At 69.5% G+C, this 57,217-nt stretch carries 49 protein-coding genes, 5 pseudogenes and 3 riboswitches (2 of these 57 cut by a window edge); of the genes and pseudogenes, 28 read left to right on the top strand and 26 right to left on the bottom strand.

Annotation, left to right across the window (positions count from 1 at the left end):
* Positions 1-568, top strand: the 3' portion of a protein-coding gene (locus tag AB0411_RS17325; RefSeq protein ID WP_366418246.1) for a sensor histidine kinase. It extends 533 nt beyond the left edge of the window; only the last 568 of its 1,101 coding nucleotides appear in the window; its start codon lies beyond the left edge, outside the window; it ends in the stop codon at positions 566-568.
* Between the two features lie 208 nt (positions 569-776).
* Positions 777-1,490, top strand: coding sequence for a response regulator transcription factor (locus AB0411_RS17330; RefSeq protein WP_366418140.1), 714 nt, complete (start codon positions 777-779; stop codon positions 1,488-1,490).
* An 89-nt stretch (positions 1,491-1,579) separates the two neighbouring features.
* Here the strand turns inward: AB0411_RS17330 and AB0411_RS17335 are convergent, their stop codons facing one another.
* Positions 1,580-2,149: an alpha/beta hydrolase gene (locus AB0411_RS17335; protein WP_366418141.1), complete on the bottom strand. Its 570-nt coding sequence runs from the start codon at positions 2,147-2,149 to the stop codon at positions 1,580-1,582.
* 289 nt (positions 2,150-2,438) lie between these two features.
* On the opposite strand from AB0411_RS17335, the gene AB0411_RS17340 reads away from it, so the two are divergent.
* From AB0411_RS17340 to AB0411_RS17365, 6 genes are all read left to right on the top strand, one after another.
* Positions 2,439-3,602, top strand: coding sequence for a hypothetical protein (locus tag AB0411_RS17340; protein WP_366418142.1), 1,164 nt, complete (start codon positions 2,439-2,441; stop codon positions 3,600-3,602).
* Between the two features lie 62 nt (positions 3,603-3,664).
* Positions 3,665-4,444 (top strand): YcnI family copper-binding membrane protein, encoded by a 780-nt coding sequence (locus tag AB0411_RS17345; protein WP_403148551.1) that lies wholly within the window; start codon positions 3,665-3,667, stop codon positions 4,442-4,444.
* Positions 4,445-4,492: 48 nt separating this feature from the next.
* Entirely contained in the window at positions 4,493-5,785 is a 1,293-nt protein-coding gene (efeB, locus tag AB0411_RS17350; protein ID WP_366418143.1) for an iron uptake transporter deferrochelatase/peroxidase subunit, read from the top strand.
* A gap of 4 nt (positions 5,786-5,789) precedes the next feature.
* Positions 5,790-7,577, top strand: coding sequence for a copper resistance protein CopC (locus tag AB0411_RS17355; RefSeq protein ID WP_366418144.1), 1,788 nt, complete (start codon positions 5,790-5,792; stop codon positions 7,575-7,577).
* Positions 7,574-8,644, top strand: a complete 1,071-nt coding sequence (locus tag AB0411_RS17360; protein ID WP_366418145.1) for a hypothetical protein — start codon at positions 7,574-7,576, stop codon at positions 8,642-8,644. Before AB0411_RS17355 ends, AB0411_RS17360 begins: the two co-directional genes overlap by 4 nt.
* A complete protein-coding gene (locus AB0411_RS17365) occupies positions 8,628-9,089 on the top strand; it encodes a cupredoxin domain-containing protein (protein ID WP_366418146.1) in 462 nt (153 codons plus the stop codon). The genes AB0411_RS17360 and AB0411_RS17365 overlap by 17 nt, the downstream gene beginning before the upstream one ends.
* A gap of 325 nt (positions 9,090-9,414) precedes the next feature.
* Here the strand turns inward: AB0411_RS17365 and lipA are convergent, their stop codons facing one another.
* From lipA to gcvP, 5 genes are read right to left on the bottom strand one after another with little or no spacing between them, the layout of a single operon-like run.
* Positions 9,415-10,374, bottom strand: coding sequence for a lipoyl synthase (gene lipA / locus AB0411_RS17370; RefSeq protein WP_366418147.1), 960 nt, complete (start codon positions 10,372-10,374; stop codon positions 9,415-9,417).
* A gap of 1 nt (position 10,375) precedes the next feature.
* Positions 10,376-11,647 (bottom strand): serine hydroxymethyltransferase, encoded by a 1,272-nt coding sequence (gene glyA, locus AB0411_RS17375; protein ID WP_366418148.1) that lies wholly within the window; start codon positions 11,645-11,647, stop codon positions 10,376-10,378.
* 1 nt (position 11,648) lies between these two features.
* Positions 11,649-12,023: a glycine cleavage system protein GcvH gene (gene gcvH, locus AB0411_RS17380; RefSeq protein WP_366418149.1), complete on the bottom strand. Its 375-nt coding sequence runs from the start codon at positions 12,021-12,023 to the stop codon at positions 11,649-11,651.
* Between the two features lie 20 nt (positions 12,024-12,043).
* The gene (gene gcvT / locus AB0411_RS17385) at positions 12,044-13,144 is read right to left on the bottom strand and encodes a glycine cleavage system aminomethyltransferase GcvT (RefSeq protein ID WP_366418150.1); all 1,101 of its coding nucleotides are present in this window, start codon (positions 13,142-13,144) and stop codon (positions 12,044-12,046) included.
* A 33-nt stretch (positions 13,145-13,177) separates the two neighbouring features.
* Positions 13,178-16,036, bottom strand: coding sequence for an aminomethyl-transferring glycine dehydrogenase (gcvP, locus tag AB0411_RS17390; protein ID WP_366418151.1), 2,859 nt, complete (start codon positions 16,034-16,036; stop codon positions 13,178-13,180).
* A 150-nt stretch (positions 16,037-16,186) separates the two neighbouring features.
* Positions 16,187-16,282: riboswitch (glycine riboswitch) on the bottom strand.
* A 353-nt stretch (positions 16,283-16,635) separates the two neighbouring features.
* Positions 16,636-16,732: riboswitch (glycine riboswitch) on the top strand.
* A riboswitch (glycine riboswitch) is annotated at positions 16,733-16,824 on the top strand.
* Between the two features lie 279 nt (positions 16,825-17,103).
* On the opposite strand from gcvP, the gene cycA reads away from it, so the two are divergent.
* Positions 17,104-18,588: a D-serine/D-alanine/glycine transporter gene (gene cycA / locus AB0411_RS17395; RefSeq protein ID WP_366418152.1), complete on the top strand. Its 1,485-nt coding sequence runs from the start codon at positions 17,104-17,106 to the stop codon at positions 18,586-18,588.
* 450 nt (positions 18,589-19,038) lie between these two features.
* Here cycA and AB0411_RS17405 read toward each other — a convergent pair whose 3' ends face one another.
* The 6 genes from AB0411_RS17405 to AB0411_RS17430 all read right to left on the bottom strand — a co-directional run bounded on the left by AB0411_RS17405 (position 19,039) and on the right by AB0411_RS17430 (position 25,139).
* Positions 19,039-19,872, bottom strand: coding sequence for a PIG-L family deacetylase (locus tag AB0411_RS17405; protein WP_366418153.1), 834 nt, complete (start codon positions 19,870-19,872; stop codon positions 19,039-19,041).
* 845 nt (positions 19,873-20,717) lie between these two features.
* Positions 20,718-20,927, bottom strand: a complete 210-nt coding sequence (locus AB0411_RS17410) for a DUF6243 family protein (RefSeq protein ID WP_030069632.1) — start codon at positions 20,925-20,927, stop codon at positions 20,718-20,720.
* Positions 20,928-21,802: 875 nt separating this feature from the next.
* Positions 21,803-22,987 (bottom strand): zinc-dependent alcohol dehydrogenase, encoded by a 1,185-nt coding sequence (locus tag AB0411_RS17415; RefSeq protein WP_366418154.1) that lies wholly within the window; start codon positions 22,985-22,987, stop codon positions 21,803-21,805.
* 103 nt (positions 22,988-23,090) lie between these two features.
* Entirely contained in the window at positions 23,091-23,351 is a 261-nt protein-coding gene (locus tag AB0411_RS17420) for a hypothetical protein (RefSeq protein WP_366418155.1), read from the bottom strand.
* A gap of 504 nt (positions 23,352-23,855) precedes the next feature.
* Positions 23,856-24,443, bottom strand: coding sequence for a DUF6328 family protein (locus tag AB0411_RS17425; protein ID WP_366418156.1), 588 nt, complete (start codon positions 24,441-24,443; stop codon positions 23,856-23,858).
* Positions 24,444-24,773: 330 nt separating this feature from the next.
* A complete protein-coding gene (locus AB0411_RS17430) occupies positions 24,774-25,139 on the bottom strand; it encodes a hypothetical protein (RefSeq protein WP_366418157.1) in 366 nt (121 codons plus the stop codon).
* 331 nt (positions 25,140-25,470) lie between these two features.
* Here AB0411_RS17430 and AB0411_RS17435 point away from each other — a divergent pair, with 331 nt between their 5' ends.
* Both AB0411_RS17435 and AB0411_RS17440 read left to right on the top strand, forming a co-directional pair.
* On the top strand, positions 25,471-26,199 hold the full coding sequence (locus AB0411_RS17435) for an SDR family oxidoreductase (protein WP_366418158.1): 729 nt from the start codon (positions 25,471-25,473) through the stop codon (positions 26,197-26,199).
* A 139-nt stretch (positions 26,200-26,338) separates the two neighbouring features.
* Positions 26,339-26,854 (top strand): hypothetical protein, encoded by a 516-nt coding sequence (locus tag AB0411_RS17440; RefSeq protein ID WP_366418248.1) that lies wholly within the window; start codon positions 26,339-26,341, stop codon positions 26,852-26,854.
* On the opposite strand, the gene AB0411_RS17445 is transcribed toward AB0411_RS17440, so the two are convergent.
* Entirely contained in the window at positions 26,767-27,357 is a 591-nt protein-coding gene (locus tag AB0411_RS17445; protein WP_366418159.1) for a TetR/AcrR family transcriptional regulator, read from the bottom strand. The two genes, AB0411_RS17440 and AB0411_RS17445, sit on opposite strands and share 88 nt — an antisense overlap.
* Positions 27,358-27,468: 111 nt before the next feature.
* Here AB0411_RS17445 and AB0411_RS17450 point away from each other — a divergent pair, with 111 nt between their 5' ends.
* Together AB0411_RS17450 and AB0411_RS17455 are read left to right on the top strand one after the other, a co-directional pair.
* Positions 27,469-28,479, top strand: coding sequence for an NADP-dependent oxidoreductase (locus tag AB0411_RS17450; protein WP_366418160.1), 1,011 nt, complete (start codon positions 27,469-27,471; stop codon positions 28,477-28,479).
* An 833-nt stretch (positions 28,480-29,312) separates the two neighbouring features.
* Entirely contained in the window at positions 29,313-29,864 is a 552-nt protein-coding gene (locus AB0411_RS17455; protein ID WP_366418161.1) for a SagB/ThcOx family dehydrogenase, read from the top strand.
* A gap of 1,413 nt (positions 29,865-31,277) precedes the next feature.
* Here AB0411_RS17455 and AB0411_RS17460 read toward each other — a convergent pair.
* Positions 31,278-32,420 carry an FAD-dependent monooxygenase gene (locus tag AB0411_RS17460; RefSeq protein ID WP_366418162.1) on the bottom strand — a complete coding sequence of 381 codons (1,143 nt, stop codon included), beginning with the start codon at positions 32,418-32,420 and terminating at the stop codon, positions 31,278-31,280.
* Positions 32,421-32,592: 172 nt separating this feature from the next.
* On the opposite strand from AB0411_RS17460, the gene AB0411_RS17465 reads away from it, so the two are divergent.
* From AB0411_RS17465 to AB0411_RS17475, 3 genes are all read left to right on the top strand, one after another.
* Positions 32,593-32,928: an ArsR/SmtB family transcription factor gene (locus AB0411_RS17465; protein WP_366418163.1), complete on the top strand. Its 336-nt coding sequence runs from the start codon at positions 32,593-32,595 to the stop codon at positions 32,926-32,928.
* A 272-nt stretch (positions 32,929-33,200) separates the two neighbouring features.
* Positions 33,201-34,001 carry a transposase family protein gene (locus AB0411_RS17470; RefSeq protein WP_437042360.1) on the top strand — a complete coding sequence of 267 codons (801 nt, stop codon included), beginning with the start codon at positions 33,201-33,203 and terminating at the stop codon, positions 33,999-34,001.
* Positions 34,002-34,599: 598 nt separating this feature from the next.
* Complete coding sequence (locus tag AB0411_RS17475; RefSeq protein ID WP_366418164.1) at positions 34,600-35,637, top strand: methyltransferase; 1,038 nt, start codon at positions 34,600-34,602, stop codon at positions 35,635-35,637.
* A 118-nt stretch (positions 35,638-35,755) separates the two neighbouring features.
* Here AB0411_RS17475 and AB0411_RS17480 read toward each other — a convergent pair whose 3' ends face one another.
* Positions 35,756-36,238, bottom strand: a complete 483-nt coding sequence (locus AB0411_RS17480) for an SAM-dependent methyltransferase (RefSeq protein WP_366418165.1) — start codon at positions 36,236-36,238, stop codon at positions 35,756-35,758.
* A 480-nt stretch (positions 36,239-36,718) separates the two neighbouring features.
* The gene (locus tag AB0411_RS17485; RefSeq protein ID WP_366418250.1) at positions 36,719-37,672 is read right to left on the bottom strand and encodes an SDR family NAD(P)-dependent oxidoreductase; all 954 of its coding nucleotides are present in this window, start codon (positions 37,670-37,672) and stop codon (positions 36,719-36,721) included.
* Between the two features lie 467 nt (positions 37,673-38,139).
* Between AB0411_RS17485 and AB0411_RS17490 the strand changes: the two genes are divergently transcribed.
* From AB0411_RS17490 to AB0411_RS38135, 6 genes and pseudogenes are all read left to right on the top strand, one after another.
* The gene (locus tag AB0411_RS17490; protein WP_366418166.1) at positions 38,140-38,520 is read left to right on the top strand and encodes a DUF6193 family natural product biosynthesis protein; all 381 of its coding nucleotides are present in this window, start codon (positions 38,140-38,142) and stop codon (positions 38,518-38,520) included.
* Positions 38,521-38,885: 365 nt separating this feature from the next.
* Positions 38,886-38,987: pseudogene (locus AB0411_RS17495) on the top strand (integrase/recombinase); the annotation flags it as partial.
* A gap of 11 nt (positions 38,988-38,998) precedes the next feature.
* Positions 38,999-39,148, top strand: a pseudogene (locus AB0411_RS17500) (MarR family transcriptional regulator); the annotation flags it as partial.
* 197 nt (positions 39,149-39,345) lie between these two features.
* Positions 39,346-40,908: an FAD-dependent monooxygenase gene (locus AB0411_RS17505; protein WP_366418167.1), complete on the top strand. Its 1,563-nt coding sequence runs from the start codon at positions 39,346-39,348 to the stop codon at positions 40,906-40,908.
* A gap of 216 nt (positions 40,909-41,124) precedes the next feature.
* Positions 41,125-41,305, top strand: a pseudogene (locus AB0411_RS17510) (DapH/DapD/GlmU-related protein); the annotation flags it as partial.
* Between the two features lie 112 nt (positions 41,306-41,417).
* Positions 41,418-41,516: a hypothetical protein gene (locus tag AB0411_RS38135; protein ID WP_403148497.1), complete on the top strand. Its 99-nt coding sequence runs from the start codon at positions 41,418-41,420 to the stop codon at positions 41,514-41,516.
* A 372-nt stretch (positions 41,517-41,888) separates the two neighbouring features.
* Here the strand turns inward: AB0411_RS38135 and AB0411_RS17515 are convergent, their stop codons facing one another.
* The 6 genes from AB0411_RS17515 to AB0411_RS17540 form a co-directional block, all read right to left on the bottom strand.
* The gene (locus AB0411_RS17515) at positions 41,889-42,773 is read right to left on the bottom strand and encodes a class I SAM-dependent methyltransferase (protein WP_366418168.1); all 885 of its coding nucleotides are present in this window, start codon (positions 42,771-42,773) and stop codon (positions 41,889-41,891) included.
* A 110-nt stretch (positions 42,774-42,883) separates the two neighbouring features.
* On the bottom strand, positions 42,884-43,105 hold the full coding sequence (locus tag AB0411_RS17520; RefSeq protein WP_366418169.1) for a hypothetical protein: 222 nt from the start codon (positions 43,103-43,105) through the stop codon (positions 42,884-42,886).
* A 329-nt stretch (positions 43,106-43,434) separates the two neighbouring features.
* Entirely contained in the window at positions 43,435-43,599 is a 165-nt protein-coding gene (locus AB0411_RS17525) for a DUF6207 family protein (protein WP_366418170.1), read from the bottom strand.
* Positions 43,532-43,864 carry a transposase gene (locus AB0411_RS17530; protein WP_366418171.1) on the bottom strand — a complete coding sequence of 111 codons (333 nt, stop codon included), beginning with the start codon at positions 43,862-43,864 and terminating at the stop codon, positions 43,532-43,534. Before AB0411_RS17530 ends, AB0411_RS17525 begins: the two co-directional genes overlap by 68 nt.
* 32 nt (positions 43,865-43,896) lie before the next feature.
* The gene (locus tag AB0411_RS17535; RefSeq protein ID WP_366418172.1) at positions 43,897-45,339 is read right to left on the bottom strand and encodes an FG-GAP-like repeat-containing protein; all 1,443 of its coding nucleotides are present in this window, start codon (positions 45,337-45,339) and stop codon (positions 43,897-43,899) included.
* A 713-nt stretch (positions 45,340-46,052) separates the two neighbouring features.
* Positions 46,053-47,063, bottom strand: a complete 1,011-nt coding sequence (locus AB0411_RS17540) for an aldo/keto reductase (RefSeq protein ID WP_366418173.1) — start codon at positions 47,061-47,063, stop codon at positions 46,053-46,055.
* A gap of 369 nt (positions 47,064-47,432) precedes the next feature.
* Between AB0411_RS17540 and AB0411_RS17545 the strand changes: the two genes are divergently transcribed.
* Positions 47,433-47,819, top strand: coding sequence for a barstar family protein (locus AB0411_RS17545; RefSeq protein WP_366418174.1), 387 nt, complete (start codon positions 47,433-47,435; stop codon positions 47,817-47,819).
* A 19-nt stretch (positions 47,820-47,838) separates the two neighbouring features.
* Positions 47,839-48,372, top strand: a complete 534-nt coding sequence (locus AB0411_RS17550) for a hypothetical protein (RefSeq protein ID WP_366418175.1) — start codon at positions 47,839-47,841, stop codon at positions 48,370-48,372.
* Positions 48,373-48,946: 574 nt separating this feature from the next.
* Here AB0411_RS17550 and AB0411_RS17555 read toward each other — a convergent pair.
* Positions 48,947-49,378 carry a hypothetical protein gene (locus AB0411_RS17555; protein ID WP_366418176.1) on the bottom strand — a complete coding sequence of 144 codons (432 nt, stop codon included), beginning with the start codon at positions 49,376-49,378 and terminating at the stop codon, positions 48,947-48,949.
* A 232-nt stretch (positions 49,379-49,610) separates the two neighbouring features.
* Between AB0411_RS17555 and AB0411_RS17560 the strand changes: the two genes are divergently transcribed.
* A complete protein-coding gene (locus tag AB0411_RS17560) occupies positions 49,611-49,763 on the top strand; it encodes a hypothetical protein (protein ID WP_366418177.1) in 153 nt (50 codons plus the stop codon).
* Between the two features lie 152 nt (positions 49,764-49,915).
* Positions 49,916-50,142, top strand: a pseudogene (locus AB0411_RS17565) (DUF6879 family protein); the annotation flags it as partial.
* A 564-nt stretch (positions 50,143-50,706) separates the two neighbouring features.
* Here the strand turns inward: AB0411_RS17565 and AB0411_RS17570 are convergent.
* Complete coding sequence (locus tag AB0411_RS17570) at positions 50,707-51,597, bottom strand: hypothetical protein (protein ID WP_366418178.1); 891 nt, start codon at positions 51,595-51,597, stop codon at positions 50,707-50,709.
* A gap of 117 nt (positions 51,598-51,714) precedes the next feature.
* Positions 51,715-52,134: a peptidase inhibitor family I36 protein gene (locus AB0411_RS17575; RefSeq protein WP_366418179.1), complete on the bottom strand. Its 420-nt coding sequence runs from the start codon at positions 52,132-52,134 to the stop codon at positions 51,715-51,717.
* Between the two features lie 254 nt (positions 52,135-52,388).
* On the opposite strand from AB0411_RS17575, the gene AB0411_RS17580 reads away from it, so the two are divergent.
* On the top strand, positions 52,389-56,057 hold the full coding sequence (locus AB0411_RS17580; RefSeq protein WP_366418180.1) for an nSTAND1 domain-containing NTPase: 3,669 nt from the start codon (positions 52,389-52,391) through the stop codon (positions 56,055-56,057).
* Between the two features lie 794 nt (positions 56,058-56,851).
* Positions 56,852-56,995: pseudogene (locus tag AB0411_RS38140) on the top strand (DUF6009 family protein); the annotation flags it as partial.
* A gap of 204 nt (positions 56,996-57,199) precedes the next feature.
* On the opposite strand, the gene AB0411_RS17590 reads toward AB0411_RS38140, so the two are convergent.
* A protein-coding gene (locus tag AB0411_RS17590) for an FAD-dependent monooxygenase (protein ID WP_366418182.1) crosses the window boundary here: on the bottom strand, positions 57,200-57,217 show its final stretch. It continues 933 nt past the right edge of the window; 18 of the gene's 951 nt are visible here — the last part of the coding sequence; its start codon lies beyond the right edge, outside the window; the stop codon is at positions 57,200-57,202.

Genomic DNA, 57,217 nt, shown 5'->3' on the forward strand with positions numbered 1-57,217 from the left:
GCTCTTCGCCTCTCTGACAGACGACATCGCCCGCCTCCAGCGGCTCACCGGGGATCTCTCCAGCCTCTCCCGGGTCGAGGAAGGAGCCTTCCGCCTCGAACGCGCCGAGCTGGATCTCGGCGCCATGGCGCTGCGGGCAGCGGAGCGGCTGCGTCCGCAGTTCGCCGACCAGGGCGTCGAGCTCCAGGTCCGGGTGCCGGTACCGGTCCGGGCCGAGGCCGACGAAGAACGCCTCGCGCAGGTGGTCACCAATCTGCTGGGCAACGCGCTCGCCGCCACCGAACCGGGCGGCCGGGTCGAGATCACGGTGGCACGGGCGGGTGCCGGAGCGGTGATCACCGTCGTCGATACCGGCGTGGGCATCGCCGAGGAAGATCTGGAGCGGATCTTCCACCGCTTCGAACGGGTCGAACGCGCCGACCGGCCGGCACCGGCGGCCGGCAGTGGCATCGGGCTGACCATCGCCCGCGGCATCGTCCATGCCCACGGTGGCGAGATCACCGCCCGCTCGGTTGGCCCGGGCAAGGGAGCGGTGTTCCGCGTCCGGCTGCCCGGACCGACCCGGTAGCGAGGCGACCCGCCGATCCGCAGGGCCGCCGATCGTCCGGACGCCTTCCGGCGGTGCGCCCGCGGTGGCAGCGGCCCTTTCATACGAGCTTCACACCCCTCGACGTACCGGCTTGGTATTCGACTGCTTCGATAGGGGCTGTGACCACAGCAATTCCCAGAACAGAGCCGGCCGGGCGGGCCACGCCCGGCGTGGCATAGTGACGGCCATGGCGCCGCAACGGGTACTCGTCGTGGATGACGAAGCCAAGATCCGGATGGTGGTCCGCGGCTACCTCGAAGCCGACGGATTCACGGTGACCGAGGCCGCGGACGGCCCCAGCGGGCTGCGTGCCGCGCTGGACGACAAACCGGATCTGGTGGTCCTGGACGTCATGCTCCCCGGGCTCGACGGTTTCGACGTGCTGCGCATGCTCCGGGAGACGAGTGACGTCCCGGTCATCCTGCTGACCGCCCGCGTCGAGGAGATCGACCGTGTCGTCGGCTTCACCGCGGGCGGCGACGACTACGTCACCAAGCCGTTCAGCGCGCGGGAACTCGCCCTGAGAGCACGCGCGATCCTGCGCCGCGCCACCGCCCACGACGCGGCGGCGGAGGCGGACGGGGGCACGCTGCGCTTCGACGGGCTGCTCGTCGACCCGGACCGCCGCATGGTGGTCGTCGACGGCGACCGCCACGTCGAACTCACCGCGCTCGACTTCGACATCCTGCGGGCTCTCGCGCAGGCGCCCGGCCATGTCTACACCCGCCGCCAACTGCTGGAGCGCGTCTGGGGGTACGACTTCTTCGGGGACGAGCGAGTGGTGGACGTCCATGTCCGCACGATCCGCCGGGAGTTGGGCGACGATGCCGTGCAGCCACGCTTCATCGGCACGGTCCGCAACGTCGGCTACCGGCTGGTCGCGCGCCCGGTCCGGCCATGAGTGAGAGCCCTGGGTCTTCTTGAACCCCTTCGGCCCGGTGGCCCCGGCCCGGCGGGGACAGGTGTCCCCGCCGGCGGCGCCGGGTTCGCTCATCGGGCATGGACCGCCCGGTGGTGACTTGCAGCTTTCGTTCGCACCAGGACCGCACCGCCGCGTCCCGCTCCTGCAGCGGCGGGCAGTGCCCCCTGCCCGCGGCTCGGTGTCCTCGGCAGGGGCGCCATACCGTGCGGCGAGAGCCGCCGGGTCATCGGTGGCAGATTCTCGATGAAGCCGGGGCCCTTTTCCGGTGCCGACTTCCCGTGCTCCGGGTAGGCGGCCGGTGGGTAGGAGAGCGAGGCCCCGAGTGAGCGACTGCGTACCGCGGAGGTGTCGTGCCGGGCGTGCGCGGTGTCGGCTCCGCGCCTCGCCCACCGCCCGGCGGCGCTCCGTTCCGTGACCCAGTTGCCGGCACCGGGCGCGATCATGGTGTCGAGCCACTCGGGGTTCTCCCGCTCGCCGGTGGCGTTCTTGATGCGCTGCAGGACCGCGTTCAGCACGACGGGCTCGCCGCCCCACGCCTCCCACCCGTCCCGTCGGATCTCCCGGAACCACTCGTGTTCGTTGAGCGCGAGGGATTCTCCGGAGGGGGACGAACCGTTGTCGGCCGGGCCGTCAGCCAAGCGCAGCGGGATGTGGTCCCCGCGGTGGCAGACGTGAAGCCCGGGTGAGGCGTGACGCCGCGGCGGCCCGTCATCGGGAGCGGGTGCAGCAGCGTCGGCGGGCCATGACGACTTCATGAGCGCTTCACGGACGTCGCGCCAGTGGAATCACATGGCACTGATCGACTGAGGTCTCGTCAGACGCATCCCGCAGGAGCCCTAAGGACATCGCATGACCATTCATGGCCGGCACGGCGGGGCCGCGGCCCCGCCGGCATCCCGACACAACGGCCCACGACGAGGCCCGAGGGTGCACGGAGACCGTCGTTGGCTCTCCGGGCTGAAGCGGGAGCGGCCGCGTGCCACGTACCGGACCGATCTCGGGACGGTGGGCTTCGGCATGTGGCTGCTGACCGGGCTCTTCGTCGACGGGTTCGCACATCGGAACCTCAACTTGCAGCAGGAGAACTTCTTCACCCCCTGGCATGCGATCTTCTACTCCGGCTTCGCCGCGACGGCAGGATGGATCCTCTGGCACACCTGGCGCAATGTGCGGGCCGGATACGCCGGGCTCTCCGCGATTCCGGCCGGCTACGGGGGCGCGGTGGCCGGACTGCTCATCTTCGCCGAAGGCGGTGCCGGGGACGTCGTCTGGCACACGCTGTTCGGTATCGAGCAGGACCTGGACGCGCTGTTCAGCCCCTCACATCTGCTGCTCTTCACCGGGATCTTCCTGATCCTCAGTGCACCTCTGGTCGCCGCATGGAGCCGGGCGGACCCGCCGGACGGGGCCGGGCCCGGTGCCAGGACGTTCCTTCCGGTGACGCTGTCGCTCGCCTGGTCGTCAGGTCTGATCGCTTTCTGCTTCGGCTACTGGGGCGCGGCGGGTGAGGAGGGCGTCGGCAAGGACATCACCTCGTGGGCGCGGTCCCTCGACACGCTCCCCGTCGTATGGATGCCCGGCAGCAACGAGGCCGACACGATCAGCCAATTCGTCCAGGAGACCAGCCTGGCAAGCCTGTTCGTGACGTTGGCGATCCTGCTGCTGCCGGCACTGCTGGTGTCCCGCCGCTGGCGGACTCCTCTCGGCACCTTCACGCTGACCTGGACCCTGGTGGCCACGCTGACCCAGGTTGCCGATGGGTTCGGCGGCGCGCCGCGCATCGGTGCCTTTACGCTGGCCGGCCTGGCCGTCGACCTGCTCACGCGGGGGCTCCGGCCCGATCGGGGCGGAACGGCATCCTTGGCGCTCGTGGGGTGCGGCGGAGCTCTGGCGTGGACGAGCGCCTACTTCACCCTCGTCCACCTGACGTCCGGCATCGGCATGCACCTGGAGATGTGGACAGGTGTCATCACCTGGAGCGTCCTTCTCGGCGGGCTGGCCGGAGCGCTGATCGCATCCGTGGCCCGGCTCGGCGGGGCTCCTCCCCAGCCCCCGTCGGCGAGTGCCGAGACTCCCGTCGTCCCGTGCTGAGCATGCTCCCCGGCCGCCACGCCCGTCTGCTCATCCCGTACTGCACCCACTGGAGAACTGCGTTGTTCAGAAAGACACGTGTCCCGGCACGTCTGTTCCTGCCGGCTACCGCTGCCGGCGCCGCCGTCCTCATCGCGGCGGGCCCTGCCGCTGCGCATGTGACGGTCCAGCCGGGTACGGCTGAGAAGGGTGGCGTCAGCACCGTCGCCTTCCAAGTGCCGAACGAGAACGACACCTCGGCGACGACCAAGGTCGAGGTGTACCTCGACCCCGACACCCCGCTGTCGCTGGTCTCGACGCGACCGGTGCCGGGATGGAAGGTGCGGCTGGAGAAGAAGAAGTTGGCCAAGCCGGTGGAGTCCGGACACGGCCGGTTGACGGAAGCCGTTTCGAAGATCACGTGGAGCGGCGGAACCATCGCCCCCCAACAGTTCCAGCGCTTCGACGTGGTACTCGGCACGCTGCCGACCGACACCGACGCCCTGGTCTTCAAAGCGGTGCAGACCTACGCCGACGGCGAGGTCGTCCGGTGGATCGAGGATTCCCCTGGCGCGCACGACCCGCAGCATCCCGCCCCTGTTCTGCGCCTGACCGGGCCCCAGGACGGTGGCGGCCACCAGCACGGTTCCGAACACGCCAACGGCCCCGCCCGGCAGAGCCCGGCACCGAGCCCGTCCCCGGCCCCGGCGTCCGATCTCGCGTCCGACGGCACCGCACGGGCGATCGGCACGACCGGGCTGCTGATCGCGCTGGCCGCCCTGGGGCTCGGCTCCTTCGGCCTGTTCCTCGCGCTCAATGCGACCGGCCGACGCATGTCGGCTCGGGGCGGCCGCACCGGCTGATCGGCGACGCGGACCGATCAGGAAACGTACGGAGAGAGGCACAGGACATTGCACAACAGCGAGAGCCGGGAGCGGTCCGCCGCCGCCCCGTCCGCGGCACACTCCGAGGAGCGCGCCGCGCCTGAGCGGAACAGGCGGCACTTCCTGGGGGCCCTGGCCGCCGCAGGGGTGGCGGGAACGGCTGTGGGCGCCGGTGGGGCCGTGTGGAAGGCGGGCCGTGACAGCGAGCCGCAGGAGGTCGCACCGACCGAACTCGGTCGTCGCACGGTTCCCTGGCACGGCACCCACCAGGCGGGTATCACCACCCCGGCCCAGGCCAGGCTGACCCTGCTCGCCCTGGACCTGGCCGGCAACGCGGGACGCACCGCGCTCGCCCGGCTGATGCGCGCCTGGACCGAGGCGGCGGCGCGGCTCACGGCCGGTGTGCCGGTGCCCGGCGACGACGCGTCCGCGCTGGGTTCGGGTCCGTCCTCACTCACCCTCACCTTCGGGTTCGGCGCCTCGATGTTCACCAAGACGGGACTGCAGCGACAACGCCCCGAGCAACTGGCCCCGCTTCCCGCTTTTCCGGGCGAGCGGATCGACCACGCCCGCAGCGACGGCGACCTGCTGCTCCAAGTGTGCGCGGACGACGCTTTGGTGTGCTTCCACGCCGCCCGGTCGTTGATCCGCCTGGCACGCGGCACGGCGACGGTGCGCTGGCAGATGTCCGGCTTCACCCGCTCACCCGGAGTCGCGCCCCTCGCCAAATCCACCCCCCGCAACCTCATGGGCCAGCTTGACGGCACCCGAAACCCCGAGCCCGCCGACCCTGGATTCGCCGGCAAGGTGTTCGTCGGTGCCGGGGACCGGCCCGTATGGCTGCGCGGCGGCTCCTACCTGGTGATGCGGCGGATCCGCATGCTGCTCGACGCATGGGACGGCATCGACACGGACCGACAGCAACGGGTGATCGGCCGGCACAAGGACACCGGGGCGCCGCTGTCGGGAGGTGGCGAGCACACCCCGCCGCACTACGGCAAGCGGACACCGCACGGGGAACCGGTCATTCCCGTCGATGCCCATATCCGGCTGGCCGCACCCGAGTTCAATGCCGGCGCCGCCATGCTGCGCCGCGGATACTCGTACGACGACGGGCAGCGGGACGACGGCCCGGACGCAGGACTGCTCTTCCTGGCCTGGCAGGCCGATCCGCGCCGCGGCTTCCTACCGGTCCAGCGCCGACTGGCGCAGCGCGACGCGCTCAACCGCTTCATCCGCCACGAGGCCAGCGGCCTGTACGCGGTCCCGGGCGGCTGCCGTCCGGACGAGTACATCGGTCAGCGTCTGCTGGAGGCCTGACGAGATGCTCCTTGCAATCCACTGCCCTCCCATAGGGAAACCTGCACGGAAACTGACCAGGCAGCAGCGCGCTACCGAGCGGCCGCCCTCCGGTCGGGCGGGACGGCGCCGCGCCGCGGCGGCGGTGCTGCTGGGGGTGCTGCTCGCGCTGGCCGGCCCGGCCACCGCGGCGCAGGCACACGCGTCGCTCGTCGCCACCACGCCCGGCGCCTCCGCGCGCCTGTCCACGGTGCCTCACCAGGTGGGCGCGACCTTCAGCGAACCGGTGGAGGCCGGAATCGGCTCCATGAAGGTCTATGGCCCGGACGGCTCACGGGCGGATGCCGGCACCAGCAGGCACGGAGCCTCGGACCGGGAGATCGTTGCCGGGGTCCGCAACGCGTCGGCCCATGGCACCTACACGGTCGCCTGGAGAGTGGTGTCGGCCGACTCCCACCCCGTGCAGGGTGCATTCACGTTCTCCGTAGGGACGCCGACTCGTCCCTCGGCGCCGGTCGCCTCCGACGTCGGGAGTCCGGTGGTCTCGGCTCTTCACGCGTCGACCCGGTTCGCCGCGTACTCCGGCTTCGCCCTGATGATCGGCGGCGCGGTGTTCTGCCTCGTGTGCTGGCCCAGCGGGTACGTACTGCCACGCCGGGCCCGGCGGCTGACGGCGGCAGGCGGGGGCCTGCTCCTGGTCGCCACTCTGGGGCAACTGCTCCTGCAGGGACCTTACGGTGCCGGGCTGGGGCCGACCGCCGCGTTCGATCCAGCAGTGCTGACCGCCACCGTGCACACCCGGATCGGCACCGCGCTCGGCTTCCGCGCGCTGCTGCTGATGGCGACGGCACACCTGCTGCTGTGTCTTCCGTGGGCAGCAGGTAGCACGCAGCGGCCGCGTCCCTGGCGTGTCGTTCCGCCGCTGGGACTGATCGCCGTCACCCTCGCGGTGACCTGGGCGGCCTCGGGACACATGGCGGTCGGAGCGCAGATACCGGCGGCGCTTCTGATGGATGTGGTGCATCTGGTGGCGATGGCAGTGTGGGTGGGCGGCTTGACGGTGCTGCTCGCCGTGCTGGTCCGGCGTCGAGGCACGGACACGTCGGGAACCGCGGTCGACAGCACGGCAGTTGTCGGTGCGGCACGTCGCTTCTCACCGTTGGCGCTGGGCTGCATGGCGACACTCGTCATCACCGGTGCGTATCAGAGCTGGCGTCAGACGGGGCTGTCCTTCGACGGCCTGACCACCACCCCCTATGGCCAACTGCTGCTGGCCAAGACGGGCGGTGTCGTCCTGCTGGTGGGACTGGGCGGTGCGGCCCGTCGCCGGCTGCACCGCTTCCACGCCGCGCACGGCGTCCCCGTACTGCGACGGCTGCGCAACGTCATCGTTGCGGAGTGTGTGCTGGTGGCTGCGGTGCTGGTGATCACCACGACCCTGGTCGGCACCCGGCCGGCCCGTGACGCGCTCGCCCGCCCGATGAGCGCGAGTATGCGCTACGACACCGGCACGGACCGCGGCACCGCACAGGTCGTGATCGACCCTCCCCGGGTCGGCCCCACGGTCATCCATCTCTCTGTACTGGACGGCAAGGGGATGCAGCGCGCGGTCGACGCGGTCGAGGCCCGACTCACGCTTGCCGGCCGGGAGATCGGCCCCCTGCCCGTGCGGCTGTCCCCGGCCGGTCCAGGCCACTATGTGAGCGCGGGAACGGTGCTGCCCATGGCCGGCGCCTGGCGGCTGTCGGTGTCGCTGCGCACCTCCGACATCGAGACGGCCGAGGTTTCGCACACCGTGGAGGTGCGCCGATGAGAGGCCCCCGCCTCGCACGGTCGGCCGTGGTGGCCCTGATCACGATGCTCGCGGTGCTGTTGCCGATCACCCCGGCGTCCGCGCACAGCGTCGCCGGTGCGGGCTCGACGAACTTCCGCACCGTGCTGCACCCTTCGGCCCTGCCACCCGGGGTACGGCTGAGTGTGGTGGAGAACGGCAGCCGGCTGGAACTGCGGAACACCTCCCCGTCCGACGTGATCGTCCAGGGTTATACGGGCGAGCCGTACCTGCGGGTGGGGCCGTCCGGCGTCCACGAGAACCGGCAGTCACCGGCCACCTATCTCAATGCGGACCGCTACGGCCGGACCGAGGTGCCCGCCGGGGTCGATGCACGGAAGGCACCGGTGTGGCGGAAGGTCTCCGGTGAGCCGGTGGCACGCTGGCACGACCACCGGATCCACTGGATGTCCGGCAGCCTGCCGCCCGCGGTGGTATCGGCGCCGGACAGCTTCCACCGAATCGCCGCCTGGACGGTCGTGCTGGAGCAGGGCGGCCTGCGGACCGCCGTCGAGGGAGAGCTGCAGTGGGTACCGGGGCCGTCCCCCTGGCCGTATGCCGCTGTGGGGGTACTCCTGTTCGCCGGCACGGTCGCGGCGGCCCGGCGGCGGAGTCCGCTGCGATTGCTTGCGGTCGCCGCCCTCGCACTGGCCGTTCTCGACGTGTGGCACTCCGCTCTCATCTCCGCCACCGTGGCAGGGACCAGCGGTGACAAGCTGAACACCTTCGTCACCGGAAACTGGGGTCAACTCCCGTGCTGGGCAGCGCTCGTGACAGGTGGCCTCCTCCTGCTGCGCGGCCGCAGTGACGGCATCTGGTGGGCCGCGACGGCGGGACCGGTGGTCGCCTCGCTCAGTGGTCTCGCCGACATCGGAGTGCTGTGGCGCTCCTCGGCACCGTTCGCCGGCCCGGACTGGCTGGACCGGGCGCAGGTACTGCTGATCTCAGCGCTGGGCTTCGGCCTGCTCGTAGCGCTGCCGTTGCTCCTGCGCAGGGAACTGCACGCCCACCGCACGAGTGAGGAGGCCGACGATGCCCCAGCGACGTGACCTCGCGGCTGCACGCTGGACGGGGTTGGTGGCTGCGGTATTCCTGCTGGCCACCGGCTGCCTCGAACAGCCCGCCGGAGAGAGCGCTCCACCGTACGCAGGCCCGGCAGCCGGGCCGACCGGCCTGCCTGCGACCGGCACCGCGAAGAAGGGCACGGACGGGGTACAGCGGATCACTGTCACCGTGGACGACCGGCAGCGCTTCTTCCCCTCACACATACGAGCCCGCCCGGGGCCATTGGTGATCACCGTGCGGAACACCGGCGGCACGCCGCACACCCTCACCCTGCAAGGCCGGGACGAGCGCGCAGGTTCCGGCATGGACAACCTCAACGGCGGGCGGCACGGCAGCATCCGGCTCCACTTCACCCGTAGCGGCCGGTACCCGTTCGTCTGTGCCTACCACGCCGGGGCCGGAATGGAGGGGGAGATCCTTGTCCGGTGAGCGCGAAAGCGGCCTCGGGACCACCCGCGGAATGACGTGACACGTTCCGTGCGGTCAACCCGCTTGTGGGGGCGGATGGCGGCGACGCAGCCGCCGGGTCCGCCGCCGATGACGGGATCATCGCACCTCCTCAAGGCCAACGGCGTGACCGAGATGAAGGACCATGCACGGTTCACCGATCCGCATGCCGTCGCCGTCCACGAAACCGGGCCTCCACCCCTGGGCGGGCCTTCACCCCTGGGCGGAGACGGTCCGCGCCACGCCGCCCCCGACGCCAGAACGCATACGTCCGCTGTGCAAGCCGGTCGACGCGTCAGCGGTGTGTTCAGTGGTGCGGTCCTTGCCGGGGCCTCCTGTCGCGTGCTTGCCGGTACAGCCTTCCGGCGCGGTAGGAGGACCGGACCAGAGGCCCGGACAGCACTCCGGCGAAACCGATCTCCTCAGCTTCTTCTTCGAGTTCGATGAACTCCTCGGGCCGGACCCACCGGTCCACCGGGTGGTGCCGCGCCGAGGGGCGCAGGTACTGGGTGATGGTGACCAGGTCGCAGCCGGCGGCGTGCAGGTCGGCCAGCGCGGTGGAGATCTCCGCCCGGGTCTCGCCCAGGCCCAGGATCAGGTTCGACTTGGTGACCAGGCCGAACTCCCGCGCCGCGGTGAGCACACCGAGCGACCGGTCGTAGCGGAACGCGGGCCGGATCCGTTTGAAGATCCGCGGCACCGTCTCCACGTTGTGGGCCAGCACTTCCGGACGCGACTCGAATACCTGGGCCAGCAGCTCGGGGACCCCGTTGAAATCCGGGACCAGGTTCTCGACCCCGGTTCCCGGGTTCAGCGCGTGGATCTGTCGGACCGTTTCGGCGTAGAGCCAGGCACCACCGTCGGGCAGGTCGTCGCGGGCCACTCCGGTGATCGTGGCGTACCGCAATTCCATCTTGGCCACCGACTCCGCCACCCGGCGCGGTTCCTCCCGGTCCAGGGCCTGAGGCTTGCCGGTGTCGATCTGGCAGAAGTCACAGCGCCGGGTGCACTGGTCACCGCCGATGAGGAAGGTGGCTTCGCGGTCCTCCCAGCACTCGAAGATGTTCGGGCACCCCGCCTCCTGGCACACGGTGTGCAGCCCTTCGGCCTCCACCTGTGCGCGCAGCGCGTTGTACTGCGGCCCCATGCGTACCCGCGTCCTCATCCACTCGGGCTTGCGCTCGACCGGGGTCCGGCTGTTGCGCACCTCCAGTCGCAGCAGCCGGCGGCCGTCGGGCGAGGCGGACGAGGTAAGGGCGTCGCTCATGTCACAGCTCCGGGTACAAGGGATGGGCGTCGGCGAGTGCGGCCACGCGAGCCCGCAGCCCGGCGGCGAGGCTCGGGGTGTACCCCGGCTCGAGGGCCTCGGCGATGATGTCGGCGACCGCCGCGAATGCGGCCTCCGCGAAGCCGCGGGCGGCCAGCGCCGGGGTGCCGATCCGCAGTCCCGAGGTCACCATCGGCGGGCGGGGGTCGAACGGTACGGCGTTGCGGTTGACCGTGATGCCGATGTCGTGCAGGCGGTCCTCCGCCTGCTGCCCGTCGAGCTCCGAACTCCGCAGGTCGACCAGGACCAGATGGACGTCGGTGCCACCGGACAGCACGGACACGCCCGCGTTCGCGACATCGGGTCCCCGCAGCCGTTCGGCGAGAACCCGGGCACCCGCGAGGGTGCGCTCCTGGCGCCGGCGGAACTCCGGCTCGGACGCCATCTTGAACGCGACCGCCTTGGCCGCGATCACATGCTCCAGCGGCCCGCCCTGCTGTCCGGGGAAGACCGCACTGTTGACCTTCTTCGCCACGTCCGCACGGTTGGTCAGCACCACGCCACCGCGCGGCCCGCCGAGTGTCTTGTGCGTGGTCGTGGTGACCACGTCGGCGTGCGGCACCGGGTTGGGGTGCAGGCCGGCGGCGACCAGACCGGCGAAGTGCGCCATGTCGACCATCAGGTACGCCCCGGCCTGGTCCGCGATCCGCCGGAAGGCGGCGAAGTCCAGCTGCCGGGGGTAGGCCGACCAGCCCGCGATGATCAGCTGCGGCCGGTGCTCCATGGCCAGCCGCTCGACCTCGGCCATGTCGACGCGGTTGTCCTCCGGGGCAACGTGGTAGGCGACGGTGCGGTAGAGCTTGCCGGAGAAGTTGAGCCGCATGCCGTGGGTGAGGTGCCCGCCGTGCGCGAGGTCCAGGCCCAGGATGGTGTCTCCGGGTTGGAGGAGCGCCGTCATCGCGGCGGCGTTCGCCTGGGCGCCCGAATGCGGCTGCACATTGGCGAAGGACGCACCGAACAACGCCTTGACCCGGGAGAGGGCGAGCCGCTCGATGACGTCGACGTGCTCACATCCTCCGTAGTAGCGGCGGCCCGGGTAGCCCTCGGCGTACTTGTTCGTCAGGACCGAGCCCTGCGCCTCCATGGCCGCGACCGGCGCGAAGTTCTCGCTCGCGATCATCTCCAGCGTGTTCTGCTGCCGCTCCAGCTCGGCTCGTACGGCGGTGTGTACTTCGGGGTCGAAGTCGGCGAGCCGACGGTCGAGTAGGGACATGTCAGGCTCCTGCCGTGAGTGCGGTGTAGGCGGCGGCGTCCAGCAGTTCCGGCGTACCGGTGATCCGCATCCGGAACAGCCAACCGGCCCCGAACGGATCGGTGTTGACCAGACCGGGGTCGGCCAGGGCGGCTTCGTTGACCTCGACGACTTCGCCGTCCGCGGGAGCGAACAGGTCGCTCACCGACTTGGTCGACTCGATCTCTCCGCACGTCTCGCCGGCCTTGATCGTCGAGCCGACGGCAGGGAGGTCGAGGTAGACGACATCGCCGAGCGCGTCGGAGGCGTGGGCGGTGACACCTACGGTCGACACGCCGTCCTCGCTCGCGATCCATTCGTGGTCGCCGGTGTACATCAGGTCGGGGGGCAGGCTCATGATCTGTTCTCCTGTGGTGGTCAGACTCGACGGCGGTAGAAGGGCAGCTCGACGACCTGGGCGGGCTCCCGGCTGCCCCGGATGTCGACGAGCACCTCGGTGCCGGGTGCGCTCCGGCCGGTCGGCAGGTAGGCCAGGGCAATGGGGTGGCCGAGGGTGGGCGACAGCGCGCCCGAGGTGACGTCGCCGATGCGCTCGTCGGTGTCCGGGGCGAGTACGGCGCAGCCGGTGTGCGGAGCCCGTCGACCGGTCGAGGCCAGCCCGACCAGTACGTGGGTCGAGCCCTGGTCACGACGGGTGGCAAGAGCGGCCTCGCCGACGAACCCGCCGGGCTTCCCGAACGCCACGACCCGGCCCAGTCCTGCTTCGAACGGGGTGTTGCGGGCGGTGAGTTCCTGCCCGTACAACGGCATCCCGGCCTCCAGGCGCAGCGTGTCACGGCAGGCCAGACCGCAGGGGAGAAGTCCGTGCCTCGTGCCCGCCGCGCTGAGGGTCTGCCAGAGGGCCACGGCGTCCGCCGGGCGGCAGTAGATCTCGAAGCCGTCCTCACCGGTGTAGCCGGTACGAGCGAGCAACACCTCGCGGCCCGCCAACCGCGCCGGGTCGATCGCGGAGTACTCCAGCGACGCCACGTCGATGTCGGCCACATCGCCGACGACCGCCGGGGACGCCGGGCCCTGAACCGCGATCAGGGCCCACTGGCCGGACGTGTCCCGGATCGTGGCGGCGTAGCCGTCGATCCGGTCACGGAGTTGGGAGAGCACGACCAGCGCGTTTCCGGCGTTGGCCACGAGGAGGTATCTCGTTTCGGCCAGACGGTAGACGACGAGGTCGTCCAGGACTCCGCCGGTCTCGTGGACCAGCAGGGAGTAGCGCGCGCGGCCGACGGCGATCTTCGACAACTGTCCGGCCAGGGCGTAGTCGAGGGCTCGCCCGGCCTCGGGGCCGGAAAGCTCGATTTCTCCCATGTGGGTGAGGTCGAAGATGCCGGCGGTGGTGCGTACCGCGTGGTGCTCGGCCGGCTCGGAGGTGTAGCGCAGCGGCATGGACCAGCCGGCGAAGCCGGTGAACGACGCACCGAGCTCCACGTGAAGGTCATACAGGGGTGTTTTCTTCAACATGGTGGTTCCTCTTCGGACCGTGACCGGTCGGGGTCAGGACACGAACGCTTCGGGAGGCGGGCAGGAGCAGACCAGGTTGCGGTCGCCGAGCGCCTGGTCGATCCGGCCGACCGGTGGCCAGTACTTGTCGGGAGTGACGCCCGCAGGGAAGGCCGCCCGCTGGCGCGAGTAGGCCCGGGTCCACTCGCCGGCGATCGCGGCGGCGGTGTGCGGCGCCTGTCGCAGCGGGCTGTCCTCGACGCCCCAGACGCCCTTGTCCACCAGGTCTATCTCCACCCGAATCGAGACCATCGCCTCGCAGAAGCGGTCCAGTTCAGCGACGCTTTCGCTCTCCGTCGGCTCGACCATCAGCGTGCCGGGGACCGGAAAGCTCATCGTCGGCGCGTGGAAGCCGTAGTCGATGAGCCGCTTGGCGATGTCATCGACCGTCACACCCGTGGCGGCGGTGAGGGGGCGTACGTCGAGGATGCACTCGTGCGCGACGAGGCCCGATTCGCCGGCGTACAGGACGGGGAAGTAGGGCGCGAGGCGACGTGCCACGTAGTTGGCGCTCAGCACGGCCGTCCGGGTTGCCTCGGTCAGCCCCTCCGCGCCCATCATCCGGATGTAGGCCCACGGGATCGGAAGGATGCCGGCGCTCCCGAACGGTGCGGCGCTCACCGCCCCGATGCCGTCGCGGCGCCCGGTGTCGGGGTGCAGCGTGTGGGTGGGCAGGTACGGCGCGAGGTGTGCGGCCACCGCGACCGGGCCGACCCCCGGCCCGCCGCCGCCGTGCGGGATGCAGAACGTCTTGTGCAGATTGAGGTGTGACACATCGCCACCGAACTCGCCGGGCCTGGCGACTCCGAGCAGCGCGTTGAGGTTGGCGCCGTCGACGTACACCTGCCCGCCGTGCTCGTGCACCAGCTCGCACAGCCGGGTGATGCTGTCCTCGTAGACGCCGTGCGTGGAGGGATAGGTCACCATGATCGCGGCCAAGTGGTCGGAGTGCTTCGAGCACTTCGCCTCGAGGTCCTCGAGATCGACCGTGCCGTCGGGCCGTGATGCCACCACGACGACGCGCATCCCGGCCATGGCGGCCGAGGCCGCGTTGGTGCCGTGCGCGCTTGCCGGGATCAGGCACACGTCGCGTCCGGCCTGGCCGTTGCTCCGGTGGTAACGGCGGATCGCCAGCAGGCCGGCGAGCTCGCCCTGCGATCCGGCGTTCGGCTGGAGGGAGACCTTGGCGTACCCGGTGACCTCCGCCAGCCACGTCTCTAGCTGCTCGACCAGGGCCAGGTACCCGGCAGCGTCCGTGAGGGGCGCGAAGGGGTGCAGGTCGGCGAAGCCGGGCCAGCTGACCGGCTCCATCTCCGTGGTCGCGTTGAGCTTCATCGTGCAGGAACCGAGCGGGATCATCCCGCGGTCCAGCGCGAAGTCACGGTCGGAGAGCCTGCGCAGATAACGCAGCATCGCGGTCTCCGACCGGTGCCGGTGGAAGACCGGGTGGGTGAGGAAGGGGGAGGTGCGCCGCAGGCCCGGCGGAAGCGCCGAGGCGCCGGCCGCCGGCTCGTCCAGGTCGTGCCCCGCCAGGCCGAAAGCGTCGAGCACGAGACGGACGTGGCCCCGTGAGGTGATCTCGGAGCAGGAGATGCCGACGTGGTCACCGTCCACCAGCCGCAGGAGCAGCCCGGTGTCGTGCGCGGCGGTGACGACCTCCTCGGCACGGTCGGGGACCCGCACCAGCAGGGTGTCGAAGAACTCGCGGTGCACCACGGTGATCCCGCTGTTCCGCAAGCCTGTGGCGATGAGCGTGGCGGCCCGGTGCGTCCGTCGGGCGATTTCGGTCAGACCATCGGGGCCGTGGTAGACGGCGTACATCGACGCGACCACGGCGAGCAGGACCTGCGCCGTGCAGATGTTGGAGGTCGCCTTGTCGCGTCGGATGTGCTGTTCGCGGGTCTGCAGGGCGAGGCGGTACGCCGGCCGGCCGGCATTGTCCACGGACACGCCCACGAGCCGGCCGGGCAGGTGGCGTTCGAGACCTTCACGGACCGCGATGTAGCCGGCGTGCGGTCCGCCGTAGAACAGGGGGACACCGAACCGCTGGGACGATCCCACGACGATATCGGCGCCGTACTCACCCGGTGGCACGAGCAGCGTGAGCGCCAACAGGTCGGCGGTCACCGTGACCAGGGACCCGCGCGCCCGCGCCGCGGCGGTCACCTCGCGCAGGTCGCGGACGGCTCCCGAGCAGCCGGGGTAGGACAGCACCACCCCGAAGAAGTCGTCCTCCGGCAGTGGCTCGGCGATGTCGATCTCGACGATCTCGATGCCGACCGCGGCCGCCCGCGTGCGCAGGACGTCGAGGGTTTGCGGCAGGGTGTCACGGTCGACCAGGACGCGGGAGCGACCACCCTTGCCGGCGACACGACGCATGACCGTGACGGCCTCAGCGACCGCCGTGGCCTCGTCGAGGAGCGACGCATTGGCGGTCGGCAGTCCGGTGAGGTCTCCGACCATGGTCTGGAAGTTGATCAATGCCTCGAGCCGGCCCTGGCTGATCTCCGGCTGGTAGGGCGTGTAGGCGGTGTACCACGACGGGTCCTCCAGCACATTGCGCCGGATCACCGTGGGCGTGGTGGTCGCGTGGTAGCCGAGTCCGATCATCGGAACGGCCACGGTGTTCCTGCCCGCGAGCTCCTGCAGCTCGGCGCGGGCCTCGGCCTCGGTGGCGGCGGCCGGCAGGTTCAGGTCGGAAGTGCTCCGGATGCCGCTGGGGACGGCGGCGTCGATGAGGGCGGTCAGCGTCGGGTAGCCGACTGTGGCCAGCATCTTGGCGCGGTCGGCGTCGCCGACGCCGATGTGGCGGGTGGCGAACTCACCCGGCGCGGAGGACTCGGGGAAGGTCATGGTGGGAGGCTCCCTGTGGGGGCACCGCAAACGCGGCACCGTGGATGGGCGGCCTCCCCGCTCTGTCATCGGAACCTGAGAGCTTCACCACCGGGTCCGGCGGTTTGCACCGTGGGCGCAGGACATGAGGTCCTGTCTTTCCAGAGTCGCTTAGCCGAAGCGGTAGTTGGGCCTGAGAGATTCTGGGGAGAGTTGCTCCTTCGGCGCCTCGCCAAGGGTGGACGAGGGCTCTCCCGCTTCGGTTCGAACAGCGCGATGTGAAGTTGTGGGGCCCGACCGTGAGGCCGGGGGAGTTCCGGGAGGATCGGCTCCTTCGGCGGCCGCGTCGTCACCTGACGTGGGCACTCCCGTGCGGAATCGTCAGCGGTGCGGGTGCTGTCGGATCTTTCCGGTGGCAACGTACGGGCACCGGAACGCAGCCGTCAAGGGTCCGCTCGCTGTACGTGCCGGTAACCGATCGGCCCAAGATGTGCGCCTTGAGCTGCGCAAACGCCGAGCCCGACGGGCGAGTGCCGTACTACTCGAAGGTAATGTCCAGCGTTCGGCCGGTCCCTTGACCGGCCGCTGATGTGGCCCTAGCCTCACCGCACATTGCCGTTCACCCCGGAGCGGGAGAGCACTGGATCAGCCAGACCCGGTCGCCGAAGGAGCAAATCCTCCCCGGAAACTCTCAGGCACCCCTACCGCTCGGGCAGGCAACTCTGGAAAGCAGGCGCTGACGCGCCTCGCCCACGGTGCAAGCCGCACGTAGACCGCGGCGAAGCTCTCAGGCTCATGACAGAGGGGGAGGCTCACTCGGCCGCACGGGCTCCTGCCCGTGCTCGACATTCGAGGAGCCCCCTGATGGCTCTCCCGCCGCCTTTCCCCTGACCACCGGCGCCTGCCGGGCCCCGGGCTGATCTTCGATCTGTGCGGGCCCGTTCAACGTACCGACACCGTTCCGGTCGGCTGCCGCATGTCCGCACGCAGCCCCACCCTGCCGCCCGCCCCCTGTGGGCGCGTGGTCATTCTCCGAGATACCCCCTGTCCCGTGCCCGCACGGGATTTGAGATCCGTGAGGTTTGCCCATGCCTGAACGCAGTGACACCGGCTCGACCACCGGGCCGGACCAACCGGCGCCCGGATCCACGCCCCCGCAGGTGGGCGAGCAACACCTGTCCCGTCAACTGTCCAACCGGCACATCCAACTCATCGCGATCGGAGGTGCGATCGGAACCGGCCTGTTCATGGGCTCCGGCAAGACGATCTCGCTGGCCGGGCCCTCGGTGATCTTCGTCTACATGATCATCGGCGTGATGCTCTTCTTCGTGATGCGGGCGATGGGGGAGCTGCTGCTCTCCAACCTGCGCTACAAGTCCTTCGCCGACTTCGCGGCCGACCTGCTGGGGCCGTGGGCCGGCTTCTTCACCGGCTGGACCTACTGGTTCTGCTGGATCGTCACCGGCATCGCCGACGTCATCGCCATCTCCGGGTATGTGTCCTACTGGTGGCACGACCTGGCGCTGTGGATACCGGCGTTGGCCGCCGTCGTCGTGTTGATCGCGTTGAACCTGCCCACCGTGAAGGCGTTCGGCGAGACCGAGTTCTGGTTCGCGCTGATCAAGATCGTTGCGATCGTGGCGCTGATCGTCGTCGGGCTGGTCATGGTGTTCGGTCACTTCCAGGCGCCCGGGGGTGCCGCGGCAGGTTTCTCCAACCTCTGGAACGACGGAGGCTTCTTCCCCACCGGGCCCATGGGGTTCGTCGCGGGATTCCAGATCGCGACGTTCGCCTTCGTCGGCATCGAACTGGTCGGCACCACCGCGGCCGAGGCGGAGAACCCGGAACGGAACCTGCCCAAGGCGATCAACTCGATCCCGGTGCGCGTGATGCTGTTCTACGTCGTCGCGCTGATCGTGATCATTTCGGTCACGCCCTGGCGCGAGATCAGTGCGGACCGCAGTCCGTTCGTCGTGATGTTCACTCTTGCCGGTCTGGGGTTCGCCGCCTCGCTGATCAACTTCGTGGTGCTGACCTCGGCCGCATCGTCCGCGAACTCGGGCATCTACTCCACTTCACGCATGGTGTACGGGCTGGCCCGGGAGGGCGACGCCCCGGCGCGCTTCGGCAGACTCACCTCCAGGAAGGTACCGGCCAACGCCCTGCTCCTCTCCGGGGTGTTTCTGCTCGCCGGTGTGGTCATGGTCGCCACCGACAACTCGATCATCGAGGCGTTCACCTTGGTGACCACCGTGTCCGCCGTGCTGTTCATCTTCGTCTGGTCGATCATCCTGATCAGCTACCTCGTGTATCGCAGGCGCCGTCCGCACCTGCACGAGGCGTCCAAGTTCAAGATGCCCGGCGGCACCGTCATGTGCTACGTCGTGCTCGCGTTCTTCGTGTTCCTCATCTGGGCATTGACCCAGGAGCCCGATACGCTGCGGGCCTTGCTGGTGACCCCGGTGTGGTTCGTCATCCTCGGCATCGCGTGGGCGGGACTCCGCCGTCGCCCACGCCATGTGGCCCGCGAGGCAGCCTTCCGGTCCGAACTCGACGGTGCGCGGCAGGACTGACACGGTCACCGGCTCCTCGGGCCGGCACCGATAGCGAGCGCCGTTCCCAGTGGAGGGGAACGGCGCTTGCCTTCGGAGCGCGCCGAACGCGGCGGTCGCCGCGTGAAGCCATCCGCCGGTTCACTGTCGTGATGCGCCGCCCGTCTTGGGGTCAGCGGCCTGAAGCACCGATACCGGCAGGGTGAAGGACCTGCCGGTATCGGTGCAGCCGCGCCACCCCGTGGTCGCACAGCCGGCCGACCCCGTAGCCCCGCTGCTCGCACGTGCCGCGAATGCGGGGGAGGGCTCCCAGAGCCGAACGCCAGGCCGGGGGCAGAGGCGCAGTCCGCGTCGTGGAGCAGCACGGTGCCACCGCCGTTCCACCCGCGTGGACAAGGCGCTGGACATGTCCACGCGAGTTCCGCTCCGTGCCGCCGATGAGCTTTTCCGGGCGTCCGTCGGACGGGCGGGTCAGCGCAGTCCGGCGAAGAGGTCGTTCTCGGGTACGGCCGCGCCGGTGGCGTCCTTGACCCGTACGAAGGTCTCCATGCCCATCAACTCGCCGAACCTCTCCTTGCCCATCTTGAGGAAGAAGATGTTCTCGCCCTGACTGGCGTGCGCGGCCAGTGCGTCGAACTTCTGACCGCTGAATGCGGTGGTGTCCACCCACGTGGTGATCTCATCGTCGGGGAGGCCGATTTCGGCTATCGCGGCGGCCTCGGCAGGATCCGGCTCCGGCATGTCCTCATGAAACTCGCGCATGATCTCCCCGAACCGCTGCATCATCGAGCGGGGCATCGTCGTCCAGTACACCTTCGGTGTCAGTGCGGTCATCTCCAGCGCCGCCATCGTGATGCGGTGGGCCTGGATGTGGTCGGGGTGGCCGTAGAAGCCGTTCTCGTCGTAGGTGACGACCACGTCGGGTCGGTAGTGCCGCATGAGCTCGGCAAGTCGGGCGGCGCCTTCCTCCACGGGGGTCTGCCAGAAGGAGCCGGGGGCGTCGTTGCTCGGCCAGCCGATCATCCCGGAGTCGGCATAGTCCAGCATCTCCAGATCGCTGATCTTCAGGGCTTCACAGCTCGCCTCGAGTTCCTGCCGGCGCATCAAGGCGACGGCCGCCGGATCGTGCCCGGGATCGCTCGGCTTGACACCCCCCGGTCCGTCACCGCAACCGCCGTCGGTACACGTCACGAGAACCGTGCGGATGCCCTCCGCCGCGTACCGCGCGAGGACCCCTCCGGTTCCGGTGGCCTCGTCGTCGGGGTGGGCGTGCACTGCCATGAGCGTCAAGGGCCGGTCAGTCATGAACAAGTCCTCCTGCGGACATACATCCTGGTCTGAGTGCGCGGCGGGCGTACCGCGATCCTGGGGCCCGGATCCTGGTGGGGCGGACGACCTTGTGGTCTCCGTGTGCCCCCGGGCGGCGCCGGTCCCTCGGTCGATGCAACCATGCCGACCTGCCCGACTGTTCCCGGCGCGGCCCTGGTTTCCAGGCTTCGGGTTTCCACGCGAACGAGGTACAGGCGCGACCCGCCGCCCTGTCGCACTGCGTCTGGCGTGTGGTGGGTTGCTGACCAGCGCGGTTGCCAGGTCGTGTGAGACCGATGGCGGCCGGCGTTCTCGAACGACCCGGCCTTCTCGGAAGTCTCGTTGCGAGTGCATCCGCCTGACCGCGCAGTTCGGCGACCGGGAGCGCGGAAAGCATCATCAACCCTGTGGTTCGTGGCCCTGCTCCCCAGTCTGCTGCTGGCCGGGGCAGGGCCAGGGCTTCCCGCTCCCGGTGCTGCTGCGGATCGTGCTCTCCGGCGGACCGGGCGGACCGGGCGGACCGGGCGGGGCGGGCAGTGGGGCGATGGTGACCGGGCAGCAGTCCTCGCTGGCCGTGGGGGTGGCGACGCTCGGCACGCTCTTCCTGGCGGTGTCGCCCGGGCTGGGCACGGGGAAAGCGCTGGTGGTGACGCTGCGGGTGCACCTCGCGGCGGTGCCGGTGACGGGGCCGCTGAAGCTGCGGCTGCCCCGGGTGGTCGGCCGAGAGCTGAGCGGGACCTACCGCGCGCGACAGCAGAGCCCCGATACGAGGGCAGGGCCCGGACCGCGCGTCGCGGTCCGGGCCCTGCCCTCGTGCGGTGCCGTCCTGCGGCGGCGGTGCGTCAGCTCTGTGCGGTGTCGTCGCCCGTCTGCCCGGCGCCCTCAGCTGCGCCTGCCTTCTCGCGCATCTTGCGCACCAGCTCCGCCTTCTGATCGGCGGCACCCTGGCGGTCGAGGTTGCGGTGCGGACCGTTGTTCTGCCGTTCGGCGCGGGACAGCCTCTTGCGCTGGCCGCCGCCCATGCCCACGGGGTTGTTGATGTTCTTGCTCACGGGTTCTCCCGGAATGAGGTGAAGGGATCTACGGATTCATCGGTGGGGGACGGGCGCGGCGACGTCGAAGGACGTCAGCAGGGGCCCATCACGCTCTCACTCGTAAATCGGAGTCTGGAAGAACATGACAAAGACATTACCCGGTTCCGTCGGCCCCGCACACCAAGTTTTCGCCGCCCCCGGCGGCACTCCCCGCCTCCGCAGCCGGCGCCCGGACCGGATACGCCCGGGGATCCGCCAAGGGCGGCCTCCGAAGCCGGCGTCGGCCGCCGCCCACTCGCGCATCCAGCGCTCCCGGTCCGTGTAGGCGCCGGTGTGACCGCCGCGCGCTGGGCCATCTCGCCTGCCTCGGTCCCCCGCTCCGGCAGCATGACCCAGCCACGACCTGCCAGAACAAGGTTTTCCTGCCTGCCCAAACAGTCGATAGCGCGATGCTTGCCTCACGCTGAGGAAGCGGCGCGCTCGGTGCGAGTCCACAGCTCGCCGGGCGTAGCGGGTGCGCCGGGAGGCGTCGTGGTCGAGTCTGGGACCGTGACGAAACATCCCCCTGTTCATGTGTGCCCACCGGCCAGCCTTGGCGGCCGACCGGTAACGCTCGGCGACGTAGCGCTCGGCGTTGCCCACAGCGCGGCCGACGTGGTCGACCTCCTCCGCCAGGCGGGACTTGATGAGACCCGCATCGCGCTGGACGACCCTCAGCTGATCGAATGGCAGGGCGGCGGACCTGACGTCTGGGAGTAGCTGCAACCCACAGAGCTCGTCTCCCCGGCCTGTCGCCGACCGTCGCCCAACGCCCGCGCAGCCAGCCCGTCTGGCTCCTCCCAGCCGGCGCCCTGCGCCCCGCGGGTGTGCCTGCCAGGCCGGCCGCCGCCGGCTCAGGGAGCGAGGACCGTTTTGATCATCCCGTTTTCTTTCGCCTGGAAGGTCCGGTAAGCCTGCGGGCCGTCCTCCAGGGACAGCGTGTGCGTCGCGAAGTGATCTACTCCCAGGACATCTTCCTCGTTGAGAAGGGGAAGGATGTCGTCCACCCAGTTCCGCACGTTGGCCTGGCCCATGCGCAGCTGGATTTGCTTGTCGAACAGGGTGAGCATGGGAACGGGGTCCACGGCACCGCCGTAGAGGCCGATCAGGGAAATGGTGCCGCCCCGGCGCACAGCATCCACTGCGGTGTTGAAGGCCGTCATACTGTCCACGCCCGCGCGTCCCATCAGCTTTTCGCCGACGGCACCGGGCAGCATCCCCGCCATGTTCTGCGCCGCTCGCGTCAGGGGAGCGCCGTGCGCCTCCATGCCGACCGCTTCGATGACGGCATCCGTCCCGCGCCCGGCGGTGAGCCGCCGGATCTCCTCGGCCACGTCCTTGCCGTACTCGTTGAGATCGAGGGCGTGGACCCCGCGCTCCCGGGCGCGGGCGAGGCGTTCCGGGACGAGATCGACGCCGATGACCTGGCTCGCGCCCTGATGGAGGGCGATTCTTGCGGCCATGTCGCCGATCGGCCCGAGCCCCAGCACGGTGACGGTGCCGCCCGGCGGGATGTCGGCATAGGCAACGGCCTGCCACGCTGTGGGAAGGACATCCGACAGGTAGACGAACCGCTGGTCCGGAGGGCCGTCGGGCACCTTGATCGGCAGCGTGTTGCCGAACGGTACCCGGAGCAACTCTGCCTGTCCGCCTGGCACTTGGCCGTACAGCTTGGTGAAGCCGAAGAGGGAGGCACCCATGTGCCGGTCGGTGACCTGAGTGGTCTCGCACTGCGAGTAGAGGCCGCGTTCGCACATCCAGCAGGTACCGCAGGAGACGTTGAACGGAATCACCACCCGGTCGCCTACGGACAGGGCCGTGACGTCGGGGCCGACTGCCTCCACGATGCCCATGGGCTCATGGCCGAGGATGTCGCCCTCCTCCAGGTAGGGGCCGAAGATCTCGTACAGGTGCAGGTCCGAGCCGCAGATGCCGGTGGAGGTGATGCGGACGATGACGTCGGTCGGTTCCTGGATCGTAGGGTCCGGGACGGTGTCCACGCGCACATCCCGTTTTCCGTGCCAGGTCAGTGCTCTCATCATCACTCCTAGCGAGCTTTCTGTCGGCGCCCCTCCTTTCAACCATGCGACGCCCGGAGCGAACGTGCAGCCCCGGCCCCGGGCGCCCCGGGGCGCCGTCTGATCACGCATCGCCGTCGGCCATCACCCCTACGATTTTGATGTGGGGATCCACGGCGTCAGGGACGTGCATTCCTGTGTCGACTGTCGACGCCCGAAGAAGGGCAGTCCAGGACCGGTCGAGCAGTTCACCGGGCACTGCGGCCGGAATTCCAGGGGGAGAGGGGGGCAGCATTTCCGCCGCCAAGCGTCCGACGGCTTGGCTGACTGGAACGTCCTTCACCGCGCCGAAGAAGGCATCCCGTGGCAGGCAGGTCTGCCGCATGCGCAGTTCCTCCGGGGCTGGAACGTGGACCATCGGGTCGGAGCCCATGTGGGTGCCGCTGCCGAAAGCCGCTGCAGGGCTTCCACCAGCGCGTTTGTTGTCTCGAAGGTGTCCGAGCAGGTCAGCTGGGCATTGATGCGCCGGTGGTCGGACAAGCGGACATCGAGGCGGCAATGCTGACACGACCAGTCCGCAGCCCGGTATCCCGTGATGCCGAGTCGCCTGACATCTATCACGACATCTCCGTAGAAGACCGCGTCCCCCAGCACCTCACGGTTTCTGGGGTCGGCGCTTTTTGCCTGTTGTCTTTCTTGTGGCCGGGCGGTCTGAAAGACAATTGGCTTGCCGCATGGTATTCGGCGAGGGCATCCAGTACGGGCGCCTCGCTGTGCTCAAGAGGCCTGGGCCCACAATTCCCTTATGCGCTGCTCTCTTGGCTTGGGGCGAAATCCTGCAAGTCACCGCGCACAGCAAGTGCAGTGGACTGGATGCGCTGCCCGACGGTCAGGGCAGCGGCGTTCCTCCAGTGGCATTGGCGGTTTCGGCTGTGATCTTGCTGCGCGGGGCAGAGCGCCGACGAAGCCATACGGGCAGCACGTACCAGCACAGAGCGAACCACATCATGACACCGACGACGAGCAGTTCCGCGAGGAGGCTCGGTACGACGACGTGAAGGAGTAGGAGGAGGGTGCCGCCGATGGTCAACGCGAGGAGGACCATGCCACACACCATCAGCCGGCCCGCGATCGTAATGATGTCGTCCTTCATGCGCTGCCCGGAGAGAAAGCGGTGGATCGACACCGGGGCGATCAGTGCTCCGGTGCCGGACGCCCCGAGTATCACGGTGATCACGTAGATGACATGGTCGAAGGTTTCCAGTTCGTGGAAATACGGGGTGAACGCCACGCTGAGCAGGAAACCGAAAAGGATCTGGACGCCGGTCTGTGCGACTCTCGTCTCCTGCAGGATCTCGTTCCACCGTCGGTTCACACGCTCCCGGGCAGATTCCTGCCGTTCCTCAACCGGCGGGTGATGCGGCCCCTGGCAGGAGGCGCAGTCGTGCTGCGGTATCGACGTGCCCGTCACCGTCATGGCGTCCTCCCCAACTGAGCAAACATCTGGCCAAACGCGTGTTCCCGCTCTCGGCGGATTCACGTCCCTGTGCCACCCAAAAAACCGCACGTCAGGCCTTCGGCGAAGGCCGGCCGCGATCCGCGGCGGGCCCGCGGCCGGCGCGCGCTCAACCACATCGGGCGAGAGGGCGCAGCGCTCAGCCTGAGTCTGAACCTCCCCCCGGTTACCAGGAGGCGCTGGGTGGCGTGAACGGCTACGAGCAGTCCGGCTGTCGTGGATCAGGAGCGGGCCAGCTTGGTGAGGAGGCCGCCGTCGAGGCCCCGCGCTGGGGCCCGACAGCGAGTGAGGTTAGGCGGACCGGCTGACGTCGTCGAAGTCGGTGGAGGCCGACAGCTCAGCCCACGCCAGCATGTCGCGTTCGAAGGCCTCGCGTCCGGCTTGGACGAGCTGAAGCGCGTCGGCGCCGAGCAGGAGGCGCGTCGGCGGCTGGTCGGCCGCCACGATGCGCAGCACCGCGGCCGCGGCCTTGTCCGGGTCGCCCGGCTGGTGCCCGCTGCCGTGGATGTGCCGGGCGCGCAGCGGCTCGAACAGCTCGTCGTAGCCGGCGATCACACGGGGTGCGCGGATCATCGAGCGGCCGGCCCAGTCGGTCCGGAAACTGCCCGGCTCGACGGCGGTGACATGGATGCCGACATCGGCTACCTCCTTGTTCAAGAATCCCCTGGCTTCGTTCACTTCAACGGGCAGCGTTTGTTTGCCCGTTCGGGCAGCAGTCGGTGATCTCGGCGCTCGTGGATGTTCAACAGAAATGACGTCAGGCGGTGAACCCGAGTGTTTGACTGGCCTGCGTGTCATCGACTCTTGGTGTGTCCCGAACTGGCCAGGCTTCCTACATGCTGCGGGCTGCTGCCGGTGACGCCGGGCGTGCGTACAAGCAGCAGATGCTGGACCTGTTGGACGTCCAGGCAGGCCAGACCGCCCTGGACGTGGGGTGTGGCCGTCGCACTCCACTGCAACCTCCGATCCAGCAACCTGGAGTACCGACATGAGACTCAACGATCACCGCGTGGTCATCACCGCCGCCGGCCGAGATTTCGGACGCACGTTGGCCATCCGCCTCGCGGACCTCGGCGCCGAGATCCTCCTCTCCGCGCGCACGCACGCCGCCGCTGAACGGGTCCGGGACGAGATTCGCAGCCGAGGGCACCAGCAGGTCCACGCCTTCACCTGCGATCTGACGGACCCGGCCTCGATCCGCGACTTCGCTGCCGACGTCGGCCGGCACACCGACCGCGTCGACATGCTGATCAACAACGGCTCCCGCTACCTCCAAGGCCCAGACCTCCAGTCCGCCTCCGACGCCGACGTCATCGACATCATCGCCTCCGGCGCCACCGGCACCGTCCTGACCGTGAAGAACTTCCTCCCTCTCCTCCTCAACTCGGAAAAACCGGATGTAGTGAACATGGTCTCCGCCTGCGGAACGGCCGGTCATCACCGCTCGGAAGCACACGACGCCTTCTACGCGGCCAAGAGCGCCCAGGCAGGGTTCGCCGAGATCCTCTCCAAGCGGCTGCGGCCCCAGGGGGTCCGGGTGATCTCCCTCTACCCGCCCGACTTCGACAACCCTGATCCGCTTTCCGAGGAATGGGAGAACACACCGCGCGAGGCCAAGGATGCGCTCACCGCGCAGTCGCTCGTGGACTGCATCCTGTTCGCCGTTGCCCAGCCGCGCGACTGCTTCATCAAGGCGTTCCACTTCGAACAGGTCTGACTGGCTCCTGGCGCGTCCCCGCACGGCGACTAGCGCCGGGGTCCGGGGTGGCGCATGGGCCCCGGACCGAGGGCGTTCAGAACAGTTCCCCTACCCGAGCACACCATAAGAGCACCTCAAGGAGCCGGGACTTGTCGTGGTGGACATCGCTGCGGCCGACGAAGAGACCGCTCCCCAGGCAGTGGCCCCGCTCAGCGGGCTTACGGCTCTCCAGTGGGCCCTCCGCCCCCTGGCGCACGCCCGGCCGGGCCGGCCGCACCGTCCGCGCCTATGCCGACCTGCGCCGCCCACCCTTGACCGGGGGGCTTTGATGCTGGCAGCCGCTGAACGCCCTGTCGTCAACGGCCGCTCAGGGACGGGCGGTCACCACGCGAGTCTGCGCGGAACGGCCCGCACCGAGACTTGCGCACCGCGGCCTTCGTCGGCCGCTGCGCGGCGGTCGCGGGGTGCTCCCGGGTGCGGCGCGACTTGTTGCCGCGGTCTTCGGCCGGCTTGGCGAACTCGGCGTGGAGCCGCTCCCTGCCGCGCACGCGGCAGAGTCCGCTGGTCAGCGTGTGGCTATGTCGGTTACGGACCTGAGGGCGACGTTCGGTCTTGGCATGGCCGGTTCCCTGCGCTTGTCAGAATCGCGCTCGCGACAACCTCGAAGAGGTGATCGGCGCGTGGCGCGAGTGAGGGTTGATCGCCGAGCCAAGCGAGCATGGCTACCAGCGCAAACAAATCGGCGCCATCGATATCGCTCCGTGCCGTCCCCGCGGCCTGGGCGCGGGTGAGGAGCCGCGCACCGGCTGCGCGCAGGGTGACGCACGAAGCGTGGAGCGCGGATTCGGTGTCCTCGATGGCGGCTGCCATCAGCACGGTCACGCCCCGGTACTCGGTTGTCCATGCGACGCAGTCGCGTAGCCACGAAACGAGAGCATCGTCGGGCGAGCTGGACGTCTCGAGGGCGCCTGCCTTGGCGGTCAGCTCGTCGAAGCTCGTGCGGAGCAGGGCCTCGAGCAGGGCCTCGCGGGTCGGGAAGTGACGCAGCAGCGTCGCGAGTCCGACATCGGCTCTGCGGGCGATGTCACGCAGTGACACGTCGACGCCTTGCTCGGTGATGGCGGTGCCCGCTACTGCGAGCAGGTGGTCCCGGTTCTTCCTGGCGTCGGCCCGCATCTGTCCCTCTTGACTATCCGGATCAGTGGTCCATATATTCGGATCAGTGGTCCGATTACGTGGATCGCTGATCCGGATAAGCGTATCCCGCAGTGCGAGCAGGAGAAAACGATGCCGACACACACGATGAGGGCGGTCCGGCTCCATGAGCACGGCGGCCCTGAAGTTCTGCGTTACGACGAGGTGCCGATTCCCGAGCCGGGGCCGGGGGAGGTGCTCGTTCGCGTGCACGCGGTCGGCGTCAACCCACCCGACTGGTACCTGCGCGAGGGGATGTCCAACCTGCCTCCTGAGACGAGGCCGACGTTCGACCTGCCCGTGATTCCGGGGACGGACCTGTCCGGCGTCGTCGAGGCCGTCGCCGCGGATGTGGACGGCCTCTCCGTCGGTGATGAAGTCTTCGGACTCCTTCGCTTCCCCAGCTTCGACGGCAGCACCTATGCCGAGTACGTGGCCGCGCCTGCGTCGGACCTCGCACGCAAGCCGGCCGGCATCGATCACGTGCACGCCGCCGGGGTGCCCATGGCGGGGCTCACCGCGTGGCAGTTCCTGATCGAGCTCGGACACGATCACCCCTCGCCGTTCCAGGCGGCGCAGCACCGCCCGGTGGCGCTCGACGCCGACACGACGGTGCTCATCAACGGCGCCGCGGGCGGCGTGGGGCACTTCGCGCTACAGCTGGCGAAATGGAAGGGTGCACGTGTCATCGCGGTGGCCTCGGGCGCGCATGAATCGTTCCTGCACGAGCTCGGCGCCGACCGGTTCATCGACTACACCAAGAGTCGTCCCGAGGAACTCGTGCATGATGTCGACCTCGTTCTCGACGCAGTCGGTGGCCCCGACAGCAAGCGCTTCCTGCGCACGCTCAAGCGCGGCGGCTCCCAGTTCCCCGTATTCTTCGGCGCATTCGACGAAGAAGAGACCGTGAAGCTGGGCGTCACCGTCACGGGCACCCAGGTCCGCTCGAACGGCGCGCAGCTCGCAGAACTGGGACACCTGCTCGACGCGGGCACGGTCCGCGTCGCGATCGACAGCACGTTCGCGCTCGCGGATGCGCGAGCCGCGCACGAACGCGCCGCCCGAGGGCACATCCAGGGCAAGATCGTGCTCACGGTCGCTTAGGAACGAGCCGTTTCATCGACGCGTCCGGCGTTCGTCCGCGGGGGGCGTCTCGACTTCTACAGCGCCGGGCACCCGCACGCCGCTTGCGTCGCCGTACAGGTGTGGGACGGGCCGCCCGCTGCAGGGGGAGTGGGGGAGTGGGATGAGTACGAGGAGACGGTGTGCGAGACGGTCGGCGGTGAGCCGGCGGCCTGGGGGATGGAGCGCGCAGATGTCATCGTGCTTTGGGGGGACTCGGGGGGACTCGGGGGGCGCTGGGGGGCCGGGTGGGGACGGCGGGCCGAGCGGAAGTGCGGCGAATGACCGAGGATGCGGGCGTCGTCCACGGAGCTGAGCGCTGGCTCGTGGAATTCTGGCCCGTGTCGCAGGGAGGTGGTGCGGGCGGGGGGGCGGCACTCCCCCCCCGCACCACTGGCAGTCCGCTACTGCCAGTTGTCGGTTGCGATCGTGGCGCGCTGTGTCGGCCACGATGCGGTGTAGCGGGTGTAGCGGGTGTAGCGGGTGTTCGGGCTCCTGGCCGGCAACCTTTGCCGGGGCTGAGGCCTGTCGATGGGGCACGCGGAGGCGCCAGCGGCTCATCGTCCTGCCTGGCGGGCGGGGCGGCCTGACGGCGGGCGCTGAGGCGACGTGAGGGGGTCTCCCTCAGGGCCGCTCAGTCAAGATCGTCGGAGTGTCCTGGGGGCGGCGGGTTTCGGGCATATGCGGTCCGCCGACGGAGCGTTGGGCTATCCCTTCGTTTCCTGGGAAGTGATGGGTGCGTTTGGGCTGCGTACGCAAACGGAGGTCGAAGGAGGTGTCCATCATGCGTGAGATCGAGATCAAGCAGCCGGCCGGTGAGCTTGAACGATCTCGCGGTCCTGCTCGGTACCGTCTTCGGCCCTGCCGAGTTCATCGACGGCTTCGAGTACGGCGCCCTCATCCGGCGCACCAGCCCCTCCGGCGGAGCCCGGCACGAACTCGACGCCTACCTCGCCACCCCCAACGTCACCGGCATCCCTGCCGGTCTGTTCCACTACAACGCCCGCGAACACAGCCTGGAGCTCCTGCGTGAAGGCTTCACCCACACCGAAGCCGGCGCACTGTGCGCACACCAGGAGGGCACCGACCAAGCGGCCTTCATCGTCTTCGTGGTCGCCGCCTGGGAACGCATAGGCGTCAAGTACCGGCACCCCCGCGCCTACCGGGTCAGTCACCTGAACGCCGGGCACCTCGGGCAGACCTTCGCCCTGGCCGCCACCGCCCTGGGCCTGGGCCCCTTCCAGAGCGCCGCCTTCGACGACACGGCCGTCGAAGCCCGGCTCGGGCTCGACAGCGCCACCCACGGCACCCTCTACGTACTCGCTGCCGGCCACCCCCCGACGCGCCAGCCGACACCGCCGACCTGAACGCCTTCCGGCGCACGACCCTGCGCCACGGACAACCGGGACGGTCTGACATCTGACCCATCGGACACGGCATGGTCGGCTTGGTCCGCGACGGGTTCGTGCAGGCCGTCTTGAGGTGCCGGCAATGCCTCGCTCGGGCGCTGCGGCCTTGGTGCTGCGGTGAACGAAGTCCAGGTAGGCGAAGGACGCAGCCCCTCGCTTGGACGGGGTGCGCCGCCGGTGGAGTTCTTCAGGTAGGAGGCAGCATCCCACCGCGGTGCCAGCACGAAGGGTTTGCCGCTCTCGCCGTCGCCTACGAGCGGTGCAGCGGGCTGGCCGCCCCCACGGTGCCGGCCACGACCACCAGGTGGGCAGCAATGACCGTGGCCGGCGTGGCCCGCCCACTGACGACCTACGTTGTGTTCCGTTCCGCAGGGGCCACGTGCCGTTGCGAGGCCCACAGGGCTGACGACGACCGCGTCCATGGTGCCCAGTGCCGCGGCGGTCTCGGGTGCGAGTCTCCAAGGCACATGACGACTTCATGCGAAGACCGGCATCTGGATCTGCGCCCTGTGCGGGTCCTCCTTGAGGTGGTGACCGAACTGGCCGGGCAGAGGGTCGCCACCGGCATGGCGGCTCGGTCCTGGAGCAGTTGCTGGCGCATGCGCTCCCGGACCGGGGCCGGGAACTGCTGCCGCCCCGTCTGGAGCAGATGCGCGAGGAGCGTGCCCACCTTGGCCGCAGCCCTGGCCGCACACGCACCGACCTGGACCTGGCAACTGCCGCCAGGCGGACTGTCATTGGGGGGACCTGGGTGGGCCCGTCGCCTCCGTGGTCGCGGAGCGGGTGTTGGGCTTGGGAGTGCGGGTGGAGGGCGGCGCCTGTTTCGCCGCCGACCCCGGCCTCTATGAGGAGCGCCTGCGCATCCCGCCACCGGAGCCATTCGCGGATCCGTTTCGCAGTGAGCCTTTTCCAACCTCAGGTTGAGGCGTGACGAAGGGCGGGGATGGTCTTCACGGTGGCGCTGACTCGGTTGGTGCTGCAGCGGAGTTCCCGGGGGAGGCACCAGCCCTTCAGGGCGGCCATGGCTTGCTCGCCGAGGCAGCTGATCCTGGCGTGGGTGCTGTTATGCCGACGTTGCTGCAGCTTGAGATGCAGGCTGCGGAAGGGCCCCGGGGTGATGCTGTCGCCGCCTTGATACGCCTTGTCCGCCCAGCACTTCACCTCCGCGTCGCGGGGGCGTAGTCGCCGGCAGTCTCCATGTCGTGGCGAGCGAGCGCCGGGAACGGTGGGTGAGGCCCACAGCAGTCGACCTGCCGCATCGGCGGTGACCTGCCACTGCGAGCCGGGCTCGTCGGACATGGCGGCGCCGACCGGGCTGAGAGCTGCCGCGGAGCTGCGCACCGACCGGTGACCGGTCGGTGCGGACCCGGTCTACCGGTTTGCGGCTTCGCGAGAGGCGATCGGGTTCGTGCGACCGACCGCGCGGCCCACCGCGTTGCGCATCGCGAGGCCCGGCCGGGTGCGGGGCACCATGAGCCTGGAGAGCAGACCGACGCGTCGCTGCCGCGGGCCTACCTCACGGCGGAGCCGCGACTCGTAGGCGGCGAAGGCGCGGTCGTGATCACCGGGGTGGGCGGCGAGCTCTTCTGCGAGGGCGTACGCGCCCGCCATCGCCATGCTGGACCCGTCACCCAGCAGGGCCGTCGCCGCCGCCGCGTCCCCGAGCAGTACGACCCGTCCGCGGGACCACGAGGGCACTCTGACGGTGGTCAAGGGGGCGAAGAACGGAGCCGGGTGGTCGAGGAAGGCTGCCACGAGTTCCGGTGCCCGCCACCGCACGTCGGTGTAGGCGTCGGCCACGGTCTGCTTGTGAAGGGCGATGTTCTTGCGGTCGTGGGGCGTCGGCCGTGCGGCCCGGAAGGTGAAGATCGCGAGCGGAGTGGTCCGCGAGGGATGGACAACCAGCATCCGGTTCGGCACGGTCAGCATCGTCATCTCGGTCGGGTCCTCGACGGCGTCGGGTTCCAGCGGGACGGTCGCGCCGTACAGGCCCAGGTCGCTGGCGAACTGCCGCTCGGGCCCGAATACCAGGCGCCGTACGGTGGAGTGCATCCCGTCGGCACCGACGACCAAGTCGAAGCGCCGTGGCGCGGACCGCCGGAAGGTGACGTCCACCCCGCCTTCATCCTGGTCGAGAGCGGTGACCGTGTCGTCGAACAAGAACTCGGCCTCGGTCTGCGCCGACCGGTGGAGCACCTCGGACAGGTCGGCTCGGGTCACCTCGACCGTTGGCGCCTTGTCCGAGGTGAGCGGGAGTTGCAGGATTCGCCTGCCGTCGGGGTCGAGCAGGGTCAGCGACCGATTGCGGGTGGCGAGTTCGCGGAGCTGCGGGAGGATGCCCATGCGCTCGGCGACCGGGATCGCGGGCCCCTTCACGACGATCGCGCTGCCACCGGAGCGCAGCTGCCGGGCGTGTTCGACGACCGTTGGCCGGTATCCATTCTGGGAGAGCCAGTACGCGAGTGCGGGCCCTGCGATTCCGGCACCGACTATCAGCACCTCGGGCTTCTTCATGACGATGACCTCTCGGAGTGTCGATGACCAGGCCCCCGGCGAGTGCCGGGCCGGGTCCTGGGGGGCGCGGCGGCACGGGGCGGTGCAACCGGACCAAGGTACGAACAATTTCGTACCTCAGGGAAGCGCGCCCTTAAGGTACGATGCAACTCGTACCTGAAGGAGGTGCCGCATGGCCGGGAGGAACCTGGACGGCCCGGAGGCCGATGCGCTCGATCTGGGTGCGGTGTTCCGTGCCCTCGCCGACGAGCACCGTCGTTCGGTGATAACGGAGTTGGCCACCGACCGCAGCGACAGCGAGCGGGGCTGCAACTCGTTCGATCTTCCGATCTCGAAGCAGACCCAGACCCACCACTTCCGGGTCCTGCGCGAGGCAGGTCTCATTGACGAGATCGACTACGGCAACCGAAAGGGCGTCCGACTACGACGCGCGGACATCGAGAAGAGATTCCCCGGGCTCCTCGCGCTCCTGGAAGCAGGGCCCCCGGCCGATACCGCTCCTCGCTGAGCACGACTGAGGGGCGTCCGATTCGGCCCTGAGCCGCAAGTTCGACCGAGTCCAGCTCGTGCCCGGCTCGCAGGTAGCCGGGCACGACGCGGGCACGAAGGGGATCGGTGTCGCTTCGATCACCGTCCCGCGCTCGTGATCGGCGCCGAACACTTCCGCGCGCGCTCCCTCACGCCACCACCCACTGAGGTTTCCTCAACCTGCGTGCGGATCGGGGCCACTGGGGGTGAGGGCGGGGTCCGGGCGTAGAGAAGCTCCTGGTAGACGGGTGCGTGTCGAGTCCAAGCCATCCTGCCAGGAGCTTCCGCACGCTCGTCTACCCAGCCGGGGTCGATCTGTCCACCTCCGCTCTGCGCTTCCTCGCTCGTGAGCTGACCGCACGTCGTCTTGCGCAAGGGACACGATGGCGCCGGCTGGCCGCCGGACGGCAGGAGCTGCTCGTGCTGGCTCATCTACGATGCGGCAATACCTACGCCCAGCTCGCAGCCGGATTCGGCGTGGGCACCACCACCGCCTACCGTTACGTCGCCGAGGCCGTCGACATCCTGGCCGCTCTGGCTCCAACCCTCACCGAGGCGGTGAGGGCAGCCTCCGGTAAGGCGTTCGTGATCCTGGACGGTACGTTGCTGCCGATCGACCGGATCGCCGCCGACCGACCCTTCTGCTCCGGGAAACACAAGAAGCACGGCATGAACGTGCAGGTGATCGCGGACCCGGCGGGACGGTTGCTGTGGGCCTCGCCCGCGCTGCCCGGATCTGTCCACGACATCAAGGCCGCGCGAACTCACGGCATCATCGGTGCCCTGGCGGGGGCCGGAGTGGAATGCTGGGCCGACAAGGGCTACCGGGGCGCCGGCGGCACCGTGCGAGTTCCCTACTGGGGGCGCTGGGAGACTCTCTTCCCTGGTCAGCGGGCCGTCAACTGCTCACACGCGAAGGTCCGTGCACTCGTCGAACAGGCCATGGCCACCCTCAAAACCTGGCGGCTCATGCGCAAACTGCGATGCTCTACCAGCCGTATCACCAGCCTCGTCCAGGCCGTCCTCACGCTGCACCTGACATGCTCAAACTGAGGTTGGAAAAGGCTCAGTGGCATGTCCGGCCGGCGGGTAAATAGCGAATAAGAGCAACATCTGTTTCTTCAAGTCCCGTACAGTGCAATGCATATGGGGAATCACCTAGCCGGTCCTCTGGCATGGTGAAGGGGGACATCGGCGAACCAGAAGTGTGCTGGTGTCACTGCACGGGCTTTCGTGGTCTTCCCCGAAAAATAGGGGTGCCCTCGTGCGTCCGTCCGCCCTTGCCTTCGGGTTCGGTCGCCGGTCAACCGGTGCCGGAATCACGGAGGCGGAAGTATGCGCCTACCTGCGCTCTGCCACCGGAGGGATAAGTGAGGTCGACCGGACCGCAGTTCGCGGTTCAGCCGGGCCGTCACGGCAGCAATATGCGGCTCTGTGGTGCCCTGAAAGACCTTTTCCCTCGGCTTTTAGCGCCGCCTGGGCGCGCGGGACGGCACCTCACCGCGTGCGCGCGAAGCCGTCCGCCCCGCGCCTGCTCAAGAGCTCCACCGGACCCGCCGCTGCCCGGAGCGAGGCCTGCCGGGTGTGCACCTCTTCTGCCCATGTCGTCTGACCGAGACACGACTTCCGCCGGTGTCCCAGGAGTTTGACCATGCAACGAGCCGACGAATCCGCCGCGGTGGCCCTTCGGCCCTATATCAAGGCCCACTATCACTTCCAGTTCTTGAGCGCCGCCTTTCGCTTCGGCCTCTTCGAGATCCTCGATAAGGACCCGGGGCTCACGGTCAAGGACATTGCCCTGCGACTGGAATTGAACGAGCAGCCCACCCGCATCCTGCTGCTCGGCTGTACCGCGACCGGGCTTCTGCACAAGCAAGGCGACGGCTACCACAACACCCCGCTCACCCGCCCCCTCGCGCACAACCCCGACCAGGCACCTGCGGCGTACATTCCCTGGGAGAGCCAGGGGATCTACCGCGCCATCAGCTGGTTCGCCGAAGCACTCGACGAGGACTCGAATGTCGGCCTGCAGCGGGAAATTCCCGGCACCGCACCGACCCTCTACGGACGGCTCGCCGAAAACCCGCAGCTGGAATCCGCCTTCCACACCATGATGGGGTCGGTGAGCCAGCTGGTCGCCGAAGAGATCGTGCAAAAGGTCGATCTCTCGGACCACCGGCACCTGCTCGACGTCGGCGGTGGCACGGCCGTCAACGCGGCGAACCTGGCAAGGAAGTGGCCCCACCTGCGGATCACGATCGGCGATCTGCCCTCGATCGCGGCGCTCGCCGAGGAGAAGGTCGCGGACATGGGCCTGGCCGACCGGGTGGACGCGGTCAGCCTCGACGCCTTTCATGATGAGTTCCCCTCCGGCCCCGATGCGGTGCTCTTCGCCCACTTCCTCGAAATCTGGTCGGCCGACCGCATCCGCGGCCTGCTGGCCCGTGCCTCCCGCCAACTTCCCCCCGGAGGCGGACTGTTCGTCGTCACTCCCTACCAGAACGACGATGAGACCGGTCCCGAGAGGTCCGCTTATCTCTCCGCGTACTTCCACACCATCGCGTCCGGTGAGGGCATGGTCTACACGCCCAAGGAGTACGAACAGTGGTTCACCGAAGCGGGCTTCGCCCCCACACAGCGGGTGCTGCTCGGCTCGGACGCCGTGGTGATCTGCGGCCGTAAGCTCTGACCCCTCTGCCCATGGGGACCTCCGGTGCGGTGCCCCCCCCACATCATCACCGCGCCGGAGGCTCCCCAGGCACGGCACAGCTGAGGGACTGCTCTCCTGGCGCCTGCCGCCGCCGCGGTCAGTGGTAGTGGCGCATGAGGTCGGTGGCCCAGTCGGGCTGGGTGGTGGGGCCCTGGGGACCGAACTCGGTCATGTAGGGCTTGATGTCGAGGACGGGGGTGCCGTCGACGGCGTCCAGGCCTTGGACGTGCAGGTCGAGGCCGTCGGCTTTGAGGAGGCGGCAGCGGGAGACGCCGAGCCGGTTGGGTCGATTCTTGCCGCGCTGGGCGAAGATGCCGACCAGGGGCCAGTCGGTGTTGCCGCGCGGGTGCCGGGCCCCGGTCTGGATCTTGTCGGTGGGGACGCGGTCGAAGTGGTAGACGACTTCGAGGTGGGAGAAGGTGTCCAGGCCCGCCACCGCCTCGGGGCCGTACTGGCCGGCGTCGAGCCGGATGATCGCGGTTTCCTTGCCCCAGTCGTCGTCGCGGACCTCCGCCCGGCCGCCGATCACCCGGCCCACCGGCACCGAGACCACCGCGGCAGGAGTGCTGTTCTCGGGCATGTGCAGTGCCCCTCTCACTCAAAAGGTCGGTCACTTAGTCGAGTTGGCCACCGTACCGAAGGCTGCGGTGCGCCGGTGCGCCGGATTGCGGTACGTGCGTACCGTGCCAGAAGCGTCCAGCGGCTCGCGGGGGCTACTCCAGCAGAGCCCTCAACGCCTCCCGTCACAGACATCGTCCGCCGGCCTGCCGTCAGCTTTGCTTGTCACCCCGCCCCTCGGCGCCGTGCTCACCCTCACCCCTGCGGTGTTCCACGACTGATCCGTCCCTTCGTGCCTGCCCGACCCCGGCGGAGAAGCGGTGGCTGTGCACCGGCGTGGCCTCCTGCCCCGGCGGAGAAGGTGTGATTGTGCATCGGCGTGGCCTCCTGAAGCGCCGAGGACCGGTCACGGAACAGCTATGACGGAGCGCGCCGTCGGCCGATCTGAGCACGCTGGTCCGCCGACCCGCCCGCCGGCCCGCCCGCCCGCCCGCCCGCCGGGCTAGCCCGGGGTGGTTGCGAGGTCGAAGTCGAGGCCGGTCAGATCACAGCTTGCGTCCCACAGCCGGGCCGCGGGGGAGGTGTCGGCGAGGTGGCTCCATACCGGTTCGTGTCGGGGCGCACCGCGCAGGCCGAAGACGCGCGGCCCCCACAGTTGGCCGCCGTGCACGGCCGGGTCGAGTACGGCCCGGACCGCGGGCCGTGCGCCGGCGTGTTTGCCCTGGACGAGGAGGGCCGCCGGTGCTGCGCGCAGCAGCGCGCCGGTGGTCCGCACATGGACGGGCGGCCGTGACGGAGTGAGGGAGTCCAGCGCACCGCCGGGATGAACCACCACGCTCGCCACCGTGCTGCCGGCGGCGCGCAGGCGCCGGTCGAGTTCGAGTCCGAAGTACATCTGCGCCAGCTTGGAGCGTCCGTAGGTGCGCTTGGGCCGGTAGTCCGTCCGGGACTGCAGGTCGTCCGGGTCGAGCCGCTCCGACTTCGCCGCGAAGCTGCCCATGGTCACCAAGCGGGCGGCCGGCGCGGCCGACAGCAGCGGCATCAGCCGCCGGGTCAATGCGAAGTGCCCGAGATGGTTCGTGCCGAACATCAGCTCGTGACCGTCGCCGGTCTCCCTGCGCAGCGGATCGTCGAGCGCGACGCCGGCGTTGAGGACCACCGCATCCAGGCACGCCACGTTCAGGGATTCCACCGCTGATTGCAGCGACGAGAGGTCGGCGAGGTCCAGCCGCACGGCCCGCACCCGCGCGCCGGGAACACGCCCACGGATCGAGCCCAGCGCGGCCTCGGCCTTCACGGGATCGCGACTGCCCAGCACAACGCTCGCTCCGGCCGCCGACAACTGCTCCGCGACGAAGTACCCGATGCCGGCGTTGCCACCGGTGACCAGGACGACGCGGCCATCGGCACGCGGCAGCCGAGGGACATCCCAGGACGAGGCGGGGGACGTGGACATCATGAGGACAGGCTCCCTTGCCGTGAAGGACACTGCGGCTGCCCCGCTGGGCAACTCGGCACCCACGGTTCCAGCCGCCACCGACACCTCACCTACGGAGCACCGACAACCCGCCCGACGCCCGCTTCCCCGACGGTGTGGTGCTGGCCGACACCACACCACACCGCAGCGCGACATTTCGCGCGTGTTCCTGGTGCAGCGGGACCGCCCCACGCGCCATTGCGACGTGCCTCGCGATCGGCCAACGTCGGATGCCTGGCTAGGTACGCGAGTTGCGACGTCGTGTCGACACTGGACGAAGAGGACGACGGCGGGCAGGGGTGTGTGTCAGGAGCGCCAGCTCGCCGGTTGGCGATTCGATGTGACCCTCGCCTTCGGCCTCCCAGCCCCCACTGGCACCTTTGCTTGGTTCCGAGTCCCACACTCGTACCGACCATCGAGGCTTGCCCGGGCACGGACTGCTGCCCATGATCGACGACATGAGTACAAAAACGACGGTCGAGTCGACATGGCGCCGGATGCTGGAGCACCACTCTGCGGCACGCCGGAGCGGCAGTCCTGAGGTGATCGAAGCTGCGGCCGCCGAGCCACGCCTGCGCCAGCTATTCCCCTTCCTGAGCCATGGCTGCCTCACGTTCCACCGCAACACCGCATACCCCTGGAGCAACGACCTGCCGTTCATCGCTTGCACCACGCCCTACAAGGTGTATGCCACCGGCTATGCCGAACTCCTTGGGGAGACGGAGACCGCGCAGGAGGCCGCAGCGCTCGTCGTCGCCCATCTGCCGCGTGACTGCGGCCCTGCCGTCGAAGGGCCGTGGCCACAACCGGGCAGTGACCCCGAGTAGGCGACCCGGCAAACACTCCTGGGGGCGGCACAGTTCGGCTTGGGCGGGGGCCCTGGCACGTGGGCGTGGTGGGGCCCGTTGAAGCCGTCGGAGCACGGTGGCGGTGTGAGGGCCGCTCGTGTCAGCGTTCCTCGGTTGACGGGGCCGGGTGCGATGGGCAGGGGTTGAGGGACATCGGAACGAAAACTGGCGCTAAGGACCTGTCGGCCCTGGTGGGCGGCTGGCGGTGCGTCGGCTCCGGGACGAGTCTGAAGTCGTCCGCCAGATAACACCCCCATATCTGCGGTTGTTTGATTCGTGACCTGCGGTGATGTTCTTCGGTCGCTGCGTGAAGCGGCCCTGCTATCTGTGGCGAGGGGCAAGTGGTGCCCACCGTCGTGCAGCTGCCGACCGGGAAGGCCATGACCGTCCGCGCGGCGGCGGACGTGTTCCTCGACTCGCTCAGGAACCCGAACACGGTCCGGACGCCCCAGGGCATGAGCTGATCGCCGCCGCCAGCGCGGAGACAGCCCCCATCACCGCCCGCATCTGGGGAGGGATACCCGCCAAGGACCTGGCCGCTGCCGGCCGTGTCCTCGCCCTGGTCACTGAGCGCGCCCGTGCGGAGCTTGCATCGCTGACCGCCTGACCGCCTGACCGCCTGACCGCCTGATCACCCGGCCACCTGATCGAGCCGGTCGACGACCGGCCGGGACACCGGCGGGGGCGGGTGAGGTAGCTGAGGAGGAACAAGGATGGCCCGCTTCCCGTCCCTCCTCGCGGGGTTGACTCCTTGACACCGCGTCGCCTTTTTGGCCTTCTCGGCCTTCGGCCATAGTCGGCGCCATGGACTATGACGTAGTGGTGGCCGGAGGCGGCCCGGTTGGACTGATGCTGGCCTGCGAGCTCCGGCTCGGAGGCGCGCGGGTGGCCGTCCTGGAGCGGCTCACCGAAGTGGACCCGACAATCAAGGGAGGGGCGATCACCACGCCCAGTGCCGAGGCGCTCTACCGCCGGGGCATGCTGCCCGCGCTGGCCGAGGTGCAGCGGCAGGCGATGGACCGCTTCCAGGCGTTCTTGCGCGAGCGGAACGGCGGGGACGGAGGCGGGGCCGCGGGCCAAGGGCTCGGGTTCGTCGGGCATTTCGCCGGGATCATGCTGCGCGCCGACCTGGTCGACCGTACGGAGCCGGGTCTCGGCGACGCCGGACCCGCCGCCGAGATCGCTTTCGTGGCGCAGCAGGACATCGAGCGGCTGCTCGGCGGGCGGGCGGACGAGCTCGGCGTCGACGTGCGCCGGGGAGTGGAGCTGACCGGTTTCGACGCGGACGACGAGGCCGTCACCGTGCGGACCAACCACGGGGCCATACGCGCCGGCTGGCTCGTGGGCTGCGACGGCGGCCGCAGCACGGTCCGCAAGCTCGCGGGGTTCGCATTCCCCGGCACGGACCCGGAGATCACCTGTCACCAGGCGGTCGTGGAGATGACCGGCGCCGAGGACCTGACGGTCGGCTGGACCGCCACGGACACCGGGGTCTACGCCCACGGGCCGATGCCGGGCCGCATCGTCACCGTGGAGTTCGACGGCCCGCCGGCCGACCGGGACGCGCCGGTCACCACGGAGGACCTCCAGGCGAGGCTGCGCCGTGTCTCCGGCGTGGACGTCACGATCACCGGGGTGCGGACCGCGACCCGCTTCACCGACCACGCCCGCCAGGTCACCGAGTACCGCAAAGGCCGGGTGCTGCTGGCGGGCGACGCGGCGCACGTGCACTCCGCGTTCGGTAGCCAGGGGCTGAGCCTGGGTATCGGGGACGCGATGAACCTCGGCTGGAAGCTCGCCGCGGTGATCGGCGGCCGGGCGCCGGAAGGGCTGCTGGACACCTACACCGCCGAACGGCACCCCGTCGGCGCGGCGATCCTTGACTGGACCCGTTCCCAGGTCGCGGCCATGCGCCCGGACCCGCAGTCCCGGGCCCTGCGCGAGATCGTCAGCAACCTGGCGGAGACGGTCACGGGCACCACGTACCTCACCGCCCGGCTCAACAGCGCCGGGGTGCGCTACGAGCTGCCGGGCGAGCACCCGCTGACCGGCCGCAGCGCCCCGGACCTCGAACTCGCCGACGGCAGCCGCCTCGCGGACCACCTCCACGGCGGCCGGGCGCTCCTGCTCGACCTCACCGACGACCCGGAACTCCGAGCCCTCGCTGCGAGGTATGCCGGCCGCGTCGACACCCTGACGGCCGGCTGCCCGTCCCGCCCGGAACTGGTGGCGGTCCTCGTCCGTCCGGATGGCTTCACCGCCTGGGCGGCCGACGCAGGGGCGCAGGCGTCGACATCGACGGCCGGGCTGGCGGAGGCGCTGGAGGAGTGGTTCGGAGTGCCAGAGGGCGCGGTGACGCCGGGCTGATCCGCCGCTCTGCTGACTGACTCGAACCACGAACCGATTCCACCCACGGCCGCCGCACCCACCCGGTGTGGCGGCCGCCCGCATCTCAGTCCCTGGCCCAGCAGCAGCCCGGAGATCCGGTGACCAAGTGAAAACGTCACCGCCGGGACAGCCCCGGCGGTGAAAGTCACCGCACCTGGGTCACACCTCTTGGGCCGCGTCCGGATCGCGCAGCGGGCCTTCGCCCCGATCGTCATTCGAGGACGACGTGTGGATCGGGACGGCTGCCGTGATCACACAGGGGGTGACCATCGGTGCCGGTGCGGTGGTCGCTGCCGGTGCAGTGGTCACTCATGATGTTCCTGCCGGCACCACGGCCGCGGGAGTGCCCGCCCAGGTGATCAAGACGATCGACTGAGCCCGGCCGGCCGGGCTGCCGGCCCGGGTGCACAGCACCTCTGTGGTCTGATCCTGCTGCCTCGTCATGCCCGGCTGACCGACTGGGGGAGTGGGACCGCATCCGCCCTCTGTTGCCCTCCAGTGCCGGTCGTCGTGGCAGGCCGTGGGCCGATCACCGCCGCATGGTGGAGGCGATCGTCTTCCGGTACCGCATCGGTATCCCTTGGTGAGACCTCCCGGCCAGGTTCGGATCCTGGAAGGCCGAGCGGCCCGCCACCGCTGCTGGGCCGCCAATGGACCTGGGGCCGCGTGCTCGGCGTCCTGCTCGCCTCACGGCCCGGACAGGCTCCTTCCCGCAGGGGCCACATCGCCGCGAGCCACGGGCACCGCTACACACGAGACGCGGATTGCGTGCCGAAGGGGTGTGCCATCAGGTTCTCCCCGGGGCGGGGCGGGGCGGGGCGGGGCGGTTCAGGTGCAGTGGCTGCCAGGGCGAGACAGTCACTCCGGCCCATCGGCCTATGTCGGGATGCCGCAGTTTTGCGTGCGTGTTCTCGCTGCTCGGAGGCGCCGGGAAACGGTTCCAAAGGCTGACCGCCGGGTCATGGCATGGATCGTTGTGCGGTGACCGTGAAGTAGTCGAGGGTGCCTTCGCGATAGGCCCGCAGGAAATTGCGAGGCCAGGTGCCGGGCTCCCACATGCGAGCCAGCCAGCAGTCCCAGCCGGGCCATACCGACGCCCCGATCGCGGTGGCGCGGACCCCGGTCAGACCGGCCCGTTGGAGGCTGCCGGTGAGCTGCGGGATGGTGTGTGCGACGTCCAGGCCGGTGCTGTAAGTGTCGAGCAGTTCGGCCAGCCGCTCGGGTCGGGCCGGGTCGGAGTCGGGGACGAAGAAGCTGGCGATGACGGCGCGGCCGCCGGGCCGCAGCACGCGTGCGGCCTCCCGGGCGAACGCGTCGAGATCACGGAAGTGCTGGGCGGCTTCCACGCTGTACAGGCAGTCGAACGTGCCCTCCGCGAACGGCATGCATTCGGCTGCTCCGTGTGCGAAGCGCAGCCGTTCGGCGCGGCGGGCCAACAGATCGGCGTTGGCCTGTTCAGCCCGCTTGAGCTGCTGCGGATGGATGTCCATGCCGGTGACGTGCGCGAAGCCGTACTCCTCGAGCGCAACGGCGCAGCCGACCCCCAGCCCGGATCCGACCTCCAGGACCCGCGGCCCCTCTACGGGCGCCAGGGCGGCGAGCACGTGGCGGTACATGGCCTGTTGGCTGCTGATCCGGTCGTCTTCGGTCAGCGGTCGGCCGAGGTCGATGTCCTGCCAGTAGCCGAAGTTGATGAACCCCCCACCGAACAGCGACATCGAGCTGAGATCCGTCGGACCGTACGCTTCCTGTACTGCGGGCGGGATCGGGTACGGGGTCGCCCCGGGACACTGCGTCATCTGCACCTCCGCGATGTAGAGCGCGCCGCCACGGGGCGACCGCATACCCAGTACTACCCATCAGCGGCCCGCCCGGCGTCGGAGTGCCTTCCACGCGAGGTAACCGACCGCCGGGACCAGTCGGACGGCTCACCGGACGTCACACACCGCTAGGCTCAGTAAGCCGCTGGGCCTTTGACACAGCCGACGATGTCTCTTCCTACCAGGTCGCCGACCACCACCTGCACTTCACACACGACCTTTTCGGCTGCGAGACCCGCCGCATCCTCGACAACGTACTCAGCGTCGACCACGCCTGGGACGTCAACGGCCACGTCACTCACCAGGTAGTGCGCACGCCGGGCGCAACGCACGAGCGCCACTACCGCTACGGCCATGACGGAAGCCCCTCTCGCTGCGTGACCACGTGACGGGCCAGCGGGCCATCAGCCGCGACGCAGCCGGCCGCATCGTCGCGGTCCAAGCCGATCGTGTTGGCGAGCAGTACGGCTGCCCGAGGTGGAGTACCTCGCCCGCAAGCTGCGTGGAGCCGGAGTCGACGCGGTAGCTGACCGCCCCTGAGGGACAACTGGCGGCGAATGTTCAGCAGATGCCGGGGTCAAAAGGCGTCGCCGGTCAGAGGGGTGCGGTGCAGGTCGGCGTAGGCGCGGACCGTGACGCCGGCTTGGCCGGGGGTGTGCCAGGGGGCGGAGGGGCCGCTGGAGATTCATAGCTCGCCGAACACCGTCGCGGCCTGGGTGGCGGTTGTTTCGTCGGCCGCGGTGATGTCGATGACGACCAGGCCCGGCTCGCGCAGGCGCTCTTCAGAGATCTTCATGGTCAGACAGACGCCCCAGGCCGCCCGGGAGTTCGGCGCCATGGTGGAAGTCACCCGGACGTGGGCAGGCGCTCCTAGGACTTGTCCGGGCGGTCAGGTCATAGAGCGTCTTTCGTGGGCCGAACCGTTCGGGCAGGTCACGCCACTGCATACCGGTTCGTACCCGGTGGAGAACCCCGTCGATCACCTGCTGGTGATCCCGGCACGGTTCACGACGCCGGTTTTTGACCGGCAGGAACGGCCGCAGCCGTTCCCACTCGGCATCTGGCAGGTCACCCGCTCCCTCTCGGCAACAAGGAGCCCACCAGCAGACAGGCACGTGACCTGCCGAACAGGCCCCGGCGTCCGGGCCTACTTGGCCGGGTTCGTCAGCTCCGTGCCGAAGCGGCCCTTCGTCGCCGGGGAACCCAGGTCACTCGGGTCGATGAGTGCCGAGCCCTTGGCGCTCAGCCCGTCGGTGCCCGCATACAGCAGGGCCGCCGCGCCGACGCCCTCGGTGCGGTTCGGGATGCCCACGGCCAGGTCCGCCTTGCCGTCACCGTTGTAATCGGCCGGCGAGACGGACGTACCGAACTTGTCGTTGCCCTCCATGGAGCCAGGGACGCCCTCGGTGTCGAGCGAGAAGGTCTGCGCCCCCTCGTCGGTCAGCCAGTTCGCGGTGCCCTTGAGCACGTTGATGGCGCCGGCGTTGTTATAGCCCCCGGGCGCCTCCGCGCCGGTGTTGCTGACCACCAGGTCGTCGTGGCCGTCGCCGTCGAAGTCGGCGAGCCGGATGGCCTCACCCTCCTGCGCCTTGCCCTTCCAGTCCACCGGCTTGGCGGAGTCGAGCCCGCCGGCGGTGCCGGGGTAGGTGCGCAGCTTCTGCTCCTGCGGACCGTCCGAGAAGCCGGTGTCCGTGACGACGTCATCCTTCCCGTCGCCGTTGATGTCGCCGACCACGGGGCGGTACTGCGCGAACGGCAGCGGGATGTCCTTGCCCAGCGGCGTGCTCTTCAGGCCCCCGGACGAGCCAGGCAGCACGCCGAGCGTGCCCTCATCGGAGGGCGAGTCCTCGGAGGCGACGGTGACGAGATCGGCGTAGCCGTCCCCGTTGATGTCGCCGGAGGCCAGGTGCTCGACGCTGACGCCGCCGCCGGGCGGGGTGACGCTGGTCATCTTCGGGGTCGCGGTCTGCCGCAGGTTCTTCGCGCCCTTGACGAGCTGCACCTTCGTGCCGTCGGAGATGGCGAGGTCGCTGAGGCCGTCCTTGTTGTGGTCGCCCACGGCTATCTTGTCGCCGAAGTGTGCGTTGGCGGCGACCTTCGGCGCGTGGAAGGCGATGGCGTCGCGGGACAGGCCGCTCTTGGAGCCGAAGACGATCGTGACGGAACCGGCCTGCGTGGTGCTGCCGATGGCCTCGTTGTTCGCGGCGACGACCAGGTCGGCGTAACCGTCCCCGTCCACGTCGCCGCGCACCACGGTCGAGCCGAAACCGTCCTTGGCCTCCGGGGTTCCGGGCACGCCCGCGCTGGCCTGCGTCAGCGTGCTGTGCCGCTTGGTGTCGATGCCACCCTTGGCGCCGTAGGTCACGCCCACGTAGCCCGCCTTGGACTTCCCGGAGACGGTGCCCTCGGGCGCTCCCACGCCGAGGTCGGCACGGCCGTCGCCGTCGAGGTCGCCCGGGGTGATCTTGCTCCGCTTGGCAGCACTCGTGGGGGGCTGGTCCTGGCCCCGCTCGTTGCCGTCCGTCGGTGCTGCCATGGCGCCGCCGGCCACGCCCGCGACCAAGGCGGCGCCCAGAGCACCTGCCACCATGCTCCTGGTTCGGTTACGCACAAATCCTCCAATGGGTAACAATCGGTCGCCCCTCGGATCCGTCCCCCGGAGCTGTGGGGCCGGTGGGACGGAAGAGGTGCTACAGAGACAGACAGAAACAAAACCAAGACGGTTGCAGAATGAACGGAAATTAACTCGGTCCAACACGCTCGCGCAGCGCACGGCAACTCTGCTCCGGGGCACCGCCCTTGGCGCCTACCGTCCGCCCCTCGATTCACTGCTTCATGCCGCACAGCGAGTGGCCGACCAGCGTTCCGGTGATGCTCAACCGCCAGCCCGGCGAACGGTCTTCGGTAGATGCGGTACGAGTCGTGCCCACTCATCGCTCGTCAGACCGCCCCGCCCCGCCCCGGGCCCGCCCCGCTTCAGGAGCAGGACAGGGCCCGGGGCAAGGCGGTCACTGATGCAAGTACAGGCAGCAGGCGGCCGCCAGGTCTCCGGCGCCGGCGGCGAACTGGCACCAGAACCGGGCGCTGTCGAAGCGGTGGGCCGGCCGTAGTACGCAAGGCACGTTCCGCTGCGCGTGGCCCTGGTGCCGGCCGCGGTGGCGGGCATCCTGCTCACCGCGCTGGCCGGCAGTGCGCGGATCATGCAGTTGCGCGCGGTCGCCCGCAAGCACCGCCGGGCCGACTACAGGGCTGTGAAGGCCGGGGCCGAGGACTCGTCGAAGGGGGGCCCGGGGGTAGCCCGGACTATCGGGAGCCCGCCACAGGGCGCGACTTGTAGAAGGACTCCTCCAGGTAGGCGGCCTCGTGCGGCTGGTAGGGCTCCGCCAAATAGGCGGCCTCGTCTTCGTCGAGTTCGACGTCCACCGCGGCGACCGCGTCGGACAGCTGGGCCGGCTTGGTGACCCCGACGATGGGCGAGGTCACCGCCGGGTTGCGCATGACCCAGGCCAGGGCGACCTGGGCCGGGGACAGACCCCGCTTGCCCGCGATCTCGTGGACGCGCTCGGCCACTGCCCGGTCCCCGTCGCGGTAGAGGATCTTGCCGCCCTCGTCGGTCCCGGCACGCGCCGTGGCGGTGTCCCGGACCCGCGTCAGCCTGCCCCGCGCCAACGGGCTCCACGGGATCACGCCGATGCCCTGGTCGGCGCAGAGCGGGAGCATCTCCCGCTCTGCTTCCCGGTGGATGAGGTTGTAGTGGTCCTGCATCGACACGAACCGGGTCCAGCCGTTCAGGTCAGCCAGGTACAGGGCCTTGGCGAACTGCCAGGCGTACATGGACGAGGCTCCGATGTAGCGGACCTTCCCGGACTTGACCGCGTCGTGCAGCGCCTCGAGGGTTTCCTCGATCGGGGTGTCGTAGTCCCAGCGGTGGATCTGGTACAGGTCGATGTAGTCGGTCCCCAGTCGCTTCAGGGAGGCGTCGAGCTCGGCGAAGATCGCCTTGCGGGACAGCCCGGCGCCGTTCGGGCCGGGGCGCATCCGCATCCAGACCTTGGTGGCGAGAACGACCTCCTCGCGCCGGGTGAAGTCCTTGACCGCCTGGCCGACGATCTCCTCGCTGCTTCCGGCGCTGTACCCATTGGCCGTGTCGAAGAAGTTGACGCCGCCCTCAAGGGCCTGCTTGATGATGTCCCGGCTGGCGTCCGCGCCCAGCGACCAGGGCTCGCCGCCCCGGTCCGGCTCGCCGAAGCTCATGCAGCCGAGGGTGATGGCGGAGACTTCCAGTCCGGTCGTTCCGAGCTTGATGTATCGCATGTTTCCGAACCTAGGAGTTGGAGCGCGCTCTAACGCAATACGTCTCGGTCCGGAATTCGGAAGCGTGGGGCATGTGCGCCCTGTCAGGTTTCGACCGTCTCGGTCAGACGTAGCAGAGAACCCGGTGGTAACGAGTAACGAACTGTCAATTCTCGGCCGAGCGCGTGGGGCCCTACTCAGCCCCCCAACGGCAAACCGCCCTCGCGGGTCCGTCGCCACGACCGATCATCGCTCGATCACTAAGGGATTCCGCTGGTCCGGGCGGCGGTATCGCGGCGCTCGCGACGGCGGCCCTACCCGCGGGATCTCTAAGGGCAGGCAGTCGCAACCGGAGCGACACGGTGCGGAGCCGTGCGTATCCTCCGAGCCGTGACACCGAAATATGTGCTGGACGGCACGCAGATCAGAACGCTGGAAGACTTCTGGCACGCGATTGGCGAAGCGATCAACGGTCCCGGCGGCCACTTCGGTCGGAATCTCGACGCTTTCGCCGACTGCCTCAGCGGTGGCTTCGGGACGCCCGACGACGATGACTATGTGGTTGAGTGGCGCGACCACCAGGTGTCTCGCGAGCATCTCGGCTATCCCGAGACAGCTCGCCAGCTGGAGATTCGGTTGTCGCGCTGTCACCCCACGAACCGCCCTTCGGTCAGCGCCGACCTTGCCGCAGCGAGAGACGAGCGCGGCGCCACTGTCTTCGATTGGCTGGTCGAGATCTTCGACGATCGCGCTCCTGGCGTCCTGAGACTCCGGTGACAGGTCACGAGGATGCCTTGTGCAGCACGCCGGCGAGGTGGGAAGTGGGCGGGACGAAGCGCCAGCCGTACGGGTCGACTGCCAGGACGCGGCAGTTGTTCTCGCCGCGCTGGGCGTGGTGAAGATGGCGACCGCCGAGCAGATCCAGCAGCTGATGTGTCCGGGCACGGCCGGCGCGCAGATCGTCCGCAACGGCTGCCTCGTCCTCGGCCGCGACGGCCGGGTGGAGCCGCTCGGCTCGGCCAGCCGCACCAACGCCGAGGGCAACCTGGCCTCCGCAAGCAGCGGCGCGAGCACGAGCGCCAGGAAGAGGTGGAGCGGCGGGCGGCGCAGTAGGCCGCGGCCGTCAGGGAGCCCGATCCGGTGTGCCAGGAGTGCGAGGGGCCGCTGGAGAGCAGCCCCCGCGGGTACGACCCGCGGGAAGAGGGAGCGCTGCCGGCCGGCGGAGTGCATTGCGCCGGCTGCCGCATTCAGGTGGCCGAGCCACACCGGCCGCTTCGGCCGGGTCATCCGCCGCTTGGTGAACGGTGACGAGCGCTACCCCCGCCGGTAGTGGCCCGCCCAGGGGAGGACGAGCCGGATACCAAGATGCCTACCCCGGCCTGTGACCTGCGAGCTAAGCGGCAGCCGACGGCTACGTGGTGGCCGATGCCTTGGTCCGCCCGGCGTCGACCGTGGCGCGGCACTGGGTGCACAGCGAGTTGCCGCCGTGGCCTTACCGGTGGCAGGGCAGGGCTGCTGGCACCTCGCGCAAGGGCGGCGCGGCGGGTGATCGGCCGCACGCGGGGCTGCCCGACGGTGCACTGGCCGTGGTGAACAGCCACCGGTCGCGGGTCGGCGCTGACGTCCCTCAGCATCGTCCAGGCCGGCGGCGGCATAGGGCGAGTAGCGGCTTGGCGGGCGGCCTCCCGCTCGCGTTGCTCGGCTTCGGCGATGCTGCGGTGCACACGCTCCAGCTCCAGCCGCAGGTCGGTCGCGATCACCCTCAGCCGCGGCAGGTCGGCAGGAAGGGGAAACGGGTCGGTCACATGCTCTATTTCATGGCTACCAAGTCCGCCCGCGCCGCACGCGCCTGTGACTGAGCCTCGTAGTTGGCCAGTCCGGCCAACCAGGTACTCAGCCACGAGTCAGTGGAACCAAACGACGAGGCGTACGTTCTCGGCTCCGTGGACTTCGCTGAGGATGCGCATGACGCTCCAGACCCGGCCCCAGTCGGTGTCCGTCCCTGCGGCTGAGGCGCGGGTTCGCGTGCCCGAGGCATCGGTTTCCTGCCAGTCCGTGGTGTCCAGCTCGGCGCAGGTCAGCCAGGTGATCCCGTGCACATCGTGGGGGCCGCCGTAGCCGGCGAATTCACCTCGCAGCCCATCCGAGGCCTCGTCCGGGAAGCCACGATCTTCCGCCAGGGGACGGAAGCCGAAGGAGTTTCGGATTCCGAAGAGGCAGGCCAGACCGTCGTAGGCGTTGCCCCTGTAGAGGAGGAAGAGATCGATGCCGACCTCCCATACGGAGTCCTCGTCGTCGGGGCCCCATAGGCGGGCACCAGGCCGGCATTCGATCATCCGCTGACGTCGGTCGACATGGGGAGATCCTGCGTGCGCAGGCCAAGAGCCAGCATCTCCATTTCCCTTGCTCGCCCACCGTCCTGCGCCGCACCCTGCAGCGCCTGTCGGTGCGGATCGCCACGCACCCGTACTGGGCGACGATCCCCGGCCGGGCCCCGGCGGCCCGCATGGCGCTCAAGCAGTACACCTGGGATTCGGGGCCGGCCGAGGCCCGGCGGTGACCGCCTTCATGACTGACGCCCAGGCGCGGATCGTGCGGGCGCTGCGGGAACTCACCGACGATGTCGGTTACCCGCCCTCCATCCGGGAGATTGCGGGCGCGGTCGGGTCGTGCGCCTCCACGTCGCCTACCACCTGCGGGCCCTGGAACGCCACGGGATAGTCACCCACGTCCCGCTCCGCAGCCGCTCCTACCAGGTGCTCCTCTAGGCGCGCCTCGCGGCAGCTGGATGCCGGGCGGCAGCTGCGCGGTGCTTGGAAGGCCGGTGACCGGTTCGTCGAGGACCAGCTGCTGCCGCAGGAATCCTGCGCGCGGTGGAGCGCACCGTCGCCCGCGGTGTCGCCGTACGGCGCGCCAGGGTCATCTCGGAGCCCGTCACCGACTACGTCCGCTTCGAGCACGCCATCACCGCCAGTCCGCGCGGGCGAGGAAGTGCGCTGGCTGGGCCGCCGCTGCGCCTCGGACCTGTCGCTGCCGGGCAACGACTTCTGGCTGATCGACGACCGCCTGGTGCGCTTCAACATCTTCTCCGGCGAAGGCGAGGCCCAGACCCCGAGCACGGCGACGACCCACAGGAACGCCGGCCTCAAGGCGTTCAAGGTGGCGGCCCGCTGTGGCTGGCGCAGGTCCAAGCATCCCGGATCGAAAACGGCCGCGTCCTGCCCTCCGACGCCGACATCCGTGCCTGGTACGCGGCCTGCTCCGCCGAACAGCACATCGAAGAGGGCAACCACCGCTTCGTCCTCCTCGTCGAGGAGACAGTGCTGCGCCACCGCATCGGCGCGCCCGAGGTGATGGCCGGCCAACTCACTCTCGCCCAGACCCTGTACACACTGCCCGACGGAGCACCCTTCCACATGACTTCCACCCCGCCCCCGAACGACCCCGAGCTTCTCTCCCACCACGAACTCGAGGTCTTCGCCGACTGCTCCACCCCGCTGATCCAAGACGACGACGCACGCCTGGGCGAACCCGAACCCGCCTGGTTCGACACACTGGTTGACAATTGGATCAACACCGTTCCCGGCACCGTCGGCATCGGAGCCGCACGCCCCTTCGACGATCGCGACGAGTCGGTCCTTGTAGCCGAGCACGGTGACGCCCATCAAGGTGCTGGGGACGGGTGGCTTGTACGGCCCTCGCGTCTCAGGACGCGGCGGGCGGCTGCCAGCCAGCGGTCCTTGCGGGCCTTCGCCTCGTGCAGGCGGTCGGTGTTCTGCTGGATCAGACGCTGCTGGACCCGGGTCTCGGCCGCTGCCCACACCGTCACCAGCTTCGCGGACTTCTGGCAGGTCACGTCGGCGCGGGCGGTGGCGCGTTCGGCGGGGGTGGGTTCGGCCGTCTTCCAGCGCTTGTTGCCGGCGGCGGCGTAGGGGTCCGGGTAGTCGTAGCCGGCCTTGGCCATGCAGGTGTGCCATCGGCGCAGAGCGTCGCGTACTTCGGGGGTGCGCCGGGAGGCTTCCAGGGCTTTGCCGGTCAACTCGTTGAAGGCGCGGTGGCTGGGTAGAGCGGTGTCGCCGACGAGTTGGTGGTCGGCAGTCTTGAGACAGCCGCCCGTGCCGGAGGGGCCGTAGGCCGCGCGCTGTACCTCGGCGGGGAGCGCCTCGCGCTCGTCCCAGGCGCGGCTGCGCCGCACCACCGACGGCGGGTCGGGGTGCGGGTGGTACCCGTAGTGGACGGATTCGACCTGGTCGGCTCCGTACCGTCGGAGGTTCGGCGGCTCGGTGTCCTGGGCTGCCACCGGGGGCAGGGCCTTCCACTCCATGCCCAGGCCGTTCATGCAGCGGCGCATGAGGATGTCCTCTGCGTCTTCGACGAGGTAGGTCTCGGCCTCGGTCGAGGCGTAGGCATCCAGTGGCAGCCGGAGCTGCCTGGCCTGCCGGGACACCGGCAGGGAGTGCGGGGCGCGCGGGGGTTCGTGCTCGGCGGCTGTGCAGGCGGTGGTGGCCAGGAACAGTGCGAGCGCGGTGCTGGTGCGGGCGCGGGAGGGCGACATGGCGGCCTCTCATCGTGGAGCGGGCGGTGCACGTTGGAGGGAGGGCAGGGCGGGGTGCGGCGTCCCCTGTTCGCCGCACCCCGCCCGTCAGCAGTGCGTTACTGACACAGCCTGCTGTCAGCAGTAGAACTTGATGGAGCTCGTGCTGTCATGCATGCCGGAGTGGTCGCCGAAGTGGGGCTCGCGCTCGCCCCGTTCCAGGGTGATACGGGCGCCGTGGTAGCCGGCGTGCTGGAAGAGCTTGACCTTGCACTTGCCCAGGTTCTCGGCGGAGCTGATGGTGTTGTCCCAGCCGTCGTTGTCCAGGTCCCGCCGGTTGCTGGTGAAGACTGTCCTGCGGTTGTCGTACTTGGCGTCCTGGTAGACCTTGACCTTCCTCTTGGCCGCGAGCGCCCCGAGGTCGGCGGTGTGGTGGGCGGCCACCGCGTGGGACCCTCCGGCGGACGGTTGGGCGTTGCTGGCGGAGGCCGGTAGAGCGGCACCGAGCGTGAGGGCAGTGGCGGCGGCGCCCACAGCGGCGATAAGACGGATACGCATGATGTGTCCCTTTGGATGGTGATCACGCGGAATGCGTGATGCTGGTGATCGATTGGATCGGATCCGCCCGTGCCCCGAAGCGGGGAAGCGCGGCCCGACAACATCGAGTTCACCCGCTGTGGAGTTGTTTGGCACCCCACCTGAGCTGCGCTAATCAATCAGCCCAGGGCTGTTCTTGATCTCTGCGCCGTTGTGGCCTGGTGGTGCGGTTCCTAGGCTGGCGGGCAAGCGGCCGAAGATCTTGGGGGAGTCGAGTGGGGCGTCCGGAGAATCCGATCGATCCGCAGGACGGACCGGTTCAGCGCTTTGCCTATGAGTTACGCAAGCTCCGGGACGAGGCGGGAACACCGGCCTACCGATCCATGGCCCGGAGGGCGGGCTACTCCGCGGCAACGCTGTCGCAGGCGGCTGCCGGCGAACGCCTGCCGACACTGCCGGTACTTCTGGCTTACGTGCGGGCTTGCGGCGGCGACGAGGAGGAGTGGCGACGCCGCTGGACGGAGGCCGACGAGGCGCTATCCCAGCAGCCCCGCTCGCCGGAGGAGGACTCCGATCCGCCCTACCGGGGGCTCGCCCGCTTCGAGCCGGGCGACGCCAACCTGTTCTTCGGCCGCGACGAGCTGACGGCGCAACTGGCCGGCACCGCCCGCCGGCACCGCGTCACCGCGCTGGTGGGTGCCTCCGGCAGCGGCAAGTCCTCACTGCTGCGCGCCGGGCTCGTCCCCGGCCTGCGCTCCACAGACGGTGTCGCCCACCAGATGCCGACCGCCGTGCGCATCCTCACCCCCGGCCCACACCCCATGGCGCACGCCGAACGTCTGGAACCGGCCGCCGGGACCGGGGAAACCTGGCTGCTGGTGGACCAGTTCGAAGAGCTGTTCACCGTCTGCAGCGACGATGCCGAACGCGGGGCCTTCCTGGAGCGACTGCTGGCCGCGCGCGACGAAACCAGCCGACTACGCGTGGTCCTCGCCGTACGGGCCGACTTCTTCGGCCACTGCGCCGCCCACCGGAACCTGGCGGCTGCTCTCAAGGACACCGTGGTCCTGGTCGGTCCCATGGACAAGGACCAGCTACGGGCAGCCATCGTGACGCCGGCCGCGGCCCGAGGACTGATCGTTGAACGGGACCTGACCGCCCGCATCATCGAGGACGTCGGAGACGAACCCGGCGCCCTGCCGCTGATGTCCCATGCCCTGATGGAAACCTGGCGCCGCCGCCGAGGACGAACACTGACCACCCAGGCGTATGAAGCCGCCGGCGCTCTGCACGCCTCCATCGCCCGCACCGCCGAAGACGCCTACCATCAGCTCACCCCAGCCCAGGCAACCCTCGCCCGCCACATCCTGCTGCGCCTCATCGCGCCGGGAAACGGCACCCAGGACACCCACCGTCCCACCGCCCGCACCGAATTCGCCACCACCGAGCCCTGCACCGAAGAGGCACAGACCGAGACCGACGCGGTTCTCAACCGCCTCGCCCACAGCCGGCTGCTCACCCTCGACGACGGCCATGTCCGCCTCACGCACGAAGCACTGATCACCGCCTGGCCCCGGCTCCACAGCTGGATCACCGATGAGCGCGACCGCATCCGCCTGCACCGCCAGCTCACCCGCGACGCCGCCAGCTGGCAGGAACTCGACCGCGACCCCGGAACCCTCTACCGCGGCACCCGACTCACCCGCGCGGAAGAAGCCTTCGCAGACCAAGCACGCAGCGCGCTCAACGCACTCGAAACCGCATTCCTCGACGCCGGAATCGCAGCCCGCGGGGCAGAGCGAAAGCACGCGGCCCGCGCGGCACGCCGCTCACGCCGAGCCGCCGCAGCCGTGGCCGCGTTATGTGTCCTTGCCCTCATCGCAGGCACCATCGCCGTCCAACGAGCCGTCACGTCCAACGAGCTTCGTCAGTCGGCACGTTCCCGTGAACTGGCGGGCCAAGCAGCGGATGCGGCAACCGACCAGCCGGAGGCAGCGCTGCTGACAGCACTGGCGGGCTACCAGCACGCTCATACCGACGAGGCCCGCTCCGCCCTGATCAGTGCGTATGCCGAGTACCGCGCCAACCGCCTCGGCGGCCACACCCGTGACCTGACCACTCTGGCCTTCGCCCCTGACGGCCGCACTCTGGTCACCGCCAGCGACGACCACACCGTCAAACTCTGGGATTCCACCGGGCACCGTCTGCTTGCGACCCTCGTGGGGCACGTCGCCGGCGTCAATGCCGTCGCCATCGCACCCGACAGCCGTACCCTGGCTACCGCCGCCGACGATGGCACGGTGCGTCTGTGGGACCTCACCACGCATCGCGCCAAAGCTGTCCTCACCGGCCATCAGGGAGCGGTCAACGGTGTGGCGTTCAGCCGCGACGGCCATACTCTCGCCACAGCGGGTGCGGACAAAACCGTCCGCCTGTGGAACACGTCCTCACATAAGCCGAAGGAGACCATTTCCGGGCCTGGCGGGGCGGTCAACGCGGTGGCCTTCAGCCCCGACGGACGCACCCTCGCGATGGGCGGGGACGACAGGAGGACCAGGCTCTGGAGCGTCAACACCCACCGGTGGACCTCCACTGTGACCGGTCACGCCGACGCTGTGACGACCGTGGTCTTCAGTCCCGACGGACGCACCCTCGCCACTGCCGGCAACGACGGCACCGCGAAACTGTGGACAGGCTCCGGCCACAGACTGAAGAAGACCCTGTCCGTGTCCGACAGCGCTGCACCAGCACTTGCCTTCGCTCCCGATAGCAGACAGCTAGTCACAGCCAGCCCGATGGGCACGGGCGGAGTTTCGGTGTGGGACACGAGAACCGGACACAAGACCGCAACACTGGGCGATACTTGGGCCCGGGCGGTGGCATGGCGGCCGGGCAGCCGCACCGTCGCGGCCGTCGACACCTCGCGTCACACGAAACTGTGGGACCTGCGTACACATGAGGTTTCCTCCTCCGGATTCTTCTCTGCCCCGGACAGCTTCTCCGCCATCGCCCTGCGACCCGACAGCAACGTCGTAGCAGCAGCCGGCTACAGAAAGATCACCTCCTGGGACACCGCCCGCCAGCGCTATATCAGCGCTTTCCGCACACCCGATTACGTGCAAGCCGAAGCCTTCACCCCTGACGGCCGAGTCCTCGCCACAGCCACCAGCTCCAAGACGATGCTGTGGAGCTATCCCACCGGCCGGCTTCTGACCACGCTTGACAGCCATAACACCTCTGTCACCGGCCTCGAAATATCCCCGGACGGCCGCACCCTGGCCACAGCCGGATACGACCACACTGTTCGCCTGTGGAACTTGGCCACCCGACACACGATCTCCGTGCTCACCGGGCATCCCGATTCGGTCCAGGCGATCGCGTTCAGTCCGGACGGGAAAACCCTGGCCACCGCCGGTGACGACCGCACCATCCAACTGTGGGACGTCACCACCGGCCGACGAATGGCCATCCTCACCGGCCATACCAACACCCTCTTCGCCATCGACTTCAGTCCGGACGGCAAAACCCTGGCCTCCGCCGGCGACGACCACACCATCCGCCTGTGGAATGTCGCCAGCCACCAGGCACGGGCAACCCTCACCGACAACAGCGGAAGGATCACCTCCGTCCGCTTCAGCCCAGACGGCAAAACACTGGCCACGGGCGGGCCGGGCCGCACCATCCACCTGTGGGACCCCGCCACCCACCGCACCACCGCCACCCTCACCAGCTACCGTGCACCACTCCCGGACGACCCGGCTTCCTTGTCCCCGAAACTGGATTTCACCTCCGATAGCCGCACCCTCATCAGCTTGGGTAGCCCCAACGTCCGACAATGGGACCTCAACGCAGACCGCATCGCCACCCGCGTCTGCCGGCAGAGCAAAACGGACCACTGGGGAGAATTGATTCACGCGCTACCGGAAGAAAGGCCCTGTCCCTGACCTGCCCCGGTCAGTAGAAGGCCGAGCGCCGGCGGTTTGAAGGGACACCGCGGGGATGTGAACGACCTGACGTTCAGCCCCGACGGCAAGATCAGGTGAGCGCGGCGTAGAGGTCGAGCCTGCTCCCACCACCGGGCCGCCACCGCATGCGCCAGAGCGAACACCCTCTCCACCCCGGCCCCGCACCGCCCGCCGCGCCCCCCTGGCCCACCGCCGCTGCGCCGCGGCCACTTCGGGCAGGTCCCGCACGTCCAGGTATTCGTGGGGCTGGTCGGCACCCGCGTCCAGAAGCCACCGCCCGTGCCGGACACACACCTGCTCCCACCGCGGGGCGTACCGCACGACCCGCACGACCGTCCCCGTACGCCCGGCGGCGCACAGCCGACAGCCGAAGGCCACCGGCCCGGCGACCGCGCCGCAGATCCGCCACACCGCCGTCGGCACTTCGTTCCATTCGGCCGGTAGCTTGGCGTCCTCCCGCGCCCAGGACGGCAACGCCCGCGCCAGCACGTCTTCCTCGATGCCGCACAGGTCTGCCAGGCGCTGTCGTCAGGCTGCGTTCAGCAGCATGCCGGCGTCGGCCCGTGCGCCCGCCATCGTGCTTGGGCTGGTGGTTGCGCCAGTGCCAGCAGGACCGCAATGCCCTCGCTTCCAGCCCGTAGCGGCTCGCGATCGGTGGCATGAAAGTACTGGTGATCGGGACGACCGGAACGGTCGGCAGTGCTGTCGCCAGCGCGTTAGAGGCTTCGCGTCAGGTCGTGAAGGCTTCGCGTAGGGGTCCGGTGAAGGTGGATCCCGAAGGGCTCTACGCCAAGAGCGCCCCTGTTGAAGCTGTTGACCCCCGCACCCTCGCGCCCCGCGTGAAGGGCTACAAGACCGAACGCTCCGAAGGCGGCCCACCCTCCCGCGCCATGCAGGAACCCTGCATACAACTCCCCTCCCGACGCCACCGCGAGCTGTACGACGGCACCCCGTTGCAGCTCCACGTCCGTACTCACCGCGGCCAGGCCTGGCTCGCCGAGGCACTGGACGCCGCGGGGTACCGGCGCGAGCGCAGTTCCTCGGGCGCTGCGCCGAATGGATGTTCCGACTAAGCACAGCGATCCCGCGGCAGTCATGGAGGCCCTTCCGCGGGCGCGTCCTCACCGTGCAGGATCCGT

The sequence above is a fragment of the Streptomyces angustmyceticus genome (assembly GCF_040701845.1).
In the GTDB taxonomy this organism is placed as follows: domain Bacteria; phylum Actinomycetota; class Actinomycetes; order Streptomycetales; family Streptomycetaceae; genus Streptomyces; species Streptomyces angustmyceticus_A.

Coding starts and splice junctions, on each gene's coding strand:
- AB0411_RS17330 (WP_366418140.1), top strand. CDS start 777: ATGGCGCCGCAACGGGTACTCGTCGTGGATGACGAAGCCAAGATCCGG.
- AB0411_RS17355 (WP_366418144.1), top strand. CDS start 5,790: ATGCTCCTTGCAATCCACTGCCCTCCCATAGGGAAACCTGCACGGAAA.
- AB0411_RS17360 (WP_366418145.1), top strand. CDS start 7,574: ATGAGAGGCCCCCGCCTCGCACGGTCGGCCGTGGTGGCCCTGATCACG.
- AB0411_RS17365 (WP_366418146.1), top strand. CDS start 8,628: ATGCCCCAGCGACGTGACCTCGCGGCTGCACGCTGGACGGGGTTGGTG.
- lipA (WP_366418147.1), bottom strand. CDS start 10,374: ATGAGCGACGCCCTTACCTCGTCCGCCTCGCCCGACGGCCGCCGGCTG.
- glyA (WP_366418148.1), bottom strand. CDS start 11,647: ATGTCCCTACTCGACCGTCGGCTCGCCGACTTCGACCCCGAAGTACAC.
- gcvH (WP_366418149.1), bottom strand. CDS start 12,023: ATGAGCCTGCCCCCCGACCTGATGTACACCGGCGACCACGAATGGATC.
- gcvT (WP_366418150.1), bottom strand. CDS start 13,144: ATGTTGAAGAAAACACCCCTGTATGACCTTCACGTGGAGCTCGGTGCG.
- gcvP (WP_366418151.1), bottom strand. CDS start 16,036: ATGACCTTCCCCGAGTCCTCCGCGCCGGGTGAGTTCGCCACCCGCCAC.
- cycA (WP_366418152.1), top strand. CDS start 17,104: ATGCCTGAACGCAGTGACACCGGCTCGACCACCGGGCCGGACCAACCG.
- AB0411_RS17405 (WP_366418153.1), bottom strand. CDS start 19,872: ATGACTGACCGGCCCTTGACGCTCATGGCAGTGCACGCCCACCCCGAC.
- AB0411_RS17415 (WP_366418154.1), bottom strand. CDS start 22,987: ATGAGAGCACTGACCTGGCACGGAAAACGGGATGTGCGCGTGGACACC.
- AB0411_RS17420 (WP_366418155.1), bottom strand. CDS start 23,351: ATGCGGCAGACCTGCCTGCCACGGGATGCCTTCTTCGGCGCGGTGAAG.
- AB0411_RS17425 (WP_366418156.1), bottom strand. CDS start 24,443: ATGACGGTGACGGGCACGTCGATACCGCAGCACGACTGCGCCTCCTGC.
- AB0411_RS17435 (WP_366418158.1), top strand. CDS start 25,471: ATGAGACTCAACGATCACCGCGTGGTCATCACCGCCGCCGGCCGAGAT.
- AB0411_RS17445 (WP_366418159.1), bottom strand. CDS start 27,357: ATGCGGGCCGACGCCAGGAAGAACCGGGACCACCTGCTCGCAGTAGCG.
- AB0411_RS17450 (WP_366418160.1), top strand. CDS start 27,469: ATGCCGACACACACGATGAGGGCGGTCCGGCTCCATGAGCACGGCGGC.
- AB0411_RS17460 (WP_366418162.1), bottom strand. CDS start 32,420: ATGAAGAAGCCCGAGGTGCTGATAGTCGGTGCCGGAATCGCAGGGCCC.
- AB0411_RS17465 (WP_366418163.1), top strand. CDS start 32,593: ATGGCCGGGAGGAACCTGGACGGCCCGGAGGCCGATGCGCTCGATCTG.
- AB0411_RS17475 (WP_366418164.1), top strand. CDS start 34,600: ATGCAACGAGCCGACGAATCCGCCGCGGTGGCCCTTCGGCCCTATATC.
- AB0411_RS17480 (WP_366418165.1), bottom strand. CDS start 36,238: ATGCCCGAGAACAGCACTCCTGCCGCGGTGGTCTCGGTGCCGGTGGGC.
- AB0411_RS17485 (WP_366418250.1), bottom strand. CDS start 37,672: ATGTCCACGTCCCCCGCCTCGTCCTGGGATGTCCCTCGGCTGCCGCGT.
- AB0411_RS17490 (WP_366418166.1), top strand. CDS start 38,140: ATGATCGACGACATGAGTACAAAAACGACGGTCGAGTCGACATGGCGC.
- AB0411_RS17505 (WP_366418167.1), top strand. CDS start 39,346: ATGGACTATGACGTAGTGGTGGCCGGAGGCGGCCCGGTTGGACTGATG.
- AB0411_RS17515 (WP_366418168.1), bottom strand. CDS start 42,773: ATGCGGTCGCCCCGTGGCGGCGCGCTCTACATCGCGGAGGTGCAGATG.
- AB0411_RS17520 (WP_366418169.1), bottom strand. CDS start 43,105: ATGGCCGTAGCGGTAGTGGCGCTCGTGCGTTGCGCCCGGCGTGCGCAC.
- AB0411_RS17535 (WP_366418172.1), bottom strand. CDS start 45,339: ATGGTGGCAGGTGCTCTGGGCGCCGCCTTGGTCGCGGGCGTGGCCGGC.
- AB0411_RS17540 (WP_366418173.1), bottom strand. CDS start 47,063: ATGCGATACATCAAGCTCGGAACGACCGGACTGGAAGTCTCCGCCATC.
- AB0411_RS17555 (WP_366418176.1), bottom strand. CDS start 49,378: ATGATCGAATGCCGGCCTGGTGCCCGCCTATGGGGCCCCGACGACGAG.
- AB0411_RS17560 (WP_366418177.1), top strand. CDS start 49,611: ATGACTGACGCCCAGGCGCGGATCGTGCGGGCGCTGCGGGAACTCACC.
- AB0411_RS17570 (WP_366418178.1), bottom strand. CDS start 51,597: ATGTCGCCCTCCCGCGCCCGCACCAGCACCGCGCTCGCACTGTTCCTG.
- AB0411_RS17575 (WP_366418179.1), bottom strand. CDS start 52,134: ATGCGTATCCGTCTTATCGCCGCTGTGGGCGCCGCCGCCACTGCCCTC.